General features: G+C 67.0%; 54 protein-coding genes, 1 tRNA gene and 2 pseudogenes (2 of these 57 only partly in view). 19 read left to right on the top strand and 38 right to left on the bottom strand.

Features of this window, described 5'->3' with window-relative positions; genetic code table 11:
• The 3 genes in view from gspD to gspF are tightly spaced (at most 16 nt apart) and all read left to right on the top strand, a layout consistent with a single transcriptional unit that may run on beyond the window.
• Nucleotides 1-590 carry the 3' end of a type II secretion system secretin GspD gene (gspD, locus tag AC1DN0_RS01725; RefSeq protein WP_477111208.1) on the top strand. The gene continues 1822 nt to the left of window position 1, outside the view, so the window shows 590 of its 2412 coding nt (coding positions 1823-2412); the start codon falls outside the window, past its left edge; its stop codon occupies nucleotides 588-590.
• A gap of 8 nt (nucleotides 591-598) precedes the next feature.
• Complete coding sequence (gene gspE, locus AC1DN0_RS01720; protein WP_441632986.1) at nucleotides 599-2137, top strand: type II secretion system ATPase GspE; 1539 nt, start codon at nucleotides 599-601, stop codon at nucleotides 2135-2137.
• A 16-nt stretch (nucleotides 2138-2153) separates the two neighbouring features.
• Nucleotides 2154-3371, top strand: a complete 1218-nt coding sequence (gspF, locus tag AC1DN0_RS01715; RefSeq protein ID WP_477145491.1) for a type II secretion system inner membrane protein GspF — start codon at nucleotides 2154-2156, stop codon at nucleotides 3369-3371.
• Between the two features lie 1175 nt (nucleotides 3372-4546).
• Here gspF and AC1DN0_RS01710 read toward each other — a convergent pair.
• Nucleotides 4547-5329: pseudogene (locus AC1DN0_RS01710) on the bottom strand (NYN domain-containing protein); the annotation flags it as partial.
• Nucleotides 5330-5656: 327 nt separating this feature from the next.
• On the opposite strand from AC1DN0_RS01710, the gene AC1DN0_RS01705 reads away from it, so the two are divergent.
• Entirely contained in the window at nucleotides 5657-9250 is a 3594-nt protein-coding gene (locus AC1DN0_RS01705) for an indolepyruvate ferredoxin oxidoreductase family protein (RefSeq protein ID WP_441632980.1), read from the top strand.
• A gap of 237 nt (nucleotides 9251-9487) precedes the next feature.
• Here the strand turns inward: AC1DN0_RS01705 and AC1DN0_RS01700 are convergent, their stop codons facing one another.
• The 4 genes from AC1DN0_RS01700 to AC1DN0_RS01685 form a co-directional block, all read right to left on the bottom strand.
• The gene (locus tag AC1DN0_RS01700; RefSeq protein ID WP_441632978.1) at nucleotides 9488-9946 is read right to left on the bottom strand and encodes an OmpA family protein; all 459 of its coding nucleotides are present in this window, start codon (nucleotides 9944-9946) and stop codon (nucleotides 9488-9490) included.
• A 43-nt stretch (nucleotides 9947-9989) separates the two neighbouring features.
• Nucleotides 9990-10541 carry a hypothetical protein gene (locus AC1DN0_RS01695; protein WP_441632976.1) on the bottom strand — a complete coding sequence of 184 codons (552 nt, stop codon included), beginning with the start codon at nucleotides 10539-10541 and terminating at the stop codon, nucleotides 9990-9992.
• Between the two features lie 684 nt (nucleotides 10542-11225).
• A complete protein-coding gene (locus AC1DN0_RS01690; protein ID WP_441632974.1) occupies nucleotides 11226-12011 on the bottom strand; it encodes a PAAR domain-containing protein in 786 nt (261 codons plus the stop codon).
• 63 nt (nucleotides 12012-12074) lie between these two features.
• Nucleotides 12075-12785, bottom strand: a complete 711-nt coding sequence (locus AC1DN0_RS01685; protein WP_477145490.1) for a hypothetical protein — start codon at nucleotides 12783-12785, stop codon at nucleotides 12075-12077.
• 290 nt (nucleotides 12786-13075) lie between these two features.
• On the opposite strand from AC1DN0_RS01685, the gene AC1DN0_RS01680 reads away from it, so the two are divergent.
• Nucleotides 13076-13468, top strand: coding sequence for a hypothetical protein (locus AC1DN0_RS01680; protein ID WP_441632970.1), 393 nt, complete (start codon nucleotides 13076-13078; stop codon nucleotides 13466-13468).
• 129 nt (nucleotides 13469-13597) lie between these two features.
• Here AC1DN0_RS01680 and AC1DN0_RS01675 read toward each other — a convergent pair whose 3' ends face one another.
• From AC1DN0_RS01675 to AC1DN0_RS01655, 5 genes are all read right to left on the bottom strand, one after another.
• On the bottom strand, nucleotides 13598-14032 hold the full coding sequence (locus AC1DN0_RS01675; RefSeq protein ID WP_441632968.1) for a hypothetical protein: 435 nt from the start codon (nucleotides 14030-14032) through the stop codon (nucleotides 13598-13600).
• A complete protein-coding gene (locus AC1DN0_RS01670; RefSeq protein WP_441632966.1) occupies nucleotides 14029-14622 on the bottom strand; it encodes a DUF4166 domain-containing protein in 594 nt (197 codons plus the stop codon). The genes AC1DN0_RS01675 and AC1DN0_RS01670 overlap by 4 nt, the downstream gene beginning before the upstream one ends.
• Nucleotides 14619-16127, bottom strand: coding sequence for a TIGR01777 family oxidoreductase (locus AC1DN0_RS01665; protein ID WP_477102473.1), 1509 nt, complete (start codon nucleotides 16125-16127; stop codon nucleotides 14619-14621). Before AC1DN0_RS01665 ends, AC1DN0_RS01670 begins: the two co-directional genes overlap by 4 nt.
• A 92-nt stretch (nucleotides 16128-16219) precedes the next feature.
• On the bottom strand, nucleotides 16220-16768 hold the full coding sequence (locus tag AC1DN0_RS01660) for a GbsR/MarR family transcriptional regulator (RefSeq protein ID WP_035862436.1): 549 nt from the start codon (nucleotides 16766-16768) through the stop codon (nucleotides 16220-16222).
• Nucleotides 16769-16832: 64 nt separating this feature from the next.
• Nucleotides 16833-17447 carry an HD domain-containing protein gene (locus tag AC1DN0_RS01655; RefSeq protein WP_441632961.1) on the bottom strand — a complete coding sequence of 205 codons (615 nt, stop codon included), beginning with the start codon at nucleotides 17445-17447 and terminating at the stop codon, nucleotides 16833-16835.
• A 128-nt stretch (nucleotides 17448-17575) separates the two neighbouring features.
• Between AC1DN0_RS01655 and AC1DN0_RS01650 the strand changes: the two genes are divergently transcribed.
• From AC1DN0_RS01650 to AC1DN0_RS01635, 4 genes are all read left to right on the top strand, one after another.
• The gene (locus AC1DN0_RS01650) at nucleotides 17576-17995 is read left to right on the top strand and encodes a GNAT family acetyltransferase (protein ID WP_477145489.1); all 420 of its coding nucleotides are present in this window, start codon (nucleotides 17576-17578) and stop codon (nucleotides 17993-17995) included.
• A 15-nt stretch (nucleotides 17996-18010) separates the two neighbouring features.
• Entirely contained in the window at nucleotides 18011-18421 is a 411-nt protein-coding gene (locus AC1DN0_RS01645) for a VOC family protein (protein ID WP_441632957.1), read from the top strand.
• A gap of 126 nt (nucleotides 18422-18547) precedes the next feature.
• Nucleotides 18548-19795 carry an MFS transporter gene (locus AC1DN0_RS01640; RefSeq protein WP_441632955.1) on the top strand — a complete coding sequence of 416 codons (1248 nt, stop codon included), beginning with the start codon at nucleotides 18548-18550 and terminating at the stop codon, nucleotides 19793-19795.
• A gap of 146 nt (nucleotides 19796-19941) precedes the next feature.
• Nucleotides 19942-21174, top strand: coding sequence for an MFS transporter (locus AC1DN0_RS01635; protein WP_441632953.1), 1233 nt, complete (start codon nucleotides 19942-19944; stop codon nucleotides 21172-21174).
• Between the two features lie 15 nt (nucleotides 21175-21189).
• Here AC1DN0_RS01635 and AC1DN0_RS01630 read toward each other — a convergent pair whose 3' ends face one another.
• The 3 genes from AC1DN0_RS01630 to AC1DN0_RS01620 form a co-directional block, all read right to left on the bottom strand.
• On the bottom strand, nucleotides 21190-22086 hold the full coding sequence (locus tag AC1DN0_RS01630; protein ID WP_441632951.1) for a DODA-type extradiol aromatic ring-opening family dioxygenase: 897 nt from the start codon (nucleotides 22084-22086) through the stop codon (nucleotides 21190-21192).
• Nucleotides 22087-22804: 718 nt separating this feature from the next.
• Nucleotides 22805-23131 carry a YciI family protein gene (locus tag AC1DN0_RS01625; protein WP_428179148.1) on the bottom strand — a complete coding sequence of 109 codons (327 nt, stop codon included), beginning with the start codon at nucleotides 23129-23131 and terminating at the stop codon, nucleotides 22805-22807.
• A 59-nt stretch (nucleotides 23132-23190) separates the two neighbouring features.
• Nucleotides 23191-24177 carry a quinone oxidoreductase family protein gene (locus tag AC1DN0_RS01620; RefSeq protein ID WP_441632947.1) on the bottom strand — a complete coding sequence of 329 codons (987 nt, stop codon included), beginning with the start codon at nucleotides 24175-24177 and terminating at the stop codon, nucleotides 23191-23193.
• Nucleotides 24178-24331: 154 nt separating this feature from the next.
• Between AC1DN0_RS01620 and AC1DN0_RS01615 the strand changes: the two genes are divergently transcribed.
• Together AC1DN0_RS01615 and AC1DN0_RS01610 are read left to right on the top strand one after the other, a co-directional pair.
• Nucleotides 24332-25189, top strand: coding sequence for a LysR family transcriptional regulator (locus AC1DN0_RS01615; RefSeq protein WP_441632990.1), 858 nt, complete (start codon nucleotides 24332-24334; stop codon nucleotides 25187-25189).
• A 178-nt stretch (nucleotides 25190-25367) separates the two neighbouring features.
• A complete protein-coding gene (locus AC1DN0_RS01610) occupies nucleotides 25368-26684 on the top strand; it encodes an MFS transporter (protein ID WP_441632945.1) in 1317 nt (438 codons plus the stop codon).
• A gap of 94 nt (nucleotides 26685-26778) precedes the next feature.
• On the opposite strand, the gene AC1DN0_RS01605 is transcribed toward AC1DN0_RS01610, so the two are convergent.
• From AC1DN0_RS01605 to AC1DN0_RS01595, 3 genes are all read right to left on the bottom strand, one after another.
• Nucleotides 26779-28152, bottom strand: coding sequence for a DUF3999 domain-containing protein (locus AC1DN0_RS01605; RefSeq protein ID WP_441632943.1), 1374 nt, complete (start codon nucleotides 28150-28152; stop codon nucleotides 26779-26781).
• Nucleotides 28152-31022 carry a DUF2339 domain-containing protein gene (locus AC1DN0_RS01600; RefSeq protein ID WP_477145488.1) on the bottom strand — a complete coding sequence of 957 codons (2871 nt, stop codon included), beginning with the start codon at nucleotides 31020-31022 and terminating at the stop codon, nucleotides 28152-28154. The genes AC1DN0_RS01605 and AC1DN0_RS01600 overlap by 1 nt, the downstream gene beginning before the upstream one ends.
• A 156-nt stretch (nucleotides 31023-31178) precedes the next feature.
• Nucleotides 31179-31526 (bottom strand): DUF2314 domain-containing protein, encoded by a 348-nt coding sequence (locus tag AC1DN0_RS01595; protein WP_441632939.1) that lies wholly within the window; start codon nucleotides 31524-31526, stop codon nucleotides 31179-31181.
• 121 nt (nucleotides 31527-31647) lie between these two features.
• On the opposite strand from AC1DN0_RS01595, the gene AC1DN0_RS01590 reads away from it, so the two are divergent.
• Together AC1DN0_RS01590 and AC1DN0_RS01585 are read left to right on the top strand one after the other, a co-directional pair.
• Nucleotides 31648-32313: a DNA-3-methyladenine glycosylase I gene (locus tag AC1DN0_RS01590; protein ID WP_441632937.1), complete on the top strand. Its 666-nt coding sequence runs from the start codon at nucleotides 31648-31650 to the stop codon at nucleotides 32311-32313.
• A 597-nt stretch (nucleotides 32314-32910) separates the two neighbouring features.
• On the top strand, nucleotides 32911-33297 hold the full coding sequence (locus AC1DN0_RS01585; RefSeq protein ID WP_441632935.1) for a hypothetical protein: 387 nt from the start codon (nucleotides 32911-32913) through the stop codon (nucleotides 33295-33297).
• Nucleotides 33298-33532: 235 nt separating this feature from the next.
• On the opposite strand, the pseudogene AC1DN0_RS01580 reads toward AC1DN0_RS01585, so the two are convergent.
• Nucleotides 33533-33751 (bottom strand): annotated as a pseudogene (locus tag AC1DN0_RS01580) (recombinase family protein); the annotation flags it as partial.
• A 270-nt stretch (nucleotides 33752-34021) separates the two neighbouring features.
• Here AC1DN0_RS01580 and AC1DN0_RS01575 point away from each other — a divergent pair.
• Complete coding sequence (locus AC1DN0_RS01575) at nucleotides 34022-35356, top strand: HdeD family acid-resistance protein (protein ID WP_441632933.1); 1335 nt, start codon at nucleotides 34022-34024, stop codon at nucleotides 35354-35356.
• A 97-nt stretch (nucleotides 35357-35453) separates the two neighbouring features.
• On the opposite strand, the gene AC1DN0_RS01570 is transcribed toward AC1DN0_RS01575, so the two are convergent.
• The 17 genes from AC1DN0_RS01570 to AC1DN0_RS01490 all read right to left on the bottom strand — a co-directional run bounded on the left by AC1DN0_RS01570 (nucleotide 35454) and on the right by AC1DN0_RS01490 (nucleotide 48487).
• Nucleotides 35454-35529 (bottom strand) — tRNA-Ala (locus AC1DN0_RS01570).
• A 40-nt stretch (nucleotides 35530-35569) separates the two neighbouring features.
• Nucleotides 35570-37291, bottom strand: a complete 1722-nt coding sequence (gene soxB, locus AC1DN0_RS01565; protein ID WP_441632931.1) for a thiosulfohydrolase SoxB — start codon at nucleotides 37289-37291, stop codon at nucleotides 35570-35572.
• A 70-nt stretch (nucleotides 37292-37361) separates the two neighbouring features.
• Nucleotides 37362-37862, bottom strand: coding sequence for a TlpA family protein disulfide reductase (locus tag AC1DN0_RS01560; protein WP_441632929.1), 501 nt, complete (start codon nucleotides 37860-37862; stop codon nucleotides 37362-37364).
• Nucleotides 37863-37886: 24 nt separating this feature from the next.
• Nucleotides 37887-38570 carry a sulfur oxidation c-type cytochrome SoxX gene (soxX, locus tag AC1DN0_RS01555; protein WP_441632927.1) on the bottom strand — a complete coding sequence of 228 codons (684 nt, stop codon included), beginning with the start codon at nucleotides 38568-38570 and terminating at the stop codon, nucleotides 37887-37889.
• Nucleotides 38571-38586: 16 nt separating this feature from the next.
• A complete protein-coding gene (soxA, locus tag AC1DN0_RS01550) occupies nucleotides 38587-39411 on the bottom strand; it encodes a sulfur oxidation c-type cytochrome SoxA (protein WP_441632925.1) in 825 nt (274 codons plus the stop codon).
• Nucleotides 39412-39535: 124 nt separating this feature from the next.
• Nucleotides 39536-39991, bottom strand: a complete 456-nt coding sequence (locus AC1DN0_RS01545) for a DsrE family protein (protein ID WP_441632923.1) — start codon at nucleotides 39989-39991, stop codon at nucleotides 39536-39538.
• 120 nt (nucleotides 39992-40111) lie between these two features.
• A complete protein-coding gene (soxZ, locus tag AC1DN0_RS01540) occupies nucleotides 40112-40423 on the bottom strand; it encodes a thiosulfate oxidation carrier complex protein SoxZ (protein ID WP_441632921.1) in 312 nt (103 codons plus the stop codon).
• Nucleotides 40424-40486: 63 nt separating this feature from the next.
• Nucleotides 40487-40942, bottom strand: a complete 456-nt coding sequence (soxY, locus tag AC1DN0_RS01535; RefSeq protein ID WP_035873240.1) for a thiosulfate oxidation carrier protein SoxY — start codon at nucleotides 40940-40942, stop codon at nucleotides 40487-40489.
• Nucleotides 40943-41109: 167 nt separating this feature from the next.
• Nucleotides 41110-41439, bottom strand: a complete 330-nt coding sequence (locus AC1DN0_RS01530) for a c-type cytochrome (protein ID WP_035873236.1) — start codon at nucleotides 41437-41439, stop codon at nucleotides 41110-41112.
• A 127-nt stretch (nucleotides 41440-41566) separates the two neighbouring features.
• Nucleotides 41567-42607, bottom strand: coding sequence for a c-type cytochrome (locus tag AC1DN0_RS01525; protein WP_477102472.1), 1041 nt, complete (start codon nucleotides 42605-42607; stop codon nucleotides 41567-41569).
• A complete protein-coding gene (gene soxC / locus AC1DN0_RS01520) occupies nucleotides 42591-43952 on the bottom strand; it encodes a sulfite dehydrogenase (protein WP_441637628.1) in 1362 nt (453 codons plus the stop codon). Before soxC ends, AC1DN0_RS01525 begins: the two co-directional genes overlap by 17 nt.
• Nucleotides 43953-44098: 146 nt before the next feature.
• On the bottom strand, nucleotides 44099-44506 hold the full coding sequence (locus AC1DN0_RS01515) for an ArsR/SmtB family transcription factor (RefSeq protein ID WP_035873232.1): 408 nt from the start codon (nucleotides 44504-44506) through the stop codon (nucleotides 44099-44101).
• 112 nt (nucleotides 44507-44618) lie between these two features.
• Nucleotides 44619-45887, bottom strand: coding sequence for an FCSD flavin-binding domain-containing protein (locus tag AC1DN0_RS01510; RefSeq protein ID WP_441637626.1), 1269 nt, complete (start codon nucleotides 45885-45887; stop codon nucleotides 44619-44621).
• 36 nt (nucleotides 45888-45923) lie between these two features.
• A complete protein-coding gene (locus AC1DN0_RS01505; protein WP_477102471.1) occupies nucleotides 45924-46250 on the bottom strand; it encodes a c-type cytochrome in 327 nt (108 codons plus the stop codon).
• Between the two features lie 261 nt (nucleotides 46251-46511).
• A complete protein-coding gene (locus AC1DN0_RS01500) occupies nucleotides 46512-47336 on the bottom strand; it encodes a BON domain-containing protein (RefSeq protein ID WP_441637343.1) in 825 nt (274 codons plus the stop codon).
• Nucleotides 47337-47432: 96 nt separating this feature from the next.
• Nucleotides 47433-48020: a phosphoheptose isomerase gene (locus AC1DN0_RS01495; RefSeq protein WP_035873219.1), complete on the bottom strand. Its 588-nt coding sequence runs from the start codon at nucleotides 48018-48020 to the stop codon at nucleotides 47433-47435.
• Nucleotides 48021-48118: 98 nt separating this feature from the next.
• Nucleotides 48119-48487 (bottom strand): YraN family protein, encoded by a 369-nt coding sequence (locus AC1DN0_RS01490; RefSeq protein WP_441637341.1) that lies wholly within the window; start codon nucleotides 48485-48487, stop codon nucleotides 48119-48121.
• A gap of 39 nt (nucleotides 48488-48526) precedes the next feature.
• On the opposite strand from AC1DN0_RS01490, the gene rsmI reads away from it, so the two are divergent.
• A complete protein-coding gene (gene rsmI, locus AC1DN0_RS01485; protein ID WP_441637339.1) occupies nucleotides 48527-49462 on the top strand; it encodes a 16S rRNA (cytidine(1402)-2'-O)-methyltransferase in 936 nt (311 codons plus the stop codon).
• 84 nt (nucleotides 49463-49546) lie between these two features.
• Here the strand turns inward: rsmI and AC1DN0_RS01480 are convergent, their stop codons facing one another.
• Nucleotides 49547-50317, bottom strand: coding sequence for a septal ring lytic transglycosylase RlpA family protein (locus AC1DN0_RS01480; protein ID WP_441637337.1), 771 nt, complete (start codon nucleotides 50315-50317; stop codon nucleotides 49547-49549).
• A gap of 314 nt (nucleotides 50318-50631) precedes the next feature.
• On the opposite strand from AC1DN0_RS01480, the gene AC1DN0_RS01475 reads away from it, so the two are divergent.
• The 3 genes from AC1DN0_RS01475 to AC1DN0_RS01465 all read left to right on the top strand — a co-directional run bounded on the left by AC1DN0_RS01475 (nucleotide 50632) and on the right by AC1DN0_RS01465 (nucleotide 52381).
• Entirely contained in the window at nucleotides 50632-51282 is a 651-nt protein-coding gene (locus tag AC1DN0_RS01475) for an MBL fold metallo-hydrolase (protein WP_441637335.1), read from the top strand.
• A 45-nt stretch (nucleotides 51283-51327) separates the two neighbouring features.
• Entirely contained in the window at nucleotides 51328-51975 is a 648-nt protein-coding gene (locus AC1DN0_RS01470; RefSeq protein WP_441637333.1) for a 3'-5' exonuclease family protein, read from the top strand.
• 178 nt (nucleotides 51976-52153) lie between these two features.
• A complete protein-coding gene (locus AC1DN0_RS01465; RefSeq protein ID WP_035873207.1) occupies nucleotides 52154-52381 on the top strand; it encodes a hypothetical protein in 228 nt (75 codons plus the stop codon).
• 115 nt (nucleotides 52382-52496) lie between these two features.
• Here the strand turns inward: AC1DN0_RS01465 and arsC are convergent, their stop codons facing one another.
• Together arsC and AC1DN0_RS01455 are read right to left on the bottom strand one after the other, a co-directional pair.
• Nucleotides 52497-52856, bottom strand: coding sequence for an arsenate reductase (glutaredoxin) (gene arsC / locus AC1DN0_RS01460; protein ID WP_035873204.1), 360 nt, complete (start codon nucleotides 52854-52856; stop codon nucleotides 52497-52499).
• 150 nt (nucleotides 52857-53006) lie between these two features.
• Entirely contained in the window at nucleotides 53007-53912 is a 906-nt protein-coding gene (locus AC1DN0_RS01455) for a LysR family transcriptional regulator (RefSeq protein WP_477102470.1), read from the bottom strand.
• Nucleotides 53913-54111: 199 nt separating this feature from the next.
• On the opposite strand from AC1DN0_RS01455, the gene AC1DN0_RS01450 reads away from it, so the two are divergent.
• Nucleotides 54112-54747: a GNAT family N-acetyltransferase gene (locus tag AC1DN0_RS01450; protein WP_441637250.1), complete on the top strand. Its 636-nt coding sequence runs from the start codon at nucleotides 54112-54114 to the stop codon at nucleotides 54745-54747.
• A gap of 48 nt (nucleotides 54748-54795) precedes the next feature.
• Here AC1DN0_RS01450 and AC1DN0_RS01445 read toward each other — a convergent pair whose 3' ends face one another.
• Nucleotides 54796-55401: the 3' portion of an FMN-dependent NADH-azoreductase gene (locus tag AC1DN0_RS01445; protein WP_441637252.1), read on the bottom strand. 75 nt of this gene lie beyond the right edge of the window; only the last 606 of its 681 coding nucleotides appear in the window; its start codon lies off the right edge, out of view; it ends in the stop codon at nucleotides 54796-54798.

The raw sequence follows: 55401 nt of genomic DNA, 5'->3' as shown, positions 1-55401 counted from the left end.
AGATCTACCAGGAGTCGTCGTCCGTGGTGCAAGGCACCGCCGCCCTCACCCAGGGCCCGACCACCAATGTGCGTTCGATCGAAACCAATGTGCTGGTCGACGACGGCCAGATCATCGTGCTGGGCGGCCTGATCGAAGACACTTACGGAGACGGCGTGCAGAAGGTGCCGGGCCTGGGCGACCTGCCGCTGATCGGCGGGCTGTTCCGCTACGAGAACAAGAACCGCGGCAAGACCAACCTGCTGGTGTTCCTGCGGCCGTACGTGATGCGCACCGCCGGCGCCACCGACCGCCTGACGCAGGACCGCTACGACTACATGCGCACCCTGCAGCAAGGCTTTGTGTCGCCCAACATCATGGTGCGCGACGGCAATACGCCGGTGCTGCCGCCGGCGGATGCGCCGATGTCGCCCTTCGTCGACCCGCGCTCGCGCGGGCCGGTGCCGGGTCCGCTGCCGCTGGAACAGACGCTGCCGCAATCGCAGCAGCAACCGCAACCCCGCACGCAGAACCCGTCGGGCAATGGCACGCCGCCGCCGGGCGTCAACCTTGGCAACGCGACGGTGGATTCCACCCGCGCGGTGAACTGAGACAAGCCATGGCAACAAGCATCGCCCCCGCCGCAGCGTCCGACGACGTGCTGGAGCCACCGTCGACCATCGCCGCGCGGCTGGTCTCGTACGGCTTCGCGCGCGAGGCGCGCCTGCTGATCGCGCGCCAGCGCGCCGATGGCCTGGAGGTGTGGGTGAGCCGCGCCACTTCGCCCGCGGCGCTGGCCGAAGTGGCGCGCGTGCACGGGCCGTTGCGCCTGCGCGTGCTGGAACCCGAGGCGCTCGAACTTGCCATGTCCGAGGCGTACAACCGCCAGGACAGCGGCAGCGCCGCCCAGGTGGTTGGCGAGGTGGAAGGCGAGGTCGACCTGTCGCGGCTGATGCAGGACATTCCCGCGGTGGAAGACCTGCTTGAATCCGAGGACGACGCGCCCATCATCCGCATGATCAACGCGCTGCTCACCCAGGCCGCGCGCGAAGGCGCCTCCGATATCCATATCGAGCCCTTCGAGTCTTCCTCGGTGGTGCGCTTTCGCGTGGACGGCACGCTGCGCGACGTGGTGCGCCCGAAAAAGGCGCTGCACGGCGCGCTGATCTCGCGCATCAAGATCATGGCGCAGCTCGACATCGCGGAAAAACGCCTGCCGCAGGACGGCCGCATCACGCTGCGCGTGGGCGGACGCCCCGTGGACGTGCGCGTCTCCACCCTGCCCACCGGCCACGGCGAACGCGCGGTGTTGCGTCTGCTGGACAAGGAAGCAGGCCGCCTCGACCTGGCCAAGCTCGGCATGGCGCCGGACACGCTGGCCGGCTTCGATCACCTGATCCGCCAGCCGCACGGCATCGTGCTGGTGACGGGGCCGACCGGCTCGGGCAAGACCACCACGCTGTACGCCGCGCTGTCGCGGCTCGATTCGCGCACCACCAATATCATGACGGTGGAGGACCCGATCGAGTACGACCTGGACGGCATCGGCCAGACCCAGGTCAACCCGCGCATCGACATGACCTTCGGCAAGGCGCTGCGGGCTATCCTGCGCCAGGACCCGGACGTGGTGATGATCGGTGAAATCCGCGACCTGGAAACCGCGCAGATCGCGGTGCAGGCATCGCTGACCGGCCACCTGGTGCTGGCCACGCTGCACACCAACGATTCCGCCTCGGCGGTGACGCGCCTGGTCGACATGGGCATCGAGCCGTTCCTGCTTTCGTCGTCGCTGCTCGGCGTGCTGGCGCAGCGGCTGGTACGCCGGCTCTGCCAGCACTGCAAGCGCGAGGAAGTGGTCGAGGTCACGCCCGAGGCAGCGGAAGTGCTGCTTGCGCAAGGCAAACCGCTGCAACGCATCTGGCACGCGGTGGGCTGCGACAAATGCGGCCACTCCGGCTATCAGGGCCGCATGGGCGTGTACGAGCTGCTGAGCGTCGACGACGAGATCCGCACCATGATTCACCGCCAGGCGGCCGAATCGGAAATCAAGAAAGTGGCTTTGGAGGGTGGCATGCACACCATGCGCCACGACGCGCAGCGCTGGATCGATTCCGGCGCCACCGCGCTGGAAGAAGTGCTGCGCGTGACGCGCGACTAAGGGACGGCCCGCATCCATGCCAGCCTATCGTTACGAGGCAGTCGACGCCGCCGGCAAGACCGACCGCGGGGTGATCGAAGCCGACAGCCCCAAGCAGGCCCGCGTCCACTTGCGCGCACGCGGCCTGACGCCGCTCAACGTCGATCCGCTGGCGGGCGTCGGCGGCGTGCAGAAGAGCAGCACCGCCGCCTTCGTGCGGCGGCTGTCCACGCAGGAACAGGCGCTGTTCACGCGCCAGCTCGCCAGCCTGATCGTGGCCGGGCTGCCGCTGGACGAAGCGCTGGCGGCGCTGGCCGACCAGGCCGAGCGCAGCTACGTGCACGAACTGCTGGCCGGCATCCGCGCCGACGTGGTCGGCGGCAGTTCGCTCTCGGCGGCGCTGCTGCATCATCCGCGCGATTTTCCGGACATCTACCGCGCGCTGGTCTCCGCCGGCGAGCACTCGGGCCACCTCGGGCTGGTGCTGGAAAAGCTGGCCGACTATATCGAGACGCGCAACACGCTGACCTCCAAGATCCGGCTGGCCTTCACCTATCCCGCCATCGTTACCGTGGTGGCCTTCGCCATCGTGATCTTCCTGCTGTCCTACGTGGTGCCGCAGGTGGTGAGCGTATTCGCCAACACCAAGCAGAAGTTGCCGACACTGACCATCATCATGCTGGCGCTGTCGGATTTCGTGCGCAACTGGTGGTGGGCCGCGCTGGCGTTCATGGTGGCCGTAAGCCTGGGGATACGCAGTCTGCTGCGGCAGCCCGGTGTGCGCCTGGAGTGGCACCGCTGGCTGCTGACCGCGCCGCTGGTCGGCAAGCTGATCCGGGGCTACAACACCGCGCGCTTCGCCAGCACGCTGGCGATTCTCGTGTCGGCCGGCGTGCCCATCCTGCGCAGCTTGCAGGCAGCCGGCGAAACCCTGACCAACGAGGCACTCAAGGCCAACGTGGATGATGCCACCATGCGCGTGCGCGAAGGCGCCTCGCTGGCGCGCGCGCTGGCGGCGCAGAACCAGTTTCCCTCGGTGCTGGTGCATCTGATCCGCTCCGGCGAAGCCACCGGCAACCTGCCGATCATGCTGGAGCGCGCGGCGCAGGGCGAAGGCGCGGAGCTGGAGCGCCGCACGCTGTTCCTCACCAGCCTGCTGGAGCCGCTGCTGATCCTCAGCATGGGCGTGGTGGTGCTGCTGATCGTGCTGGCSGTGCTGATGCCGATCATCGAGATCAAGCAGCTGGTGCGGTAGGGCCACGCTTTGCCGCGCAAGCGGGCGAAATGCAAAACGGCGCCTTCGGGCGCCGTTTTGCATTTCTTGTTTCTACTGAGGCTTGGGAGCCGAAGCCACCCGCAAAGGCGTACTTCGGCTTCACCGCCCATAGCCTATTCGGCAGCCTTGGCGGCCTTCTTCGGCACGCGCTTGGCAGGTGCCGCGGCGGCGGCCTTCTTGGCTGCCGGCGCCTTCTTGGCTGCCGGCGCTTTCTTCGCGGGCGCAGCTGCCTTCTTGGCGGGAGCCGCAGACTTCTTGGCTGCTACCTTTTTGGCAGGCGCGGCAGCCTTCTTGGCCCGGGCCGGCGCCTTGGCTTTTGCCTTGGTCTCTGGCACGCTCGCTTCGACGGCTTCAGCCGTTTCCACCTCTTCCACGGCTTCCACCGATTCGACGGCTTCGATCAGCTCGGCAGCTTCGATCGGTTCGAATGCCTCTGGCGCTTCGACAAACTCGACCACCTCGGCGACTTCGATTGCCTCCACGACCGGCGCTACCACCGTCGCGGACGGCGCCACGAAGATCGAGCGGTCGATTGGCCACGGGATCTCGCTCAGCGTGACCTCGGGCTTCGGCGGCCGGCGGCGGCGCGCACCGTTCGTATCGCCGGACTCGACTTCCGTCTGTTCATCTGCCTGCTGCTCATCGCCATCGAGGGCCAGCGCTTCACGCTCCAGGGCATCCATCGGATCGACCACGAAGGTGGCGACAGGCTGGCTCACGGGCGCGGGGGCAGCGAGTTCGGGCAGCGGTGCGGGCTGGACAGGCAGCGCCGGCTGCTGCGCGGGCGCCGGGCGCGATCCGTACTGTTGCTGGGAAGCCAGGCGATCATCGCCTTGACGACCATCGCCGCGACGGTTGTCGTTACGGCGACCGCGCTTTTCGCGCCGCTCGCGATTCTCACCCTGGCGGTTCTCCTCCTGACGGTTCTCGCCCTGGCGGTTCTCGCCCTGGCGGTTCTCGCCCTGACGGTTCTCGCCCTGGCGGTTCTCGCCCTGGCGGTTCTCGCCCTGGCGGTTCTCGCCCTGGCGGTTCTCGCCCTGGCGGTTCTCGCCCTGGCGGTTCTCGCCCTGACGATTCTCGCCTTGACGGTTCTCGCCTTGGCGGTTCTCGCCTTGGCGACCCTCGCCCTGACGGTCTTCACCTTGACGAGCCTCGCCCTCACCCGGCTTCGAACGGCGCTTCAGCCGCACCCACAGCGTCTTGTTGTTGCCGCCGTTGCGAGTCTCGACTTCGAACAGGCCGGTGGCAGCCACCAACTCGGAGAGCTTGCCATAGCCATAGTTGCGCGAATCGAACTCGGGTGCCTGCTTGGCGATATGGTTGCCCATGCCGCCGAGCGTGGCCCAGCCCTCTTCGTCCGACACCGCTTGCGAGGCGCTTTGCAGCAGGCGCACCAGGCGCGAATCCTGGCGCAGCTCACCGCTGTTGCGCTTGCGCGCGGGCGCGGCGGCACCGTCGGATTCCGTATCGGTGTCGGCATCGCTGTCGCTGCGCAGCACGTCGGCAAAAATAAACTTGTCGCAGGCCGTGACGAATGGCTTGGGCGTCTTGCGTTCGCCGAAGCCGTACACGGTGAGCCCCTGCTCGCGGATACGCGAGGCCAGGCGAGTGAAATCGCTGTCGCTGGAAACGATGCAGAAGCCGTCGAAGCGGCCTGTGTACAGCAGGTCCATCGCGTCGATGATCATCGCGCTATCGGTGGCGTTCTTGCCTACCGTGTAGCGGAACTGCTGGATCGGCTGGATGGAGTGCGAGAGCAGGCGCTCCTTCCAGCCGGCCAGGTTGGGCTTGGTCCAGTCGCCGTAGATCCGCTTGACGGCGGCCACGCCATACTTGGCGACTTCGGCCAGCAGGCCTTCGACGATGGCGGGCGCCGCATTGTCGGCGTCGATCAGCACAGCCAGGGTCGCAGTGCCCTGGCGGGAGGAAATAGTCATGTTGGGTCCTGGAGGCCGGTCGGCCTCGGATGGGGCGGGTTGCACCACGGCGTGATCCCTTGAGATATGACGCCCGGCTCGCATCTGCCCGTTTGTTGCGTAAACCTGTTTGCAACGCAGTGTACACGCGAAGCGTGTCCATACGGGAAACCACGCCCCGCGCAGCCGCACTTTTTGCTGCATCGCAAGGTGCCGCGCCCTCCGGCGCGGTGCTACCATGCGCCAAAGAGACACGGCCGTTTTCCGCCTTCACAAGAGGCGGCGCACGGTCGCCCACAACTGAAGTGAGTCGGCGATCCCGACTGCATGCCCCATAGAGGAGCACCTATGAATGCCCCACTGACCCCTCCGGTCAGCGACGCCCTCCGCCGCGCGCTCGAAAACGTTTCCCTCGAAGATAAATACACGCTAGAACGCGGCCGCGTCTATATCAGCGGCACGCAGGCCCTGGTACGCCTGCCGATGTTGCAACGCGAGCGCGACCGCGCCGCCGGCCTGAACACCGCGGGCTTTATCTCCGGCTATCGCGGCTCGCCGCTGGGCGCGCTGGACCAATCGCTGTGGAAGGCCAAGCAGCACCTGGCCGCGCACGACATCGTGTTCCAGGCGGGATTGAACGAGGATCTGGCCGCCACTTCCGTATGGGGCTCGCAGCAGGTCAATATGTACCCGGACGCCAGGTTCGAAGGCGTATTCGGCATGTGGTACGGCAAAGGTCCGGGCGTGGACCGCACCAGCGACGTCTTCAAGCACGCAAACTCCGCCGGCTCCTCGAAGCACGGCGGCGTGCTGGTGCTGGCGGGCGACGACCACGCGGCCAAATCGTCCACGCTGGCGCACCAGTCCGAGCACATCTTCAAGGCTTGCGGCCTGCCGGTGCTCTACCCCTCGAACGTGCAGGAATACCTCGACTACGGCCTGCACGCCTGGGCCATGAGCCGCTACTCCGGCCTGTGGGTGTCGATGAAGTGCGTGACCGACGTGGTGGAATCGTCGGCCTCGGTGGAACTGGATCCGCACCGCGTGGAAATCGTGCTGCCGGAGGATTTCATCCTGCCGCCGGGCGGCCTCAATATCCGCTGGCCCGATCCGCCGCTGGAACAGGAGGCGCGCCTGCTGGACTACAAGTGGTACGCCGGCCTGGCCTATGTACGCGCCAACAAGATCGACCGTATCGAGATCGATTCGCCGCATGCCCGCTTCGGCATCATGACGGGCGGCAAGGCTTATCTCGACACGCGCCAGGCGCTGGCCAACCTGGGCCTGGACGACGAGACCTGCGCGCGCATCGGCATCCGCCTGTATAAGGTGGGCTGCGTGTGGCCGCTGGAAGCGCACGGCGCGCGCGCCTTTGCCGAAGGCCTGCAGGAAATCCTGGTGGTCGAGGAAAAGCGCCAGATCATGGAGTACGCGCTCAAGGAAGAGCTGTACAACTGGCGCGACGATGTGCGGCCCAAGGTTTACGGCAAGTTTGACGAAAAGGACAACGCAGGCGGCGAATGGTCGATCCCGCAGAGCAACTGGCTGCTGCCGGCGCACTATGAACTGTCGCCCGCCATCATCGCGCGCGCCATCGCCACCCGGCTCGAAAAGTTCGAACTGCCGTCGGACGTGCGCGCCCGCATTGCCGCGCGCATCGCGGTGATCGAGGCCAAGGAAAAAGCCATGGCCGTGCCGCGCGTGGCGGCCGAGCGCAAGCCCTGGTTCTGCTCGGGCTGCCCGCACAATACGTCGACCAACGTGCCCGAAGGCTCGCGCGCGCTGGCCGGCATCGGCTGCCATTACATGACGGTGTGGATGGACCGCAGCACCAGCACCTTCAGCCAGATGGGCGGCGAAGGCGTGGCATGGATCGGGCAGGCGCCCTTCGCCGGCGACAAGCATGTGTTCGCCAACCTGGGCGACGGCACCTACTTCCACTCCGGGCTGCTGGCGATCCGCGCGTCGATCGCTGCCAACGTCAACATCACCTACAAGATCCTCTACAACGACGCGGTGGCCATGACCGGCGGCCAGCCCGTCGACGGCAAGCTGTCGGTGCAGGACGTTGCCTTCCAGGTCGCGGCCGAAGGCGCGAAAAAGATCGTCGTCGTCACCGACGAGCCAGAGAAATACAGCGCGGCCATCAAGCTGCCGCAAGGCGTGGAAGTGCATCACCGCGACCAGCTCGACAGGATCCAGCGCGAACTGCGCGAGGTGCCCGGCGCCACCATCCTGATCTACGACCAGACCTGCGCCACCGAGAAGCGGCGCCGCCGCAAGCGCGGCACTTACCCCGATCCGGCAAAGCGCGCCTTCATCAACGACGCGGTCTGCGAAGGCTGTGGCGATTGCTCGGTGAAGTCCAACTGCCTGTCGGTGGAACCGCTGGAAACGGAGCTTGGCACCAAGCGCCAGATCAACCAGTCATCGTGCAACAAGGACTTCTCGTGCGTCAACGGCTTCTGCCCGAGCTTCGTCACGGCGGAAGGCGCGCAGGTGAAGAAGCCCGAGCGCCACGGCGTGTCGATGGACAACCTGCCCGCATTGCCGGAACCCGTGCTGCCTGGGCTTGACCATCCCTTTGGCGTGCTGGTCACGGGCGTAGGCGGCACCGGCGTCGTCACCATCGGCGGCCTGCTGGGCATGGCGGCGCACCTGGAGAACAAGGGCGTGACCGTGCTCGACATGGCGGGCCTGGCGCAGAAAGGCGGTGCGGTGCTGTCGCACGTGCAGATCGCGGCGCATCCCGACCAGCTCCACGCCACCCGCATCGCCATGGGCGAGGCGGACCTGGTGATCGGCTGCGACGCCATCGTCAGCGCCATCGATGACGTCATCTCCAAGACCCAGGTCGGGCGCACGCGTGCCGTCATCAACACCGCGCAGACGCCCACCGCCGAGTTCATCAAGAACCCCAAGTGGCAGTTCCCCGGCCTGTCGGCAGAACAGGATGTGCGCAACGCGGTCGGCGAAGCTTGTGACTTCATCAACGCCAGCGGCCTGGCCGTGGCGCTGATCGGCGACGCCATCTTTACCAACCCGCTGGTGCTGGGCTACGCCTGGCAGAAGGGATGGCTGCCGCTATCGCTGGACGCGCTGGTGCGCGCCATCGAACTCAACGGCACGGCGGTGGAAAAGAACAAGGCGGCATTCGACTGGGGCCGCCACATGGCGCACGACCCTGAGCATGTGCTGTCGCTCACCGGCAAACTGCGCAGCACCGCCGAAGGCGCCGAGGTAGTCAAGCTGCCCACCTCCTCCGGCGCCATGCTGGAAAAGCTGATTGCGTACCGCGCCGAACACCTGACTGCCTATCAGGATGCGGCATACGCGCAGACCTTCCGCGACGCGGTGAACCGTGTGCGCGCAACGGAAAGCGCGCTGGTCGGCAGCGGCAAGCCGTTGCCGGTGACCGAAGCGGCGGCGCGCAATCTTGCCAAGCTGATGGCCTACAAGGACGAGTACGAAGTCGCGCGGCTCTATACCGACCCGGTCTTCCTCGACAAGCTGCGCAACCAGTTCGAAGGCGAGCCCGGCCGCGACTACCAGCTCAATTTCTGGCTGGCGCCACCGCTGATGGCCAAGCGCGATGAGAAGGGGCATCTGGTAAAGCGCCGCTTCGGCCCGTCCACGATGAAGCTCTTCGGCGTGCTCGCCAGGCTGAAAGGCCTGCGCGGCGGCGTGTTCGATGTGTTCGGCAAGACCGCCGAGCGCCGCACCGAACGCGCGCTGATCGGCGAGTATCGTGCCTTGCTGGACGAGCTGACGAGCGGCCTGAGCGCGGCCAACCACGCAACCGCGATCACGCTGGCGAGCCTGCCGGACGACATTCGCGGCTTCGGGCATGTCAAGGACGACAACCTGGCGAAGGTGCGTACGCGCTGGACGGCGCTGCTGGAGCAGTTCCGGCATCCGGAGTCGGCGCAGCAGGTGGCTTGAGTTTCAGGTTGAACGGAGCGCTGCCGCGAGGGGGCGCTTCGGTTGTTGTCGGACCCCACATTTTTTGGAAATGTGGGGTCTTTTTGTTTCCGGCGTGGCTGCTGTCGGAGCCAATACGCGCTTCACACTGCAAGATGGCACTGCACATCTCGTTATGCGAAACTCAGTGTCCTTCGTCCCGCAGCGCCTGAATCGCATTGATCGACTCTTTCGTCCGCTGACGGCCAAACTTGGCCCTTACTGGTGAGCGATGCCCGTATCTTCTGGCATCGGCAGCCCGGTGAACTTCACCCTATGAGTAGGCATGTCGCAACAGGCATGTGGGCATGCAGGAAGAAAATCGACCCCTACCGCGCGACCTGCCTCCCCCATTGCGGGATCATCCAGGAACGTTGCCCGTGCGCTGGTATGAATCCTTGTGGGATTGAATCCCCGGCTGACAAGAAAGTGACGAACTGTCTCGGCACGCGCGCTGACAAGTTGCCTCCCACCTGTATCGCCACCGACCAGATATGCCGCAATGAAGAAATAGTCGTAGTTCGGGTAGTGAACCCGCAGGTCCGCGAGCCAAGTCCCAAGCTTGAGTGCCGCACTGGCATTCAGCGTGTGTACATTCTTCGGGAACTGAAGGTCTACTCCCTTCACGCGTGGACTGCAAGCGAAGGCCACGCTATTCGACAGGCACATCGCCAGCATGGCGCATCCGACCCACCGCCGATACGAACTCGCCGATCCTGGTCTATTTCGGTTGGTCATGATTCCCCCGATCAGCTTGTTTCGCATCAATTGGTTGTGGCCCAGGACAGCACGGATGGGGGCAGCGCGGGTTGATGGATATATACGCCGTACTTGCCAGCCTCCGTGCTTCGGCGTTTGGCGGCGCACCGTATCCATAGTTCTTTATTTCTGTATCAAAGATATCCGAATCCTCAACACCAAAATTCAATAGCAGAGTCTTCAAGTTGCGCAACCGAATCTTCGCCAGATGCACCGATACCCCAACTCGTGGATTCTCCTGAACAGAAATGTAATATTGACCGCTATTTGGGAACGCCAGTCGAGTCTTGCTCCTCCAATCCGCCATCCGATGTATCTCGCCGGCGGAAAGATTAGTGCGACCAGACTCATAAATTGGCTCGTACTCAATATATGGAGGATGGCAGGCGAGGACTGGCGACACAAAGGCAATCAAGGCGAAGGCCACGCTACTCGACAGGTACATCGCCAGCATGGCGCGACCGATCCACCGCCGATACGAACTCGCCGATTCCGGCCAATTTGCTTTGGTCATGATACCCCCGATCACCTTGTTKCGCATCAATTGGTTGYGGTCCGGGACAGCACGGATGGGGGCAGCGCGGGATGATTGAAATCTCAGCAACATTGGTGAGATGGCGCAGTTCTTGACCTGGCCTCAGGCCGTCGCGAAATCTACGGACAGCTGATTCCTCAATGTCCACCTTGTCGATACCCATATTCGAAAGCGTAGACAACAGGTTCTTTCGCCTCTGCTCCGCCAGCTTGGCTGACACACCTACGCGCGCATTCTGGCGAACATAGACCAGATACTTCCCTCCACTCGGGAGCCACAGCCTAAGTTGTGCCCGCCAATTTGCCAGGCGCAGGACCTCACTTGCCGATAGATCAGATCGACCATTTGAAAACACGGGCTCATAGTCAACATACCCCAAGGTGCACCCTATTGTGGGAAATGAAAATAAAAATACAGTCGCGACGAATAGCTGTTTCACTATGGCCTCCATACCGGCGTCAATCCATCCCAATTTGGAATTTTTGCAACGTAGGCAGCGATGCTATCCGCGTTATTCAGGCAGAACTTATCACGAGCAGCCTGCTTTTGTGCCCACTTGATATTACTCCATGAATCCACCGCATCCATTGCAGATGGAAAATGCGACACCTCATGAATCAAAGTCGTTAGTTTGGAATCATTGGCCGATGGAGTAACATTATTTCAATTAGCCTCATCCGGCATCGTGCAGAAAAGGTGCCCAATAAAAATTGAATACGTCCCGTCCGGCTTGCAGATGGAGGCAGCTGCTGGAATCTCATCACCCTTCGCGCGCGGCACGCACCCAACCCGGGCGAGCGCTTCCTTTGTTTGGCGCTCATAGTTCCTGTCGGTCAGCCCACGCATGATCTCCCGCATCCGGGCCAACCCATCACGCAATGTCTCGCGCGTATCCTCCCTCGCATTGCCAAACCAAAGGCGGACCTTGTCCTGATCCGCCCGATTCCACCGGTCCAGCTCCACCAGTCGATCACCCATCAGGCGCACAGCCTTGTCGCGCAGCCGGTTCATCGTGGAATAGAACTCCGCGTTGCTCATGTTCTGGCAGATCAGCGTGGGATCGTCTTCCGGTGTTGACTGGCGCGCCCCCTCCACCAGCTTGTTCGATGCCTCCACCGGCTCGGCGACAGCGCTATGCGTCGGCATAGGCGTGCGGCCGCCATGGGTCACCTGAATCGTGAAGGTGTTCTGCGAGGCAATGACGAACGGCTTGACGGCACACTTGCAGTTGACGCGAGCGCCTTCCACCAGGACCTGCTTGTCCATCAGGCTAAAGGCCGGATAGCAATCGTTGGTGACAGTGCCACCACTCTTGCACACCGGGCAGGTGGCAAAGTCCCCCTCGACGCCGACCTGCACGCCGTCTTGCGTCATCTCCCCGGTGCCGATCAGCACGCCGTTGTTACTGGTGCGGTCCCCATTGCGAAGCGCACATCGAATATCCATCATTGGAAGTCTCCACGAATCGTGTGTTCTTGCGGTGGCTTCGGCCATCAGCCTGAAGCCGACCGTTCAGGCATTCACCTTGCGGACCGGTTCTCCGAAGAACACCTCGATGGGCACGAAGTGCCATTGCGCGGCTTCGGGGTCGTAAAGGGCTACCTGGTTGATCTGCGCCCCCACGGGGACCGTTCCCGGCATGCGCTGTATGGCCAGCGCCACGGCCTGATGCCGTTGCTGTTCCGTCCAGGTTTCCAGCAGGCAGTGCGAATCCGCGTGCGCGAACAGCCCGGCGTGTTCACGCAGCCGTTCGTACTTGGCAATGCCGTCCTGGTCGATCTCGAGGTCGATGGCATCGCGCCGCGCTTCCRGGATCTCTTCGGTCTGCACCATGCAGACACTGGCGAGCGCCCCTTTGCGCCGGACCACGATCCGGCCATCGCTCGCAGCCCAGCCACAGTGCAGGTTGACATGGAGCTTTCCGCCGCTATCCCGGATCAACGTCCGGGGATCGAAAGCCGCCGCATGCACGACGTGATACGGCTTGCCCGGGCCAGACACGAACGCGGCGTTCAGCAGTGCATCAAAGGGTGAGATATGGACGGCCAGTGCGGAGCCGGCATCGGCGTTGCCCTCCTCCACGAATTCGCAAGCGGCATTGCACCAGTCCGGCTGGCCGTCCCCCGGCGCGTAGTTGACCAGCACGAACAGGGCTGGCCGGGTATGCAGAACGTGCCCGCATGAGCGAAAGGGCGTATTAGGGGGCGTATTGGGTAGCGCCATTTGAGTGCACCTCCTATGAGTGAAATTTGGAGTGCCTCAATCTTTACTCGATACGGCGCGAGCGTTGGTTGGGAAATTTCTGATTTTGCTYGGGGATTGAGCAAAGGCGGGACGACGAAGCGTCCGGCGTGCTTGAATTCAACAAGGCGCGGCATCGCCCTTTAGTGTCGGTGAAGGGATCCTGGATGCCGTCCGAGATGAGCTTTGTAGCGATGGACTGCGTGATGCGGCCAGCTTGACTGAAAGCAAGCCAAGCGATGTCGTAGAGCAGATAGCACTACTGGAGGCGCATGAAACCAGAATTCAGCCTGTTGCAGATGAGAGATGTTTGGATTGATGCCTACAAATATGGCGACATCGATCAGCTGGATTTCGTGCAGAGCGCCCATTTCTTTGTGAAGCGAGGCGAGACGATCCTGACCAAGCAGCAACAACTTGGACACATACGTACACGCTTGGCTGCAAACGCATGGCGCGCTGACGAATTGAACGCTCATGATGAAACAAAAGACGTGATGGAGCACGCCGAGTGGGCAACGATCTCCGGCACCGGTTCAATGAGGCAGAACGGGAGGGTGCTCTCCCGATTCCGGTTTCTGGAACTCTGGCTGGTCAGTGACGGGCGATGGCAGGTCGCCGCATTGTGTTATGAGGATGCCGGCAACCGTGAGGCATCGAGCTAGCCTTGTTTCTCCACGCCGAACGCATGCCGCTATACGACTCGGCGCGGGAAACACCTGCGTCAGCGTCTGCTAGCCGCCAGGCACGCCATGCGCGATGGAAGGGGTAGAGACATTGCTGACGCTGCAATATCAGCGGTCCCGATACTTCAACGCGAACAGCGTCATCCCCCAGAACGGCACCCACCAGGCCAGATCGCTGCACAGCACGAACAAGCCGCTGCGCCATTCGAAGACGCCAGTCAGCGCTCCGTGCAGGAAGCCCAGCGGCCCCAGCGTCTTGCCCACCAGGCCCACCACCACCAGCGGCCAGTAGCGCAGCATGTCCTGCGCCGCGATCCAGTAGCCCAGCGCGTAGACGCCCACCATCATGCCGATGCAGCGGATCATGGCGTCAGGCGTGACGGGCATGCCCAGCCAGTCGAAGATCTGCGACGGCCACAGGCTCAGCGCAATCGCATAGAGCAGGTTATAGAACGCGGCCAGCCGCAATACCGCGGGCATCCACGCTGGTATGCGGGGCAGGCTGACGGACGCATTGCGCCCGATGGTCGGATCGGACTTCATTCCACATTCTCCGGGTGAGTATCAGGTTCAGGTTCGCGGATGGCGAGCACGCCGTCGTAGCGCAGCAGGTAGCCCAGGCGTGGCGCCCATATGCGCACGTCGCAGCGATAGCGGTCCGCATCCAGTGCGCGTTCGCTGGCCAGCACGTGCAGCCACGGCACGGTCAGGCCGAACAGGCTGACGCCGCGGCTGGCCTGCCGCAGGCGCCCGGCGCCATCGACACGCGTTGCCAGCACGATGGCCAGCGGCCCCAGGCGTTCGGTCACTTGCCCGGCCCGCGCGTGCCGCATGCGGCTCGCCACGATGTGCCCGCCGATGCGGCGGTGCCAGCGCTCGCCGGCGGGCTCTGGCGAGATGGTCACAAGGCAAGCCGCCGCCGCCGCGGGCCGGGGCAGCGCCGACAGCCGCATCAGCGCCCGCAGCCAGCCCCGCGCACTCCAGCGCACGCTCAGCGTGCCGCGCAAGTGCACGCCCTCGGCACGATGCACGCGCCGCAGCACCGGCGGCAGGCTGGCAAGGGCGGTCCCCAGCATGGTCCCGTACAGGCTTTGCGGGCCACCGTCCGTGGCATGCGCGGCGAGCGTGTTCATCCACGTGCCCGCCCGTTGCCGAGCAGGTCCTCCAGCGCCAGTTGCAGGGTCGGGAAGCGGAAGGCATAGCCTTCCTGCTGCAGTCGCGCCGGCGCCGCGCGCAGCCCGTCGAGCAGCAGCGTGGCCTGCTCCCCCAGCGCAAGACGCATGGGCCAGGCCGGCGTCGGCATCCAGGCCGGGCGGCGCAGCACAGCGGCGGCGCGGCGGACCAGGCCGGCCTGCGTGGGAGTCTCGGGCGCTACCAGGTTGTAGGTGGCGACGGCGCCTTCGCTTACCGGCGCCGCTCCACGGCACAGCCACGCGATCACGCCAAGCACGTCGTCGATGTGGACCCAGCTCTGCGCCTGGCGGCCGCTGCCCATCGGGCCGCCGAAGCCCAGCCGCACCGGCATCATCATGGCCGGCAGCGCGCCCTGGTGGCCGTAGACCACACCCAGGCGCAGGATGGCCAGCGGAATGCCGAGCCCGGCCACGGCGCGCGCCGCCAGCTCCCATTCCCGGCACAGTTGCGAGGCGAAGATATCCTGCGGCGCGCTGGCTTCGGTACGATCGCGCAAATCGTCGTCGGCCTGGATGCCGTAGTAGCCCACCGCCGAACCGTTGATCAGCAGACGCGGCCGGTGCGTGGCCGACGCTAGCCAGGCAGTCAGCGCGCGCGTGGTGCCCACGCGGCTCTCCACCAGGCTGCGCTTGCGCGCGGCACTCCAGCGCGAGCCCAGGATAGGTGCGCCGGCGAGGTTCACCACGACATCGAAGCGCGTGGCAGGATCGAGTTCCGCGAGGGCACCGACGCACGCCGCGCGGCCATCGAACAGCTGCGATGCCACGCGCGGGTTGCGCGCCCAGATCGTGACGCGGTGCCCGTCCGCCAGCAGTGCCCGCACCAGCGCCTGGCCAATGAAACCGGTGCCGCCGGTCAGCAGGAAGGATTGCGCGCGCCGCGCCGTATCGGCCCCGGCAAAATCGAACGCCGGCACCGTGCCGGCACGGTCGGCAAGTGCGCGGCTCGCCAGTGCATCGCGCACCCCGGACGCCGCCACGCCCAGCGCAAACACGCTCAGCCCCCAGCTTTGCCAGCCTTGCGGATTGAGATGCAGGCCGGTCGGTAAGTGCCACCACGCTTGCGAATGCCACGCCAGCAGGCCGAAGATCACGCCACCGTTGATGGCCAGCACGGTATGCGTCACCCGCTCGCTCGGCGGCAGGCTGCGGGTCTGGTCCTCCACCACGAAGTCGCGCAGCGTCAGCAGGATCTCGATGGCGATGATGGCCCACAGGGGAACCAGCCATGCGCCACCCCACGCAAACCACGCCAGGCCGGCGAACAGCACGCCGTACAGCACCGCCCGGATCGCATGCAGGCGCAGCTCCGGCGCGGCGTTGTGCTGCTGCGGCAGTGCGCAGCGCAGCTCGTGGTGCCAGACGGTGTCGAAGGCGCCCATCAATCCCTGCACGATCAGCAGGTTGAGGATGACGGTATGGAGCGTGTCGCTGGCCGGGTCCATCTCAAGCATCCTTAATTACAATAATTTCTGTTAAAAGAGAAATATCAAGTCAAAAAAACGGCCGCCATGGCGGCCGGCTCTTCATGCCTGTGCTATTTGCCAGCTTCGCGGGCGCGCTGGTCGCCACGCACCAGCTTCTGGATGCGCGCGCCCAGTTTCATTACCTTGACCAGTGTGTCGGGCGAGAGCCGCAGCATCTCGTCGCCCCAGCTGCCCAGCGTTTCCATCAGCTGCAGCGTGGCGATGATGCGCTTCTGCACTTCCTTGCTCTCCCTGGCGAAGGCGGGATTGTTCACGCATTCGTGCAAGGCATCGATGGTGGGATCGAACTCGCGCTGCTTGCGCTCGCGCACCACGGTGCGGAACAGGTCCCACACGTCGGTGACGGTCTCGAAGTGATCGCGCCGGTCGCCCATCATGTGCACGGTGCGGATCAGCTTCCAGTTCTGCAGCTCTTTCAGGCTGTTGCTGACGTTGGAGCGCGCGACGTTCAGCGTGTCGGCGATTTCCTCGGCCGGCAGCGGATGCTCGGCAAGGAATAGCAGGGCGTGAATCTGCGCGACGGTGCGATTGACGCCCCACTTCGAGCCCATTTCGCCCCAGTGCAGGACGAATCGTTGTGCGACCGGTTGAAGTTCCATGCCTGACAGTTTATCCGTTCGGAAATTTCCGTCAAGACAGAAATCCAATTTCAGGCAAGCAGGCTCAGGCCGGCCGCGCCAGCGTGCTTTCGTTTTCCTTCACGTACATCGAGTTGCGCGGACGCGCGAACACCCGCCGCACCATCGGCTCGAAGAAGGACAGCGGCAGCGTGTCGTAGTCCCGCATGAAAGCCGCGCCGTCGTACTTGGCGCAGAACTCGGCGGTGCGTTCGAACAGTTCGGGCTGGCTGCGGAATTGCTCGCGCAGGTTGCGGTCGAGACCGAGGTGGTGAAAGAAGTAGTAGCCCTGGAACACGCCGTGCTTCTCGACCATCCAGAGGTTTTCCGGGCTGACGAAAGGCTTGAGGATGGCGGCGGCGATGTCGGGATGGTTGAACGTGCCAAGCGTATCGCCGATATCGTGCAACAGCGCGCACACCACGTACTCTTCGTCGCGCCCGTCGCGGTGGGCCAGCGTGGCGGTCTGCAGGCAGTGGGTCAGGCGGTCGATGGGGAAGCCGCCGTAATCGCCGTCGAGCAGCTTGAGGTGATCGAGCACGCGGTCGGCCAGCGCCTGCGCGAACGGCATGAACTCCGCGGATATCGCGGCCCAGTCCTCGCGCGTGCCTTGCTCCATGTGGCTGAAGGTGGCACGGGCGTGCGCAGTCGTTTCGCTCATTGTGGGGTCTCCGTGCAGGGTGATCCTGCTTGTTTTGATGGTGATGAGCAACGATTCTGGCACAGGTTTCGCGGCTACACTGTCAAGGACTTAACAATGCAGCCGTGTGCCGCGGCGCATCAATCCGCATGCAGATCCGCCCTTACCTGGCTGCCGACGAAGCCGCCATCATCGACCTGTGGCAAACCTGCGGCCTGACCCGGCCGTGGAACGACCCGAAGAAAGACATCGCCCGCAAGCTGACTGAACAGCCGGAGCTGTTCCTGGTCGGGGAAGTGGATGGCCAGCCGGTGGCATCGGCCATGGTCGGCTTCGACGGCCATCGCGGCTGGGTCTACTACCTKGCSGTGCAYCCSGAYYACCAGCGCCGCGAYYAYGGCCGCCGCCTGATGGCGCATGCGGAGCAATTGCTGATCGAGCGCGGCTGCCCCAAGATCAACCTGCTGGTACGCACGGGCAACAGCAGGGTCATCGACTTCTACCGCAGCCTCGGGTACGCGCAGGATGACGCCGTCAGCCTGGGCAAGCGGCTGATTCCGGATATCTGAGCGAGGTCAAACGCCATGTTCCACATCCTCGGCATCGATCACCTGGTCCTGCGCACCGGCAATGTGACGGCGCTGATGCGCTTCTACGTGGACGTGCTTGGCTGCAGCCTGGAACGCGTGCAGCCGGACTTCGGCCTGATCCAGTTGCGCGCCGGCGGCGGCCTGATCGACCTGGTCGCGCTGGAGGGCCCGCTCGGCCGCGCGGGCGGCGCCGGCCCCGGCAAGGAAGGCCGGAACCTGGACCACTTCTGCCTGCGCCTCGATCCCTTCGACGCGGATGCGCTTGGCACCCACCTGCGCGCGCACGGGGTGGAGCCGGGGCCGGTGGAGATGCGTTTCGGCGCCGAGGGCAAAGGCCCGTCGATCTACGTGCAGGATCCCGATGGCAATGTCGTGGAGCTGAAAGGACCGCCCGCAAACATGTGACGCAACGTGGGCATTCCGCCCGGATGCCCGCTACAATTCCCGCTTGGCCCTCGCCGCCACTCGCGCCATCCGTCCCCCTCCACGGCGGTCCCCGGCGCGGCGGCAACGACCGCGTCCAGGCGCGCAATGACAAGACACGAAGCTTCTCCCGGCAGGCCCCCTATCTCGCCACGTCAGCTGGTCTGGACCCTCGGCATCACCGAGACCATTTCCTGGGGCACGCTTTTTTTCGCCTTCACCGTCTTTATCGCCCCGATGAGCGCGACACTGGGCTACTCCAAACCCTTCCTCGCCGGCGGCTATTCGCTGGGCCTGCTGGTCTGGGCCATGTGCTCGTTTGCCGTGGGCCGGCTGCTTGACCGCGTGCAGGCGCGCATCGTGATGTGCGCGGGATCGGTGCTGGCGGGCTGCGGTTTGCTGCTGTGGGCGTGGAGCCCGAACCAGGCGGCCTTCCTGCTGATGTGGATACCGCTCGGGCTGGCCATGGCGACCACCCTGTACGAGCCCGCCTTCGTGGTGCTGCGCCAGGCCTTTGGCGACGGCTACCAGAAGTCCATCGTCACCGTGACGCTGATGGCCGGCTTTGCCAGCACCATCTTCGTGCCGCTGGCGCAATGGCTGGTGCTGCACCTGGGCTGGCGCGAGACGCTGCTGTGCTTCGCCGGGCTCAACCTGCTGGTCTGCGCGCCCTTGCATGCGCGCCTGCGCTACGTGGCGCATGCCTCCTATGCCGCCGCCCCGGCGCCGGCTCCGCTGGAGAACTCGGCGCAGCCCGGTATTGCGCGCATGGCCTTGCGCCAGCCGGTGTTCTGGGCCGTGGTGCTGGCCTTCACCGCGCTGTCGGTGATCGCTTCGCTGCTTGGCGCCCACCTGATCCCGATGCTGACCGAAAAGGGCCTGCCGCTGGGCGAACAACTGGTGGTGGCGGCACTGATCGGACCAGCCCAGGTAGTCGGCCGCCTGGTGATGATGCGCTTCCCGGTGCGCCACCCGCTGCGGCTGTCGCTGCCGGTGTACGTGGTAATGAGCGTGGGGCTGCTGTGCTTTGCCCTCGGCTACGGCAAGTGGCTGATGCTGGCCGCCGTGCTCTACGGCTGCGCCAACGGCGTCAACACCATGCTGCGCGCCATGGCCATGCCGGAACTGATCTCGCGCCACCATTACGCCACGCTCAACGGGCTGATGATGACGCCGGTGCTGCTGATGCAGGCCGCCGCCCCCTGGCTGGGCGCATTGCTGTGGAGCGCCGCGGGCGGCTACTGGCTGATGCTGTGGGTGATGGTGGCGCTGGCGCTGATGGCGCTGGCTGCCTTCGGGTTCGCGCTACACCGGCGCGGCCTGCTGCGTACATCCAGCCACCCAGCGGCGGCCTAGGGACGCAGCGGCGGGCAAAGGGGCCTGGACGGTACGGTCGTGCGCCCGACGCACCGATATGCGACGATGCGGGGCTCGACTACCCTGCAGCGCCCGCCAGGGCACCTCGGCGCCACCGCGCGTGGCCGGAGATGCCCGCCGCATCCATGCCCGATTCCACTTCCAGCAATCTGACCCGGCCGCCTTCGCCCCCCTCCGCCGCTCCGGCCATTGCCCCGGTCGGCGCGCGCCGCGTGGAGCACGCCGCGCGCGCCACCATGGCGCTGTTTTTCGTCAACGGCGCCACCTTCGCCACCTGGGGCGTGCACATCCCCACCATCAAGGCCCGCTTCGGACTGTCGGATGCCGTGCTGTCCCTGGCCATGCTGGCGGTGGCCGCGGGCGCCATCGCTGCGATGGGGCCGGTGGGGCGGTGGGTGGCGCGCGTGGGCAGCGCCAGCGCCTGCCGGCGCAGCGGCCTGGTCTATGCGATCGCCACCGCCGCCATTCTCGCCATGCCGCAATTTGCCTTGCTGATCCCGGCGCTGATTGCCTTCGGCATGGCCAACGCGGCCTTCGACGTGGGCATGAACGCGCAGGCCGCCACGGTGGAGGCCAGCCGCGCGCGGCCCGTCATGTCGGCGCTGCACGGCATGTTCAGCCTGGGCGGTATGGCAGGCGCGGCCGTTGGCGGCGTACTGCTGAGCCTGGGCGTGCCGCCGCTGGCGCACGTCATCGGCATGGCGGCGCTGACGGCGGCGGTTACCGCCGGCGTGGCACCGTGGCTGCTGGACGACCATCCGGTACCGTCGCCCTCCGCGCACCACCGCGCGCATGCGGTGCGCGCGCTCTGGCTGCTGGGCCTGATGGCCTTCCTGGGGCTGGTTGGCGAAGGGGCGATGTACGACTGGTCCAGCGTCTTTATGCGTGAAGTGGCACAGGCGCCCGACGCCTGGACCAGCGCCGGCTATGCCGCCTTTTCCGGCGGCATGGCTTGCGGCCGCTTTGGCGGCGACCGCCTGCGCGCGCGCTGGTCGGACGCGCGCACGCTCGCAGGCAGTGCCTGGGTGGCGTTCGTGGGCATCATGCTGGCGCTGCTGTGGCCCGTGCCGGTGGCGACCCTGACCGGCTTTGCGCTGATGGGCCTGGGCGCGGCCAACATGGTGCCGATCTTCTTCGTGGCCGCGTCGCGGCTGCCGGGCGTGGCGCCGGCCGAGGCGATCGCGCGCGTGGCACGCTTTGCGTATATCGGCTTGCTGCTGGGGCCGGTGATGATCGGCGGCGTGGCCCACGCGAGCAGCCTGCAATATGGGCTGGGCGTGGTCGCCCTCACCATGGGCTGGATCGCCCTGGCGGGCGCCCGGCTGGCGCGCCCTTACCTGTCCGCCCGCAAAGGGTAGCAGCGCCCTGCGGGCTCAGGCCGTCGCGCTGGTCAAAGCGCTCTGTTCCGTGCCCACGCCCTCGAACATGAAGGTATCCATCGCCAGCACGCCGTAGGTCACATCGTCGGCCACCCGTGCTACACCCGCCGGCAGCGTCTTCTGCGCCGGCAAGCCGTCATGCGGCCCCAGCGCCGCGCCCAGCGCTACGAAGAACGGCAGCAAGTGCTCGTCGGTGGGATGCGCGCGGCGGGCGTACGGCGCCTGCGCGCGATAGTCGGCAATGCGCGTGGTGTCGCCGCTGGCGAGCGCCTCGTCCAGTGCCTCGATCATCCAGCCGCGGAAAGACTCCACATAGGGCTCGACGGGCGAGCCGTGCTGCTCGCGCCGGCCCCCGATGCCGAAGACTTCCTGCAGGTTGTGGGTAAAGCTGCCCGAGCCCAGCACCAGCACACCTTCGTCGCGCAGGGGCGCAAGCGCACGCCCGATCCCGATCTGGGCCGCCGGCGGGAGATACGGATTCAATGCCAGTTGCACCACGGGGACGTCGGCGTCCGGGAAGAAGTGCCGCATCGGCATCCACGCGCCATGGTCCAGCGGCCGCTCGTCGTCCTGCAGCACCACCGCCGCGCCGGGAACGTGCGCGGCCTCCACCAGCGCCTTGACGCGGTCGGCCAGCGCCGGGGAGCCAGGTGCGTCGTAGCGCAGTTCATAGAGCGCGCGCGGGAAGCCGCCGAAATCGTGCCAGGCCTCCTGCCGCTGCCGGGTGCCGACCACCAGCGTGCTGTAGATCCAGTGCGCCGAGACGATCAGCACCGCGCGCGGCTTGCGCTGGCGCAGCACTTCGCCGAGGGCGTCGAACGCGGCGCCGCTGCGGCCCGGCTCGAGCGCGAGCATGGGGGAACCGTGTGAGATGTAGATGGCGGGGAGCATGATGTCGGCTCTCAATTCCTTTGGATAACGGTATTGAGTGTGACAAAACTTGCCGCCGCTGGCGGTAGGCGTTTGCGGATACCTCCATCAAAAAACTTGAAGCGAATTCGCTGCACCGCACCCGCCCGCCGCATTGCACCGCAACCCTGCCGCCGCCGGGTGTGGGGTGGCCCACACAACGCTTTAAAGATTCAGACACACTGTTGGCAATCGGCTTATGATTCCAACACGAGGTGCTGTCCCGCTGCGCGATGCGAGTCGTTATCCGCGCGAGCCGGGGCCAAACCCCGCAACAAATGGATACGACGCGCCACGAAGCGCGTCAGGCTGGAGAACACCGTGGTCAAGCGCACAGCCCACAGGCCCTGGCTGCCCCATGCAAACTGGTGGCAGCCAGGCGTGTATGCAAGTGGACCGGCTGTGCTCCTCTGGATCGCAGCCCGCCTGCCCGCCCCCTGGCTGGCCGACCTGTTCAATGCACCAGGCGCGGCCGTGCTGCTCAACCATTGCGGCGATACGGTTTTCGTGGCTGGCTGGATAGCCAGTGCGCTGTGGCTCTGGCTCACGCGAAACCGTCCGGAACCAGACGCCGCGCAACARCAACCCAATGTGGACAGGCCAGCCAAAGCCGGCAGGCCACCGCGGCGGCACGTCGGCTAGCGCCCCCTTCCCGCCGCCACGCGACGCTGGCCTTTGACGCGGTCCGCGCTTCGGTACCTTAGTTCTCCACGGCCCGTTCCACCACTGCCGCGTCCGGCGCCCATGCCGCCGGCACGTCGCCCGCGCGCAGCCCGGGCGCCCAGGCAATCGTCTCGTAGTCGGCCAGGCCTTCCCGATGGAAGGGGTCTTCGGCCAGCCAGCCCGCCACCTCCTCGCGGCTTGTCCCGCGTGCCAGGATGGCGCCGCCCACGCGCGGCTCCTGCCGGCCCGAGAGCAGGAAATGGCCGGCAGCATAGTGGCGGTGAAGGAAGTCGCGGTGTGCCGCCAGGTGCCGGTCGAGTTCTTCCAGGGGCGCGCGGTAGCGCAACAAGATCAGGTACAGCATGGAACGCTCCAAAGGTTGTCCAATCCCGGCCGGGCTTGGCGATGGCAATGCGGCGCCGTTCATGGCAGCAGCAACAGGGAGCCGGAAGTCTCGCCGGCTTCGAGCCGGCGATGCGCCTCGGCGGCCTCGGCCAGTGGCAGGCGCGCGCCGATCTCCACTTTCAGGCCGGCCTCCAGCCTTGCGAGCGTGGCCTGGGCGCCTTCGCGGTAGCGCGCGAGATCGGCCATGAAGCGGAACACGCCCGGCCGGGACAGCGCAATCGACCTGGCCGGCCCCAGCGCTGCCAGGTCGAGCGGCCCGCTGTCGCCGCCCACCTGACCGATGCTGGCCACCATGCCATATGGCCTTACCGCTGCCAGGGTGCGCGCCAGTGTGTCGGCGCCGATGCCATCGATGGCGAAGTCCACCCCGTCGCCGCCACCGAATTCGCGCGCGGCAGCAACGAAATCCGCCTCACGATAACGCACCGCGCGCTCCAGGCCGTGCGCCAGCGCCAGCGCCGCCTTGGCCTCGCTGCCAACGGTGCCGATCACGCGCGCGCCCAGCGCACGCGCCCACTGCACCAGCACCAGGCCCAGACCACCCGCCGCCGCGTGCACCAGCACGCTGTCGCCAGCGCGCAGCGGGCGCACCCGGCCATAGAGCATGTGCGCCGTCATACCGCGCAGCAGGGCGCCCGCGGCGGCCTCGTCCGGCACGCTCTCGGGCAGCGCCACGGCGCGCTCGGCCGGCAAGTTGCGCACGCGGGCATAGGCGCCCGCCGGAGGGCCGGCATAGGCCACTCGCTGCCCTTCCGACAGGCCGCTGACGCCAGGCCCCACCGACTCCACGATGCCCGCGCCCTCCACGCCCAGCGTGGCAGGGAGAGCCGGCAAGGGATAGAGGCCGGTGCGATGGTAGACATCGACGAAGTTCACCCCGATGGCGGTGTGGATCAGCCGGATTTCGCCCGGGCCGGGCGCAGGGACGGGTACGGTTTCCAGGCGCAATGCTTCGCGCCCACCGGGGGCATGCAGGCGCACTTGAAGTGAAGGGATGGCAGTCATGGCGGACTCCGCGAGATGGCGTATCGAATCGTTGAACGTGCAGGTAGCGTCGAAAAGTCGACTCGCATCACGATAGCCCGGTGCAAAATAGATCGGAACTCCCAAATCGTTCGCGTTTATTGTGCAAATTTCGACAGAACAAGGTGGCCTTCCCCTGGACTGGGACGACGTGCGGTACTTCCTCGCACTGGCCCGCCAGCGCAGCCTGTCCGGCGCGGCCAGAGTGCTTCACGTGGAACACTCCACGGTAGCGCGACGCGTGCAGGGCCTTGAAACCAGGCTGGGCGTGCGGTTGTTCGACCGGCTGCCGCGCAGCTGGCCGCTGACCGCCGAAGGCGAGGCCTTGCTCGCCCACGCGAGCCGGATGGAGGAAGAGGCGCTTGCCTTTGGCCGGGCCGCGCTGGGCGCCAGCACGCTGGAGGGCACTGTCAGGCTATCGGTACCCCCCGTTTTCGGGAGCCATTTCCTGGTCCCCCGCCTGGCCGCGCTGCGCCCGCAGTGGCAAGGGATCGTGCTCGACCTGACGGGCGAAGCGCGCGCCGCCGATCTCCATCGCGGCGAGGCTGACCTGGCCGTGCGGCTGTCGCGGCCCCAGCAGCCGGGGCTGGCGGCGCGCAAGCTGGGCGAAATGGGCTACGGCCTTTATGGCGGCCACGGCTGGGTCGGGCTGCCCCAGGATGCCTGGGTCTTCCTCGGCTACGGCGAATCCTTGCGCGAGGTACCGCAGCAGCGCTGGCTGGAGCGCCTGGCCGGCGAGCGGCCCTTCGTGATGCACGCCAACGATCTCGCCACCCTGCACCAAGGCTGCCGCGCAGGGCTGGGCCTGGCCGTACTGCCGCATTTCCTGGCGCGCGACGACCCTGCCCTGTTCGGCATGATGCCGCCGGATGCGGCCCTGCGGCGTGATATCTGGCTGGCGGTACACCCTGACGTGCGACGCTCGCCGCGCGTGCGGGCCGTGGCCGAGGCGCTGGCCAAGGCGGTACAGGAAGCGTCCGGCAGCCTGATCTGACCGCTTCCCGGAACAAGGCGGTGCATCCGCCGCCACCCGCAGGGGCGCGGCACAGGCTGGACACAAAGAGCACCGGCGCGCTGGTTAATTAAAGAATCGCTTACTATTCTGCCTTTCAGGGCACACGCGCCGTCCCGGGCCAAGCCCTCCGCCGATTTCTCATTGCATCAAACGGATCATGCAAGCCACCGCCGCAACACCTCAAGTTCACGAAATATCCAGATCCCAGCGACGAAAGGCGATTCTTGCCGCCACCATCGGCAATGGCCTCGAATGGTTCGACTTCACCGTCTACAGCTTTTTCGCGCTGATCATTGCCAAGTTGTTCTTCCCCACCGGCAATGACCTCACTTCCTTCTTGCTGACCGTCGCCACCTTCGGCGTGGGCTTCTTCATGCGCCCGGTCGGCGCCATCGTGCTAGGCGTCTATGCCGACCGCGTGGGCCGCAAGGCGGCACTGACCCTGACCATCCTGATGATGGCGTTCGGTACGGCCATCATCGGCCTGGCGCCCACCTATTCGTCGATCGGCCTGTGGGCGCCCGCGCTGATCGTGCTGGCCCGCCTGATCCAGGGCTTCTCGGCCGGCGGCGAGGTTGGCGGCGCCACCGCCTTCCTGATCGAGCACGCGCCCGACGAGGAGCGCGGCGTCTACGCCAGCTGGCAGCAGGCCAGCCAGGGCATTTCCTTCATGCTGGGCGCGGCCATGGGCGCGCTGGTGATCAATGGCCTGGAGCCGGAGCAGATCGATGCCTGGGGCTGGCGCATCCCGTTCCTGTTCGGCCTGCTGATCGGCCCGGTCGGCATGTATATCCGCTCGCACCTGGAAGAGCCGCCCGCCTTCGAGGCGCGCCGCGCGGAGCGCAAGGCCAGCAACATCAAGTTCTCCCCGCTGACGCAGGTGCTGCGCGACCATCCGCGCGAAGTGCTGGCCGGCCTGGGCGTGACCATCCTGTGGACGGTGTGCACCTATGTGCTGGTGTTCTACATGCCGTCCTACGCCAAGCAGCAGCTCGGCCTTCCGCTGGGCGCGACCTTCCAGTCGACCGCCCTGTGCGGCGCCATCATCCTGGTGCTGTGCCCGCTGATGGGCATGCTGTCCGACCGCCTGGGCCGCAAGCGCATGCTGGGTACCGTGGCACTGGTCATCGGCGTGCTGGCCTATCCGCTGTTCCACTGGCTCAACGTCTCGCCGACCACCCAGACCCTGCTGATGGTCCAGGTGATCCTCGGCATCCTGCTGGCGGCCTTCACCGGCCCGGCGCCGGCGGTGCTGGCAGAGCAGTTCCCGACCGAGGTCCGCTCGACCGGCCTGTCGCTCGCCTACAACTTCGCCGTGACCATCTTCGGCGGCTTTGCCCCGCTGATCGTGACCTGGCTGATCGCATCGACCGGCAGCAAGCTGGCGCCCGCGTACTACGTGATCGCCGCTGCCGTGGTGAGCTTTGTCGCGCTGCTGTTCATGCACGACCGTACCGGCAAGCCCTTGCAGTAACCGGTCCCGCCGGCGGATTTGCTCCGGCCGGCGACGACGAAATGAAGAAGGCCAACCACCCGGTTGGCCTTTTTCTTTGTGCGTGCACGGGCGTTCAGGACGCCGGCGGATCTCGCTCCGGCGGCGGCGCGGCCGGCTCGCCCAGCGTTCGCAACAAGCGCCAGGCCATTGCGCCCAATACGCCCACGGCCAGCAGTAGCGCGCCCCACAAGACAAGGCGCCGGTTGCGCTGGGCGTCGGCGGGCGCCGCGGCGGACCGCGGCGACGCGTTCATGCCGGCAATCCGCGCCTTGGCGATGACCGGTGCCGGACCGGCCAGCAACTCGGCACGCGCGACCGGCCCGGGTTCCCGCGGCTGCGCCGCGGGTTCGCCCACCGCCAGCGAAAACGGCGCCGCGCCACGCGCGACAAACGTCACCACGGCGGGACGCCATCCCAGCGCCAGCAGCGGCATGCCGCTGCCAAGGCCGCCGGCGCGCGCATCCACGCTCAGGCGCCACAGACGATCGGCATTGCGCTCGATCGCCAGCGGCGCGCTCTCCTGCTCCCCACCGCCCGCACCGGCGAGCCGGTAGAGCTGCCCGCTGCTCACCATGCGCCAGGCCGACTCCGGGTCAGGGCGCGACCACAGCGTCGCCCGCACCACCGTATTGGGCTGCGGCAGGCGAATGCGCACCCGCTCGGCGGGGAAGCGCCCGCCGGTGTCGAACACGTAGTCGCCGCCAGCCTGGGCCTGCGTGGCGGCGATGTCCTCGCGCCATTGCAGCGCCAGCGGCGGCGGCGTGCCCGCCGCCACGATCTCCACCTGCACGCGCGCCGGCGCCGGCGGCACGCCCTGCCACTGCAAGCGCAGGTAGCGCGCCCGCAAGCGCCCCAGCGCGACCCGGTCCTGGCTGAGCACGCTGCCCGCGCGGCTGACCCGCAGCAATTGCGCGCTGCCCACGGCGTGCCAGTGCTGCAGGTCGTCGCTGCTGGCGACGTCCACCGCGCCCTGGTATTCGCCGTCCGGCAGCCCGATCACCACCGCGGCGGCATCCTCGCGCAGCTTGCTCAGGTCCAGCAGCCATGCCCCTGCGCTGGCGGCGGCCGGTTGCGGACTGGCCGCCCGCAGCGCGCCGTCGGTGCCGATCACCACGCCCATGGGCGCGGCCTGGCGCTGCGCCAGCGCCGGCAGCGCGAACCAGGGCACGTCACTCAGCGTACGCGCCTCGGCCGCCGGCTCGGGCGGCAAGTCCAGCGCATAAGGCAGCAATTCGCCGGCGCCGTTGCGCACCCGCAGGTCGGCCAGCCCCGGCCGCGCGCTATGGGCGTAGACATCGGCGTCCAGGGTCACGGCGTAGTAGGCCGCCACGCCCTCGGTGGCCAGCGTGAAGCGCTCGGCCCGGGCCAGTGGTGACAGCAGCAGCGCCCCCAGCAGAAGCGGTAGAGCCGCCAGGTCGCGCGCGCCAGCCTTTGGGAAAACCGGCATCAAATAACCTCCTTGGCCTTCGGCGGCAAGGGCGAGAAGTAACCGATCAGCAACAGCAGCACGCCCACGCCGATAAACGAGATGATCCGCTCGATACCCTTGACGAAGGACAGGTCGAACAGGAACAGCTTGACCACGGTCAGGCCCAGCAGCGCGCCGCCGATAAACCACAGCGCGCGCGTGCCGCGCCGGGTAGCCACCACCATGGCAATCAGCGCCAGCACGGTCCAGAACACCGACAGCGAAGCCTGCACCAGCGTCGAGCCGCCCAGGTCCTGCAGCGTGTACGGCACGCCGGTCCAGTGATGGAGCGTGCGCAGCAGCATCGCGTTGCACCACAGGAACACGGTGGCGGACGCGGCATACTCGAGCGCGCGCGGCCGCGTTGCCAGGCCCAGCGCGGCAAGCCGGTGTTGCCACAGCCCCACCGCCAGCATGGCCAGCAACTGGGCGACGTCGAGCGGGTTGAGCAGCGGCAGGTAGAACAACGGCGCGGCGTCGCCATCGCTGGCCACGCTGGCGAGGCTCCACAGCCACAGCAGCGCCGCCAGCGGCAGCGCGCCCCACAGCAGGTAGGCCCGCGCGAAGCGCGCCACCGGCCAGCGCAGGCGCCAGCCCCAGGCCGAGAGCAGCGCCAGCAGCCCGCCATAGCCATAGGCCCAGGCGCTCCAGCTCCACGCGCCCTCCGGCACGTAGGCGCGCAGCCGCCAGTAGGCTTCGGTGGAAAGCAGCACGCACAGCGTCCAGAACAGCAGCGCATGCATGGGCGCCAGCGCGGCATCGCGTTCATCGCCCTGCTGCCGCCACAGCAACAGCAAGGCCGCGCCAAAGACCAGCAGCCAGGCCAGCGCGCCGATGCCGTGCAGGGGCGACGCCGACCAGATCGCGCAACTGAGCGCGCCCAGGATAGCCAGCACCGGCGTCATGGCCAGCGCAGGCTTGCCGGCCAGCGGCCATGCCAGCACGCGCCGCGCCAGGTGCGCCAGCCACGCGCTCAACACCGCGAACAGCGCCAGCGTGGCGAGCAGCGCGCGCACGGCCCAGTCGAGCACGTCGTACCAGTGATGGATCTCGACCACGCCGCCACCCAGCCACCACAACAGGCCCCACGCCGCGGCGGCAAGGCCCAGCGGCACGGATGGCGCGAACCAGGCGCGCGCCTCTCGCCCGTGCAGGCGCCAGCCGCTGAAAACACCGGACACCGCCAGCACCAGCGTGCCCACGTAGCGGCCGTTCAGCACTGGCCACGCCAGTGGCGTGGACGCGAACAGGCTGCCCGCCGCGAAAGCCACGCCGGCCGCCAGTTGCAGCAGCAGCCCCGACGCCAGCGCCAGGCGGCGCTGCTGGCGCACGCCCACCCACACCACGGCGGCGCCCTCCACCGCCCACACGGCACTGGTGGTGCGCCCGTCGAAGGCCAGCGGCACGGCCAGCGTGGCAAAGATCGCGCCCAGTGCCAGCATGGCTTCGAACAACATGCCCAGGCGATCGCGGCGCGCCGACAACCACGCGGCCAGGCCGAGATAAAACGCTGCGAGCGCGACCGCGCTCCATGCCATGGCAAAAGGAATATGACGCACCAGCGCGGCTTGCAGGCCCATCGCCAGCAGCGGCGTGCCGAACACCAGCGTGCCGTCGACGTAGTCCTTGAGGCTGACCTGCCGGCGCAACGCGTAGAGCAGCGCGATGCCCGTGTACATCAGGAAAAACAGGAGCAGGAACGGCTCGGTGGTAGCCAGCAGTTCAGGCCGGTAGTTGAGCGCGCCCCACGCCGTGCCGATGCCGAAGGTAAACGCAAAGCCCAGCAGGTTGAGCGGGCGCCAGGCCCGGAACCAGGCAATGGCAAAGATGCCGGCATTGAGCAGCGCGTAGTAGCTGAACAGCATCACATGGCTGCCACCGCCAGTGGAAATCAGTACCGGAGCGAGGAAGCCACCCGCGCTGCCGGTGAATGCCAGCACCGGAGCGTTCTGCAGCACCGCCAGGCCGCCGGCGAGCGCGCAGATGGCCACCATCAGCGGGAAGGCCGCCGCGGCCGGCAACAGGCCGTAGAGCTTGGTGGCGGCGAACACGGTCAGATACAGCACGCCCACGCCGCCGCCCTGCAACACCAGGGCATAGGCAGCGCGCCGCTCGCGCAGCCGCCAGCCCGCCGCCAGCAGCGCGACCGCGCCGGCAGCCACGCCCGCCAGCCGGAATTCGACCGGCAGCATGGCATTGTCGGAGGCAAACTTGAGCAGGAAGGCCACGCCGAAGAAGAGGATCAGGATGCCGACCCGTACCACGCTGTTGCCGCCCAGCAGCCAGCCGCGCGCGGCGGACACCGCGCGTTCGATGAAATCGGGCTCCTGCGGGGCGAATGCGGACGAGAGCGAGGGTTCCACGTGTGGCGCGGGCAGGTCCGCGGCGGCGACGGAGATCGGTGCGGATGCCGTGGGAGCACGAACCGGGGCCGGCACAGAAGGGAAAGTTGGCGGAAGGCTGGCCGCCGGAGCGAACGACGGCTCGGGCATCGCCGTTGCGGCCGCCACCGGGCCTTCCGCCGATGCCGGTTCGAATGCCGGGAATCCGTGCGCCGCTGGCGTACCTTCCACTGCGTCAGCCTGCTGGGGCATCGCCGAGGTCTCGCCGCGCAACTGCGCCATCTCGCGCTTGAGCGTGGCCAGTTCCTGCTCGAGGCGCGCCACGCGAGCCGCGAGCGAAGGCGCCTCCGGCGCGCCCTGTGCCTCCCCATCGGGCCGTGGCCGCGCAGGCCGGTCGCTGACCATCCAGCCAAAGCCGAAGCCCAGTATCGCGCCCGTCAGGGCACCGCCAAACCCGGCCGCCGCGGCGCCGAGCAGCAAGCCAATCACCGCGAATATCCAACGCATCAGATGAGATTTCGCCTAGGAAGGTTGGGGAGATCGGCGGCCAGTGGCACCGATACAGCGTTTGCCGGCACGGGGAACCGCCTGAATCATGCGCGCCCAGTGTAGCGCGAGGGCGACATCGTCAGGCGATGCCAGCCATGCCGGCCGGCCCCGCGGTCATTCTTCGTCGCTATGGATGTTGATCACGTGCCGCGGCTCGAACCACAGCGGCATGCCGGGTTCCATCTCCTCCGTGCAGTAGGGCTGGTTGTCGAGTTCCCCGCTGTAGAGATCCCCCTCGCGCCCGGTGACAACCACCCACATGCGCTCCACGTGCTGCTCGTCGCGGTCCTGCTCGTCGGTGGTAACGATGCGAAAGATCAGCTTCACCAGCTGGCCGGGCTGCAGCGCCTGCCGGTCTTCCAGCGGCGGCACCCAGAATGTCTCCGGGTGCGCCTCGCCGATGACTTCACCGTCGTCGAGCTGCCAGCCGTCTTCTTCGATGGTCGCCAGTCGTTTGTCCATGTCAGTCCTCAAGAAAATCGTTCTTCACGGCCGGCATCGTAGCAAACGCATCGTGCGTCCGTGCGGGCAGGACATGCCGCGCGAGTCGCTTTAAGATGGCGGATCGAAGGAGAACGCACCCATGGCAGCAGACAACAGCGTGGCAAGAAAGGCAGCGAAAAAGGTGGCCGGGAAAGCCGTACAGGCGGAGCGCGTGCGCTGCGGCTGGTGCGGCACCCTTGAGGACTATTGCCACTACCACGACAGCGAGTGGGGCTTTCCGGTCGACGACGACCGCCGCCTGTTCGAGAAGCTATGCCTGGAAGGCTTCCAGGCGGGGCTGAGCTGGCTGACCATCCTGCGCAAGCGCGAGGCATTCCGCCGCGCCTTCGCCAACTTCGAGATCGACAAGGTGGCGCGTTTCGGCGAGCGCGATATCCAGCGGCTGTTGGGCGACGCCGGCATCGTGCGGCACCGGGGCAAGATCGAGGCGGCCATCAACAACGCGCAACGCGCCCGCGAACTGCTGGAGACGGAGCCGTCGCTGGCCGCCTACTTCTGGCGCTTCGAGCCGGATCCCGCCAGCCGGCCAGCGCTGCTGACGCCGGAAGTGCTGCGCACCATGGCTATCTCGCCCGAATCGACGGCACTGTCCAAGGACCTTAAGAAGCGCGGGTGGCGCTTTGTCGGTCCCACCACGATGTATGCGTTGATGCAGGCCATGGGCCTGGTTAACGACCATATGGAAGGCTGCTCGACTCGCGAGGAAGCTCTGCTGGCGAGAAAGACATTCAAGGTGCCGCGCTGAGGAGACGGGTTAACGTTGGCGGTGCGATATGCGGAAGGTATACGCTGCGACGCAGCGAATCAAAGGCGGACCGCGTATACGTATCCCGCAACGGTTGCCTTCTGTCTTTCTATATTGTTTACGTATACCAATATAGTAGTAGTAGGTAAACGACCCGATTTTCCGTGGATAAGCTTGTTTTCCCCTTTCTGTTCAAGGACTTGCGAACAAGATAAGTGCCAGGTATTAGCCTGAGTTCACGGGATATCTCGGTGACGTATACGTGGCGCGCAAAAACCGCCTCAAAGTTGTACGTATACGCCCCACAACCCGCCCCCAGCCGGGGCACAGCTTTCCTGCCTGCTTATCCCCAGGGTTTCGCGCAGTTATCCACAGGCCGGGGGATTCGCCCACGCCTTGCGCAGCACATGTTGCGCAAGGCCCCACGTTGGCAGGCGCACCTGTCTGCATTCACCCAACACCCTGAGCGAGAACGTGGCGGTGTATACGCTATTTCCGCCATTCAGGGGATGGCACGGTCCATGCGGTTAACAGCTTCGAGCGCGGCGCCGAAGCTCGTCTTCCCACCCGGAGCATCCGCTCCTTCGGAGAACCGTCATGAAGATCCATTGCTATGAACCACGAGAGAGCCGGACCAACTCGCCGGTGCGGGGCGCCGTGCGCAAGCTGCGGCAAGCCGTCTTGCTGATTCGCGTGCTCGCGCTATGTGTCAACTGCGTGGCATACGCGCAGCCCGCCGCGCCGGTCAAGTCAGTGGTCACGCCCGAGCAAACGTTTATGCCAGGCTACCTTGAAGCCGTCTCCACCGGCTATGACAACGGCCAGGCACTGCACGAATCCGAAGGTATCGCGACCTTGCGTGTACCGAGTACCGTTGCCAGCCAACTCCGGGCCTCTCCGGCGCCATCCGCGCCGGCACCTGTAGCTGCGGGACCATCGGTGATCCCGGTCTCGCAGAAGACCAGAAGGCCGCAGGGGCAGTGAGGGGAGTGCGTGGGCCCCCTCGGGGCCACCGGCAGCATCCTGGCTCCGAACCTGGCGCACTTGGTGCGGCCGCATTGCTCCGGGCCGTAGAGATCCGTTCGAGGATTTCAGGTTGCCGGCGCTTCAGAAGCGCCCGCTCGAACGGCACGCGATGCGCACGATATCTTCCAAACGCTGGGGCGTCTGCGTTGCCTGGTTTGTTGTCGGCAGAGCGCGCAGGGTAGTGTTAGCAACAGGCTGATGGTCTGCCGAACGTCTTGCCTTCTGCCCTTGCCCGACGCAAGCCCGCCTGTGTCCGCTCAATGACAAGGTCACGCTCGAATTCGGCCACGGCGTTGATCACGCCCATCGTCATCTTCCCTGCAGGACTGGTCAGGTCCACACCCCCGAGCGCCAAGCAATGGACGCGAACGCCAGCAGCATCCAACCGTTCCACTGTCGCCCGCACGGTCAGATTGCCTGAGATTCAAGTGTGACCGCAGCGATATCCGCATGTGGGTTCCATCAGGGCGCACTGATCACGATCCCGTCGTTGCATGATCGAACACTGGCACGCCTATGAGGCCGCGTGCGGTGCGATGGGGGAGCAGCTGTCGCGCAACACCCCAGCACCACGCTATAGGGCGATTGTCGACAATCGGAATGTGGCTGCCTGAGCCCAAGGACCGGCGATCCAACGGTAAAATCCGGCGAGCATTCCTTTGACACGATCCGGAGATTGCCGATGGTTCGCCTGCTGATGCTAATCCTTGGCGTGGATTACTTGCGTACGCGATGGCGCGCACTGGCCTGGGCCGGTGGCATCAGCCTGATCACCGGGGTGGTGCTGTTTATCGACGCACTCGATGACCGTCTCGATTTCCCGATCGAACCGTTTGCATGGCTGCTGCTGCTCGAAGGGCTAGCCACGATGGCGGTGGCGTGGACCGGAATGGGCGGTCAGCGCACGCTGCGCTATGTCAAGGGCATGGCGTTCAGCGTGGCGGCGATCCTGGTGCTGGCCGGCCATCACCATGGCCACATGATTCTGTCGCTGCTGTTCGGTCTGCTGTTTCTGGCCGACGGGCTGCTGCAGGTGGCATCGGCACGCGTGGTGCGCTTTCGTACGTGGCGGCTGGCGATGGCCGGCGGTATCGTCGAGATTGCGGTGGCAATCTTCTTTATCCAGCCCTACCCTACGCACTACGCGGGCACCGTGCCTTACTGCGTGGGCCTTGGGCTGATCTTCGGTGGCTGGAACATGCTGCTGCTCGCATCGCGCGTGCGCAGGCTGGCCGGAAATCCGGGACTGCGTGACACACCGGAAGCCGGCCCGGCCGATGATGCGGACCAGCGACTCACGACATGGAGCGGCCCGCCCGCCGCCGACGAACACGCGCTGACCGTGCACGTGTGGACGCCGGTCGGATCCGCAAAGACCGAAGCGCGCCGCCAGCCGATCATCGACCGCTATATCGCCGCGGTGGACCGCAATGGCGTGATTTCCACCGGCCACGCGGCGCTGGAATCGCCAGAAGGCATCTACATCAGCCTGTATCCGGCGGTCGAGATCGACCGCGCGCCCGACGATTTCACCCGACTGCTGCGCGCCACGCGCGAGAACGACGTACCCGGCACGTTCCAACCCGACTACCCCACCGAATCGAAAGCGTGGTGCCCGTCGACGGTGCAGGTGCGCATCCGCAACTACGACGCGCAGCGCCTGCGCGCATTCTGGGATGCCTATCAGCATGACACCACGTACAACCTGACCCACCGCAACTGTTCAAGTACTGTGGCACGGGCGCTCGATGCCGCGCTGGAAGGCGCCGGCGCGCGCGTATGGGCGCGGCTGGACGGGTGGTGGCCGTTGTTCCGCCTGGTACTGACTCCTGAACTGTGGGTGGCGGCGCACCTACGCAAGCGCGCCGCAACGATGGCGTGGACGCCGGGCCTGACCCTCGACTACGCACGCGCCATGAGCATGCTGGCCGATCCACGTCCCTTCGCCTGGGCCACGTTCATCGGGGCGCTGAAGCGGCGCGGTTCCGCCAGCCTGGCGGACGATCGGGACACCTAGCCGGTGCGTGGAGACTAGCCGAACAGAAATCTGAGGAAACCAGAAAGAAAAAAGGGCTTGGCGCATTGCCAAGCCCTTGATTTCATGAGTATTCGTATGGTGGACCGAAGGAGGATCGAACTCCCGACCTCTGCATTGCGAACGCAGCGCTCTCCCAGCTGAGCTATCGGCCCGTGACGGCTGATTGTAGCCCAGTTTTCGCCAGCATATCAATCACGCCGCCATGCCTGCGTTACCGGTCATTCCGCGCACGGTCGGCACGTTCAGCGGGCGTGCCGTGACCTCGCCGGAGGTGCGCAGCCACTGCGCCATCAGGTCCCAGATCGGGGGGCTGCCGCTCTGGCGGGCGTCTTCCGACACGGGCGCCCAACCGGCTACCTTGTAGGTCTTGCCGGCGTCGATGGGCCGGCCCTTGAGCCGCATGTCGGTGATGCGCCGGCCCATCGCGGCGGTGGGGTCAATCGCGTATTGCAGCCCGCCCACGCGCACCATGTCGCCACCCTGCTGGTAGTAGGGGTCCGGGTTGAACAGGTTGTCCGCCACGTCTTCGAGGATGGTCTTGATGGTCTCCCCGCTCATCGTCGTGACGGTGGTGTGCGGGTACGTGATGGCGGTCTGGTCCATCAGGTGTTCCATGGTGATGGCCTGGCCCGGCAACAGCGTGGTTCCCCAGCGGAACCCGGGTGAGAACGCGATCTCGGCGCCCTGCACGTCCATCAGGCCGTCGAGGATCAGCTGGTCGAAGGTGCCGTTGAAATTGCCGCGGCGGTACAGCAGGCCGCTGTTGCGGGCGAGCACTTCGCCGAGCTGCTTTTCGTACGGCGCGCGTACCTTGGCGATCAGCGCGTCCATGGCCGGATCGGCGGCGAGGTAGTTGGCGAAGACGGGTAACAGGCGGTAGCGGAAGCCGCCGATCTTGCCGCCCTTGACGTCGAAGTCGAGCACGCCCAGAAACTTGCCGTTGGAGCCGGCGTTGGTGACGAGCGTGGTGCCACCGGCGTTCTTGACCGCCACCGGCGCGGGCATGCCGTCGTGGGTGTGGCCGCCGAGGATGGCGTCGAGGCCGCGCACGCGCGAGGCAAGCTTGAGGTCCACGTCCATGCCGTTGTGCGACAGCAGCACGACGACCTGCGCGCCCTTGCCGCGCGCCTGGTCGATGACTTGCTGCAGGTTTTCTTCCTGGATGCCGAAGGTCCAGTCGGGCGTGAAGTAGCGCGGGTTGGCAATCGGCGTGTAGGGAAAGGCCTGGCCGATGATGGCGACCGGCACGCCGTTCATCTCGCGGATCACGTAGGGGTCGAAGACGGGATCGCCGAAGTCGTTGGTCTTGATGTTCTGCGCGAGGAAGGCGACCTTGCCCTTGAAGTCTCGCTCGACGATCTCGGTGACGCGTTCTGCGCCGAGCGTCATCTCCCAGTGCGGGGTCATCACGTCCACGCCGAGGGCGAGCGCGGCGTCGACCATGTCCTGCCCGCGCGTCCACAGCGCGGTGGCCGAGCCCTGCCAGGTATCGCCGCCGTCGAGCAGCAGCGCGCCGGGCCGGCCGGCCTTGAGTTGCTTGATGAGCGTGGCGAGGTGGGCGAAGCCGCCCACCTTGCCGTAGCGGCGCGCGGCTTCAGTGAAATCGAGATAGGTGAAGGCATGCGCCTGCGCGCTGCCGGGCGCGATGCCGTAGTGGCGCAGGAAGGCCTGGCCGACGAGGTGCGGCGGCTTGCCCGCGTAGTCRCCCACGCCGAGGTTGACGTTGGGCTCGCGGAAATACAGCGGCCGCAGCTGCGCATGGCAATCGGTGAAATGCAGCAGGTGCACATTGCCGAAGCGCGGCACGTCATAGAGCTTGCCGGCGGCCTGCGCGGCCTGTGCATCGGTGGCGGGAAAGGTCATGCCGCCGGCGCCGGCAATGGCCAGCACCTGCAGGAACTCGCGTCGGTTCATCGTCTCTTCCAGTGGATTGCATGCGCCGGTATCGGGCAGCGGTGACCCGGCGTCTCGTGGCCGAATGCGGCTACTTCGGCGTTGGCCTGGCGTACTTCGCCAGTGCCGCGACTTCTTCTTCCAGCATCTCGCCGACCTCCTTCTGCACGACCTTGCCATCGGCGTCGATCACGTACAGCTCGGGCAGGCCCTTGCGCTTGCCGAGCGCGGCGCGCAGCGCGGGCGTGTCCATGGTGGCGGGGAAGGTGTAGCCGCGCTTCGCCATGTAGGCGGCGGCTTCCGTCGGATCACGGTCGATGGTTACCGCCAGCACCCCCAGTCCGCCGCGCGCGCCGCCGGTACTGTCGTAGAGCTTCTGCAGGCGCGGGTTCTGCAGCGCGCAGAAGGGGCACCACGATGCCCAGATCTCCAGCACCAGTGGTTTGCCGGCCAGTTGGGCGGCAGTCATGGTGCGGCCGTCGAGCAGTTGCACCGCAGGCAGGCGCACGGTGTCGCCCACCTCCAGTGCCGCGGCCGCACCGCTCCAGGCGAGCACCGCGAGCAGCAGCGTCCGTCGGAAGTTGATGGCCATACCGCCGGTCGCCATCGCGGTGCCTTACTGGTTGACCGGCGAGGCCGGGTCCAGCAGCAACGCCATCACGTCGCGGATCTGCTGCTCGGTGAGGATGCCCTTGTGGCCGAAGCGCGGCATGTTGGAGCAGGCCGCAAAGGCGCTGGAATCCCAGATCTTGCCCCAGGTGTACTTGAGCACCGCTTCCGAATCGCCGCGCAGCTTGCCGTACTGGTACAGCGACGGACCGATATTGCCGAAGGAGATCTCGGCCTTGGTCATCTGGTGGCAGGCGTAGCAGTTCGCGCCGTTGACGCCGCCGACGGCGTCGGAGAACTGCATGCCGCGGCCGTTCTGGGCGGTCTTCTCGCCTTCCTTCCAGTCGCCCAGCCACTGCTTGTCGGCAGGGTACTTGATCTGCTTGAACTCGGCGGCTTCGATTTTCCTGGCCACCGCCGCCGGCACCTTGGAGCGGTCCGGGTAGTCGCTGCACGCCTTCTGCATGGCGTCGCGATCGAGCACGCCTTCGACCGTGGCGGGACCCTTGGACGTGAAGGAGCTTTCGATCAGCGTCTTCATGTCGGCGCCGCTGACGGCGGCGGCCTTGGCAGGCTTCGCGGCCCTGGCCGGCTTGGCGCTGTCCTCCGCGTGAGCCATGCCCACGCAGGCCAGCAGGGCAAACGTGACCGCGGCGAGCTTGCCTTGTGTGTATCTACGCGCTTGTTTCATCTGTGCTCTCCCTTGCTCAGCGCTTCATGGCCGGACCGTCATACGTGCCGCCGTTGGCATTCCTGGCGAGGAACAGGCTCAGCGCCGTGATCACGTCGGAACCATAGGCGGGCTCGGGAAAGCGCTGCTGGCGCAGGCAATCGTAGAGGCGGTGCTGCATCGAACGCACCTCGCCCTGCGAGACGCGGTAGGCCGGCCACGTGGTGTAGGCAGCCTGGGCGCCTTGCCGGGTCAGCAGGTTGGGCAGCTCTTGCAGGCGGATGCGCTGGCCATCGACGGCGTGGCAGGTGGCGCAGGCGAAGTCGTAGGCGCCGCCGCGGTAGAAGAACATCTTCTGGCCCAGGGCATATACGCGCTTCTCTTCGGGATGGGCCAGTTGCACGTTCATCTTCACGCCGCGCGACTCGCCGGTCAGGAAGGCCACCAGGCGCTCGATGTCGGACGGCTTGCCGGTGGAGGCGAAGGGGTTCTTCAGCGCTTCTTCCTGGGTCAGGCCCTGCAGCGTCACGCGGCAATAGGCCAGGCGTTGCTCCAGGTCCATCACGCGGTTGGTGTCCTTGAAGTAGCGCGGCAGTTCGGCGTAAGCGCCCTTGGTCACGCCGGGGCCCTTGCCCAGGTCGCATTGTTCGAGCGAGGCGTTCTTGGGGCCGCCGGGTTTTTTCCAGAGTTCTTCGCCGGCGGCTTCCCACAGCTCGGCGGGATTGCCCTCGGCGAGCATTTGCCGGTATTTGGCGATTTCCTCGGCGGTGCTGCCCTGGGCGTGCACGGCGGCGGCGGCCAGCGCCACAGTGCCGGCCAGCGCCAGCGCGGCGCCCGTGTGGCGGCGTCTGATCGATTTCATGGGGCTTCTCCTCGGGGCCTCGGAAGCCTGCCGCCATGTGGCGCCAGGCCGTGCGGGCCGGTCTTATTGCTTGTCTTCCCGTAGCGCGGCACCCGGTTTGCGCCGGCTCCCGCGCGGATGCTACTTACGGCTTGATATAGGCATAGCCTTCATCAAACTGCAGCCTGGCCACTTCGACCACGCCCGCCTGTACGACCTTGGCTTCCATCAGCAGGCTGGACTCGGGGATCTTGCGCGCCGTCAGCGTGTTGCGGCAGACGCGGAACTCGACGCCGGAACTGGCCAGCGCGCCGACCGCCGCCTCGAACGTATTGCCGCGTGCGTCACGCGCGCCTTCCACGATGAAATCCACGCCATAGCCGAAGGCCACCACCACAATCCTGGTGTCTGGCGCTGCGTTCAGGTGGTTGCGCAGGTTGGCCATGGCGCGCACCGCCTGGTCCGTGCCTTCGGACAACTGGTAGACCACTTTGACGCGCCCGCCCTTGCCGGCGGCCGCCGGTGCCGCTTGCGCCGCCGCCTTGGCCGACAAGCCGATCGCGGCCAGGGCCGCCGTTGCTCGAATGAATGCTCGCCGCATGATTCCTATCCTTCCGGTCGCTCCCCTGCGCGCAACATGCGCCAGCCCGGGTCCGACATTCGACCTGAACCATAGCAGAGGATGCGGCCGCCCGCTCGGCCAGGCCCGTACCTGCTCCGATCAGGAAATGGTGGCTTCGTCGGTCCGCTTGTCGCCGCGGTTGTCGATCCAGGTCACCGTGACCTTGTCGCCCTTGGCGCCGCCCTTGAACTTGAAGTTCAGGAAGGGATCCTTGGACACGGCCGGGCCGAACTGGGCCTGGAATACGTCCTTGCCCTTGCACTGCGCCGTCACGCTCTGGATATGCCAGGCCGGAATGGTCTTGCCGCCCGCATCCTTGCGCTGGCCGGTTTCCATGTCGTGTTTCATCAGGATCTTGACGTCGACCACGCCGCCATTCTCGGCGGCACGTACGCGCATCGGGTCTGCCATGTTCTTTCCTCTTTCAGGTAGTGGTGGGGCGGGAAATCCGCGTGGGGGGATGGGAGCGTGGCCTCAGCCGCCGCAACCGCCCAGCGTCACCTTGATTTCCTTGGACGCCACATACCATTTGCCGCCGGCCTTGACGGCGGCGTACACCATCGAGGTCTGGCCCATCTTGACTCGCGTGGAGACGAAGGGCTCGGTGCCGGCGGGGATGGTGAAATCCGCTGCCAGCGTATTGGGATTCTTTTCCACCAGGATCGCGATCTGCTCGGTGCCAGGAATATTGCTGGTCACCGCGACCGGCACCACGGCGCCGTTTTCGGCGATGTCGGGGGCGGTAAAGACAATGGCGGTGCTTTTCTCGGTGCCGCTGCCGCCGAGCGCCTTGATGACGTCCGCCACGCTCTTGCCATCGAAGGCGGTCTTGTTCCACTCCGCCGCCTGCGCTTTGCTGATCAGGCCGGTGGCGGCCATCAGCGCGAGCACGGAAGTGACCCGCAATACGTCTCGTCGTTTTGAATGCATTGTTTCCTCTTCTCCTGCGTTTTCCGTACCGGCCTGGTTTATTGGCCTGCCGCGCCTTCCGGCACGGCAGCGGGCGGTGCATTGCCGCCCTACAGCGAGGGGCGCCACCGGCGCCCCCTGGGTCCCGAAGCCGTAACCCGGTCCGGGCAGGGCATGCCCTGGGCGCCTTACTTGGCCGGGGCGCCTGCCAGCACCCACTCCACGACCGTCTTCAGGTCGGCATCGCTCAAGCCAGCATTGGCGGGCATCGGCACCGGGCCCCAGACGCCTGCGCCGCCGCTCTTGACCTTCTTGGTCAGCGTTGCCAGGGCGTTCTTGTCGCCCTTGTACTTGGCCGCCACATCCTTGTAGGCGGGGCCGACCAGCTTCTTGTCGACCTGGTGGCAGCCCATGCAGGCGTTCTTGTTGGCGATTTCCTGGGCCTTGGCGGCATCGACTGCAGCGTTGGCCGAGGCGGCGCAAGCCAGCATCAGCGTTGCGATGACAAACTGCTTCATGGATATTGCTCCGAACTTTGAAGAGCCGTGGGGACGGCGATAGGCCACTCGCTGCCCGCCATGCCGGATGGCTGGCCGGCGCGGCGGCGCGCTGGCCGCGCCACGGGGCATGGTGGCGGCCAGTCCGCTATTTTGCCTCAAGAATCCACCCCACCACGGTGCGCAGGTCGGAATCGGGAATCTGCGCCTGGGGCGGCATCGGCATGCTGCCCCAGGCGCCCTGTCCGCCCGCCCTGATCTTGTGAGCCAGCGTGTCCCGCACTTCCTGTCCGTTGTACTTGCGCGCGATCTCGGTAAAGCTCGGGCCAACCAGCTTGCGGTCCGTGGCGTGGCAGGCCATGCACTGGTACTGGCTGGCCAGTTTCGCGCCGGCCTTCTCGTCCGGCGCGGCCGCCGCGGGCGCGCTCGCGGCGGTTCCGATCGCCACGCCGCGCGTGGGTCCCACCGTGCGCTGCTGCGCGGCCAGATCGCCGTGGGCATCGCGCGCGTAGGCCGGCATCGCCGACGCCACCTCCACCGTTCCCGCGCAATCCTTCATGCACGCCGTATTACGCGTATCCGGCTGGCCGCGCCCGGGCCACAAGCCATGTTGCAGGGTCATGCCGTTGCGGTTCGGCATGGTCTGCTGCACCACGGCGATGTTGCGCTCCGACAGCGTGAAATCCGCCGGCACGATATCGCCCAGGTTGAGCAGGTAGGCGGTGACCGCGTAGACCTCGTCGGCGGACAGGCTGCGCGGTGCGTTCCAGGGCATCGCGCGGTGGATGTAGTCCCACAGCGTGCTGACGGTGCTGACTTTCATCAGCGTGGTGCGATACGGCTGGTTGCCGGTCAGCGAAGCCACCCGTCCGCGCTTGATGTCCTCGGTGGTGGTGCCGCCGACGATGGGCGAGAAGACCTCGTTGGATTCACCGAAATCGCCATGGCAGGAGGCGCATTTGCCATCCCAGATTTTCTGTCCCTGCGACACCGTGCCGCTGCCCTTGGGCAGGCCCTGGAAATCGGGACGCACATCGATGTCCCATGCCCCGACCTCGGCCGGCGTCGCGGCGCGGCCCAGCGCGGCGCGCGCGGCTTCCGCCGGCGTCGCGGCGATCGACGCCTGCCCGCCCAGCGCCACGGCGGCGGCAAACAGCGCGGCGCGGGCGGCCTTAATCAACGTGGACATTGGAGACCTCGCCGCTGCCGGCCACCTGCCAGCTCTGGATGGCGTTGTTGTGATAGATCGAGCGCGTGCCGCGCACCGCGCGCAGCTGCGCCATGCGGGGCTGCACATAGCCGGTCTCGTCGATGGCGCGGCTTTGCAGGATGGCGGGGGCGCCGTCCCACGCCCAGTCCAGGTTGAAGCGCGTCAGGCATTTGGACAGCACCGGCGTTTCCAGCCGCGCGGTGCGCCAGTTGCGGCCGCCGTCGACGGAAACATCCACTCGCTTCACCCGCCCGCGCCCGGACCACGCCAGGCCGCTGATGTTGTAGAAGCCGGGGCCCACCATCTGCTGACCGCCCGAAGGCGTGGTGATGACGGATTTGCATTCCTGGATCGAGGTGTACTGGCGCAGCATGCCGTCGGGCATCATGTCGACGTAGTGCACGGTCTCGTCCTTGGTGTTCCACGGCTGGTCGCCCAGCTCCAGCCGGCGCAGCCACTTGACCCACGACACGCCCTGCACGCCGGGTACCACCAGCCGCAGCGGATAGCCGTTCTCGGGACGCAGCATCTCGCCGTTCATGCCCCATGCGACGATGATCTCGTCGGCCAGCGCCATCGGGATGGTGCGCGTCATGCCCGATCCGTCGCCGCCTTCGGCAAGCAGGTAGCGCCCGCGCTTGAAGTCGGCACCGGCATCGTCGAGCAGGACCTTGAGCGGCACGCCGGTGAATTCGCAGCAGGACAGCATGCCGTGGGTGTATTGCACCGTGGGCACCGCCACGTTGCCCCACTCCATGCCGGTGTTGGCGCCGCACTCGATGAAGTGCATGCGCGACACCGCCGGCAGGCGCATCAGATCGTCCATGGTGTAGACGCGCGGCGCTTTCACCAGGCCATTGAACATCAGGCGGTGGCGGGCCGGATCGATGTCCTGCCAGCCCTGGTGATGACGCTCGAAATGCAGCCCGTTGGGCGTGATGATGCCGAAGAAGCCTTGCAGCGGCGCGAAGGAAACAGAAGCGGCGGACACACGGGTCAGCCCCGGCGACTCGCGCCGCACCAGGTTTTTCTCGTAGGCGGAGGGCTGGCCGTAGGGGTGCGCGGCAACCGGCTGGCCCAGCGTGGTGGCCCAGGGTTGCGGCGTGAGGATGGCGTCGTCGCCGGCGCTTTGCGCTGCGCGCGTCCTGCCGCCGGCACCGGCGGCCAGCGCGGCCGCGGCGCCCAGGAAGCTCTTGCGCAGGAAGTCGCGGCGCGGGCTGTCCGGCGTGCCCAGGCCATGTTGCGCGATGTCCTGCTGCAACGATGCGCTGATGAAATGCTCCGGCGCACGCACGATGCGCCCGGGGCGGATCTGTTCCGGCACTGCGGTCTCCTCCGGTCCGCTCGTCCGGCGCGCAAGCGCCGTCGGCCAACCTGTTATCGGCCGGCGCCCGCGGATGCGGGCTGCCGCCGTACAACCTGCGTGCGAACGTGAATGCGGTTGCCCTGCGCCCCGGTACGCGCCTGGCCTCAGCGGCTACGGCGGCGCGGCGCCGGTGCGGCCTGCGGCATGAAGCGGTCGACCATGCCCGCGGGCAAGGCGCTGTCTTCCAGCCGGCTGGCCACCTGCACGCAGACCGTGCGGCACAGCTCAATCACGCTCTCGTCCTCGATGGCGTAGAACACGAGGTTGGCTTCCTTGCGGCGCGACAGCACGCCCGCGCGGTACATCGCGGTGAGATGCCGCGAGACATTGGTCTGCGAAGAGCCCACCGTTTCCACCACGGTGCCAACCGGCTTCTCGCCATCGCACAGGGCGTGCAGGATCTTCAGCCTGGTGGGTTCCGCCAGCAGACTGAAATACCCCGACACTTTCTCGAACACGCGATCCATCTCGTCCATGCCGTCCAATATATTCGTATATGCGTGATTGCGCATATAGTGTTTACCCCTTTGCGCCGCGTTTCCGGATGCGGGGCTGACTGCGATCTCGGAGACATATGCAACGCGCACCGTCACCGGTGCGCGCCGTGGTTGTCCTGCCGGGCGTTCAACCGAGCATGTCGGTCCAGATGGCATCCGCCCATGCCTGCGCATAGGTGCCTTCCAGCGCGTTCGGCGCAGCCGACAAGCCGCCCGCGCCCGGCACCGTGACCATGGTCTTCTGCGCTGCATCATAGCGATGCACGCTGGCGATGTGGATCGCTTCGCGCGCGGACGTGAAGCTGTAGCAAGTGTTGTTGTAAAGCGGCTCGGAGTTCGGCGCCTGGCCGGCGAGCAGCGACACGATGGCCGCCGCCGCCACCTTGCCGTGCTGGTTGGCCATATGGCCCGACTTGGGCATCAGCGGCGCGATCTGGATGGCGTCGCCGAGCATGTGAATGTCGGGCACGGCGATCGATTCGAAGGTAAGGAAGTCGACCTCGCACCAGCGGCCGTTGGCGGTAGCCAGCCCGCTTGCCACGGCGATGGCGCCGGCGCGCTGCGGCGGCAGCACATTGAGCACATCGGCGCGCTCGTCGTCCTGCACCTCGAACTTGAGCGTGCGGGTGGCGGGGTCCACGTCGATGGTGTTGTACTGCGGCCGGTACTCGATCATGCCTTTGTAGCGCGTGGCCCAGACCTGCTTGAACAGCGCGCCCTTGGAGGTGACGTCGGGATTGGCGTCGAGGATCAGCACCTTGCTGCGCGGCTTGGCCTGGCTGAAATAGTCCGCGACCAGGCAGGCGCGTTCGTAGGGCCCGGGCGGGCAGCGGTAGGGCGCGAGCGGAATGGTGATGGCGAAGGTGCCGCCATCGGGCATCGCTTCCAGCTGGCGGCGCAAATCCACCGTTTGCGGGCCGGCCTTCCAGGCGTGGAGAATCTGCTCGCCGCCTGGCTGGGCGAGGCCCGGAATCTCGCCAGAGAGCACATCCACGCCGGGCGACAGCACCAGCCGGTCGTAGGGCAGCGTGCCGCCGCCGGCGAGGCGCACCACCCTGCGCGCCGGGTCGATCGCGTTGACATGGTCGCGCACCACGTTCACGCCGTGGCGCTTCGCCAGCGCTTCGTAGGAGAGGGTGATGTCACCGATGCGCTTGCTGCCGGCGAGCACGAGGTTGGACAGCGGGCAGGAGACCAGGCTGGCGTTGGGCTCGACCAGCGTGACCTCAATACCTTGGCCGCTCCATTCGCGCAGGTAACGCGCTGCGGTGGCGCCGCCATAGCCGCCGCCCACCACCACCACCTTTGCCTTGCCGGTAGCGCTGGCCGCTTGCGCGCCGAATGCGCCGAGCGCGGCAGTGCCGGCGAGCGCGCCGAGGAATTCACGTCTTTGCATCTGAGGGTCTCCTTGCCGGGTTGCAAGCCGGCGCGCTTAGCGCACGGCGGCGAACCAGCCCGCGATGGCTTCGATCTGCTGGTCGCTGTAGCCCTTGGCGATCTGCTGCATCACCGTGGCTTCGCGCTTGCCTTGCCTGAAGTCCTGCATCTGCCGGACCAGCTCGGACTTGTCGCGGCCGGCGAGGCCCGGCACCGGGCTCCCCGCGGGCGCGCGGCCCGCGGGGCCGTGGCAGCCGGCGCACGCGGCGGCCCAGTTGCGCGCTTGCAGCGCGGCGGCGTCGGGCGCCTGTGCTTGCGCGCCGCCGGGCAAGGCCAGTAACACCAGCGCCGCCAAGGCGGCAAGTAGGGGGGGCTGGATCATCGTGTTCGCTCCGGGATCGCGCCGCGAGGGCGTGCCTACCCTAACACACCGGGCGCGCGCATGTGATGCGAAAACCTCAGATCGAAGTGCGCCCGGTGATGCCCGGAGAAGGCGGCGAGCGGCGGGGAAGTGGCGCGTGAACCGGCCGCCTGAAACTGCGGCCGCAGCGCGAGGCGCTGTAATGGGTACGCCGCGCGGCAATGCACGCGGCGCACGGCCAGGCTGGCGCGGGAGCCAGGGCTGGCCCGAYGCGCCGGCCGTTCAGGGCAGGTTGCGGCCGGGCGGCAATGCCACCGGCGAGGCTACCGGCGACGCGACCGGGGTGGTCGTGGCGCCAGGGGCCGCCTCTGGCGCGGGCGGCGCGGATTGCACCGGTGCGGGCGTGCCGGAAGTGGTATCCGGCGGCGTGGTCCGCCCGGTGGCGGCAGCGTCGAGCCTGCCGCTCTCGGCTTCGGTCACATAGTCGAAGGCCTTTACCACCTTGGTGACGCCGCTGGCATTGCGGGCCACATCGGTGGCGCGTTCGCCTTCGGGCGGCGTGACGATGCCAAGCATGTAGACCACACCCTTCTCCGTGACGATCTTGATCGAGTTCGAGGGCACGCCTTCGGCGGTGATCAGCATGGTCTTGACCTTGCTGGTGATGTAGGTGTCCTCGCTCTGCGTGGCGAACGAGGGCGACGGCACGATTTCGAGCTCGTCGATCACCTCGCGCGCGTTGGGCAGGCCTCGCACATATTTGTCGATCTGCTGCTTGACAGCGGCGTCCTTGGCCTCGCCGGTCAGCAGCACCTTGCGGTTAAAGACCGACACGCTCACGCGCGCCTGGCCGTTGTAGCGCGAACTCAGCGTGCTATCGGCCTCCAGCTGCAGGCCGCGGTCGATGGTCTGGGTGGTGGTTGGCCGGCGGTCGGTGGCCACGGTCACGCCACTGGCCACGCCGGCGGCGATGACCGGGAAGCAACCGGTGAGCTGCGTGGCCGCAACGGTCAGTGCCGCCACCATCGTCGCGGTGCGGGCCAGGCGTGGCAGGGTCCCGGCCGGCCGGGAGGTGCGGGATTCACGCGAGTTGGGCAGAGTCGTCATGCGGTCCTTGCTTGTAGCGGTGAGGCAAAAATGGGCTGTGGTTGCTTCGGGAGCGAAATTCAGGGGCGAGAAAGCGAGGCGCTATCGGCGGCGGGCTCAGCCCTCGCCCAGCAGCGCCTCGTCGATGCCGTCGCACAGGCAATGCAGGGTCAGCAGGTGCACTTCCTGGATACGCGGGGCGCGCTCGCTGGGCACGCACAAGTTGACGTCGAATTCGTCCAGCAGGCCGGCGAGCTCGCCGCCGCCCATGCCGGTCAGGGCCACCACGCTCATGTCGCGCTGCTTGGCAGCCTGCACCGCGGCGAGCACGTTGGCGGCGTTGCCGGAGGTGGAAATCGCGAGCAGCACGTCGCCGGGCTGGCCGAGGGCTTCCACCTGCTTGGAGAACACCAGGCTGAAATCGTAGTCGTTGCCGATGGCGGTAAGGATCGAACTGTCGGTCGTCAGGGCGATCGCGGCCAGGCCGGGGCGCTCGCGCTCGAAGCGGCCGATCAGGTCGGCGGCGAAATGCTGGGCGTCGGAGGCCGAGCCGCCGTTGCCGCAGACCAGGATCTTGTTGCCGCTGGTGAGCGCGCCCACCAGCCGCTCGATCGCCGCGGCGATGTGGGGCGCCATCAGCGGCGCGGCCTGGCGCTTGGTCTCTGCGCTGTCGAAGAAATGCTGCTGGATGCTATCGATATGCATGGCTCGATCGGCCTTCTTGTTTTCAAACGCTTTTCAAATGCGGCACGCGCCGCAAGATATTGCGCATTATGACGCAGGCGCCCGGGCTCCCCCGCGCTTCATGGCGCCGCGCCGGCATCGAAGGCGTCGCGAATCCATTCGAGCCGCCCCGGCTCCAGCGCCACCACATCGAGCCGGCAGCGCGGCGCGGCGCCTGGTTCCGCCTGCGCGGCGAGGTAATGCTCCGCGGCCAGCAGGATGCGCCGCTGCTTGGCCGGTGTGACACTGGCAGCCGCGCCGCCGAAGGCGCGGCTGGCGCGCTGGCGCACTTCCACAAAAACCAGCGTACCGTCGGCCTCGCGCATGATCAGGTCGATCTCGCCGCCTTTGCAGCGATAATTGCGAACCACGAGCGCCAGGCCCTGCCTTTCCAGGTAAGCCAGCGCGCGTCCCTCGGCGCGAGCGCCCCGCGCCTGTGCCGGGGACATCGTGGATTTGAATGATGGATTCAACGGAAGTTCTCAAGCATGACTGACTGGATCTCCCTGGCGGCCGGCCAGTCCTACCCGTCCGGCACCCTGTACGTGGTGGCTACCCCGATCGGCAACCTGGCCGATCTCTCCCTGCGGGCACTGCACGTGCTCGGCCTGGCCGACGCCATCGCCTGCGAGGACACCCGCAATACCGGCCAGCTGCTCACGCGCGTTGGCCTGCACCGCCCGCTGCTGGCGGTGCACGAGCACAACGAACGCGAAGCGGCGGAGCGCATCAACGCGCGGCTGGCCGCTGGCGAGCGCATTGCCTACGTGTCCGACGCCGGCACGCCCGGTATCTCCGATCCGGGCGCGCGGCTGGTGGAAGCGGCGCGCGCGGCCGGCCACGCGGTGGTGCCGCTGCCCGGCCCGAGCGCGGCCGTGGCGGCCTTGTCGGTAGCGGGCGAGATGCTCGACAGCGGCGACGGACGTTTCACCTTTGCCGGCTTCCTGCCGTCCAAGGCGCGCGCGCGCAGCGAGGCCATCGCCGGACTGGCCGCGCTCGATCACGCCTGGGTGGTCTATGAGGCGCCGCACCGCATTGCCGACACGCTGGCGGCGCTGGCCGCCGCGCTGCCGCCGGACAGGCGGCTGCTGATTGGCCGCGAACTGACCAAGCTGTTCGAGGAAATCAAGGTGCTGCCGGTGAGCGAGGCGCCAGCCTGGCTGGCCGCGGATGCATCGCGCGCCAAGGGCGAGTTCGTGCTGGTGGTGGAAGGCGCGTCGGCTAAGGCAGCGGATGCCGGCCAGCCTGACGCCCGCGCACAGCAGGTGCTGGAGCTGCTGCTGGCCGAGTTGCCGGCCAAGCGGGCCGCCAAGCTCGCCGCCGCCATTACCGGCGCTTCCACCGATGCGCTGTACCGGCTGGCGCTGGCCCGGCGGGCGGGGCACGGCGAGGGCGACGGGGATGGCGAGGCGGCTACCGAGTGAATCGTCCGGGTGCCTGATGACCGCATCGGCGCATAAGCCGACGGCGTCGCGGACCTGGCATGCCTGCATGGTCCGCATCCCGGCTCAGCGGCTCTTGCGCCGGGCCGCCGGCTTGCGCGTCTTGCGGGCCGCGCGCACGGGACTGGCCGGGTTGTCGGCCAGTTCGGAGTCGGTCGTGGCATCGTCGCCACTATCGCCCGCATCGTCGCCGCTCGGCGCGATCTGCGGCCCCAGCGCCGCTACCTCGGAGCGCGACAGGCGCCGGATCTCCACCTGGGTGGAGCCGTGATCGGTAAAACCGAGGCGCTTGGCCGCGCCAAAAGAGACGTCGAGCACGCGGTTGCTGTGATACGGCCCGCGATCGTTGATGCGGACCACCGCCACCTTGCCATTGCGCAGGTTGCGCACCAGCACCCAGCTATCGAGCGGCAGCGAGGGATGCGCGGCAGTCATCGCCCGCATATCGAAGCGCTCGCCATTGGCCGTCTTGCGGCCATGGAAACCCTTGCCATACCAGGACGCCATGCCGCGCTGCTCATAGGAGCCCAGGTCGGGCCGCAGGCCCTCGAACGATCCCACGCCATCCCCCTGCGCGTCGCCGCCCCAGCGATACAGGCCCCAGCCATTGCTGCTGTCCTTCGGGGCTTTGTCCGAGGCGCCGTTTTTCTCGCCCTTGGCAACTTTGGCAGGCTTGGCCGGCTTGGCAGTCCCCGGCGTGGCGGCGGTGGGCACGCCCTCCTGCGTTTGATCGCCCGGTGGGATCGCACAAGCGGCAAGCGCCAGCGCGCACGTGGCATGCACGCACAGGCGGACGATCCGCGCGGGGCGGGAAAGGGGGAGTTGTAACCAACGCATCGCGGGAGTCTAGCATCACGCAGTTACACCTATGGCCTTGATTTTGTTACGAATTGTCTGTAACGCGCGGCACAAACCGTACCCGATTCGGCGCTTGCCAGGCGCCAGGCCAGTCCTGACAAGGCTTTCGCGGTGTGCTTCGCGCATTGCTTCATGCCCTTCCGACGCTGTCGGGCGCGGCACCTTTTTACAGGCCCGACGCTACAATGCGACCACTGTTCCGATCGCGAGCCATCCTTCGCCCTCGATTTTTGTGGTGCATGCGGCGCTCGTATCCGGCCCTGGCTCCCTGTCTCCCCTCCAACTTTCGCTCCATGCAAGTCCTACTGATTCCCGTGACGCCCTTCCAGCAGAACTGCACGCTGCTGATCGACGAGACCACTGGCCGCGCCGCGGTGACCGATCCCGGCGGCGACCTTGACCGCATCCATGCCGCGGTCAAGGAACACGGCGTGACGCTGGAGAAGATCTTCCTCACGCACGGGCACGTGGACCACTGCGCCGGGGCGGCATCGCTGGCGCGCGAGCTTGGGATCCCGATCGAAGGGCCGCACGAGGACGAGCGCTTCTGGATCGAGCAATTGCCGGAGCAGACGCGCCGTTTTGGCTTTAGCCACGCCGAGATCTTCGAGCCGCAGCGCTGGCTGGACACGGGCGACACCGTGCAGTTCGGCAGCGAGACGCTGGAGGTCTACCATTGCCCCGGCCACACGCCCGGCCACGTGGTGTTTTTCTCGCGCGCGCACCGGCTCGCCATCGTGGGCGACGTACTGTTCGCGGGCTCGATCGGCCGTACCGACTTCCCGCGCGGCAACCACGCCGACCTGATCCGCTCGATCCGCACCCATTTGTGGCCGCTGGGCGGCGACGTAACCTTCGTGCCCGGCCACGGGCCTGTCTCCACGTTTGCCGAGGAGCGCAAGAACAATCCCTATGTGGCGGACCACCTGATCGACGTCGGCTGAGCCCCCGCACGCCGCGCTTTCCGAATCCCTATTCCAAGGCATGCCATGGCCAAGCGACAGGCACCCGACACCCGCCCCGAAATCTATGTGAGCACCGACGTGGAAGCCGACGGCCCGATCCCCGGCCCGCACTCCATGTTGTCCTTCGCCTCCGCCGCGATGCTGGCGGACAAGACCGTGGTGAGCACCTTCTCGGCCAACCTGGAGACGCTGCCGGGCGCCGCCGGGCATCCGGCGCAGATGCAGTGGTGGCAAACCCAGCCGGAAGCCTGGGCAGCCTGCCGGCAGAACCCGGAGCCGCCCGAGCGGGCCATGGTGCGCTACGTGGAATGGGTGGAGAGCCTGCCCGGCAAGCCAGTCTTCGTGGCCTTCCCGGCCGGCTTCGATTTCACCTGGATGTTCTGGTACATGATGCGTTTCGCCGGCCGCTCGCCGTTTGGCTGGGCGGCGCTTGACATCAAGACGATGGCATTCGCCATGACCGGGCTGCCCTACCGCAAGACCGTCAAGCCGGCGCTGCCGGCCGAATGGAAAGATCCGCTGCCGCACACCCATGTGGCGCTGGACGATGCGCTGGAGCAGGGTGCGCTGTTTTGCAACATGCTTACCGAATTGAAGGCCCGGGAGGCCAGGCTCGCCGCTGCACAGGCCGTGCCCGCAAGCGACGGCCCGCCCGCTCCCCCCGCGGCCTGAACCGGCTCACGCGCGGATTCCCGGCGCCGGCATGCGCCGGCCTCGCATCCTGTGGCGCGCCAGCTATAGTTAAGACGTATATGGCATCCGAACTGGCATTCGAACCCACCCGATCTCAGGGCGGCCGCGTCGCCAAGCCATATACGGCCTCGCGTGCCACGCCCAGGAGGTGTCGCCCATGCGTTTCCACCCCGACCTGCACCTCAGGCAGTTGGCCGGCCGGTTGCACTGGCCGCACGGGACGCCCTCGACGCGCGAATCCACGCGCCCGCACTCCCTCGAAGACGACGCCGAAGTCGCCAAGGCCATTGTTTACGTCAGCGCGCTGACCCTGGTGATCCTGCTGGTGGTCCTCGCGGCAATCGCTTTCGGTCAGGAGGCCATGCACTGGCTGGGTGTTCCTTAGACGACCCGCCTGAAGCAGTACAGCCTCCCTGACCGGGCCGGCCCCCACCTTGCGTGGGGGCCGGTTTTATTCAGGGGCCGCGGTTTGCCGGGCCCGCGGCCGGGACAAGCCTGGCTCAGGCCAGCAAGGGCGCCACATTCTCGGGCGGACGGCCAATCGCGGCGCGGCGGTTGCGCACCACCACCGGGCGCTGCAGCAGGATGGGATGGTCGGCCACCGCGCCCAGCACCTCGGCATCGGTCAGGCCCGGATCGGCCAGCCCCAGCTCTTTGTAGGGCGCCTCGTTGTCGCGCACCATCTCCCTCACCGGCACGCCCAGCATGGTGTGAAGCTGCTTGAGGGTGGACAGCGTGGGTGGCGTCTTCAGGTACTCCACGATCTCCACGGGCTCGCCCAGCCGGGTTGCGGCGGCCTCGACCAGCGCCAGGGTTTCGCGCGATTTCGAGCAACGGGGGTTGTGATAGATGGTGATCATGACGGTACTCCTGGTTCGGTGTCGGGGCGGCCCGGCGCGCGCTGGCATTGCGATGGCCGGCCGAGCGAGCCCGCGCGCCTGGGGCTGAAACCCGCACTATACAAGCGGCGCCGCGCGCCCGCATGCCCCGCTGCGGCGGGGCATGTCCGTTCAGTCCGCGCCGTGCTTTTCCGGCGCCAGCCGCAGCAAGGCCGCCACCGTGGCGCGCAGTCCGGCACGCAGCGGCTTGTCGTGGCGCAGCACCAGCGCCAGCGTGCGCGCCAGCGGCGGCGCAAGCGGGCGCACGGCGATGCGGGCGCGCGGCTGGCCGGGCGGCAAGGCCATGCCGGGCAGCACCGAGTAACCCAGCCCGGCGCCGACCAGTTCCTTGATCGCTTCGACGCTGTCCAGCTCCATGACAGGGCGCGCGCTGATGCCGGCGCGCAGGAACCACTCATCCACCAGCCGGCGCGTATTGCCACCCGGCGAGAACAGCACCAGCGGCCGGCCGGCAAGATCGGCGGGCGCCACGGTGGCGGGCAACGGATCGCCGTCGGCCGGCCCGATGGCAACGAACGGGTCTTCCAGCACGGGCGTGATGTCGAACATCCGGCCCGAGGCCGGCAGCGTAACGAAGGCCAGGTCAAGCGCGTTGTCTTCCACCGCCTTGAGCGCCTCGCCGGTGTTTTCCGTGCTGACCACGATCTCCAGCGCCGGCATGGCGCGGCGCAGGTCGCGCAAGACTGCCGGCAGCAGGTAGATGCAGGCGGTGGCGCCAGTGCCCAGCCGCACCCGCCCTACCGCTCCGCCGGCATGGCGCGCCATGCTGTCGTCGGCGGCGGCCAGCGCGCCCGCCACGCCGCGCGCGTGCGCCAGCAGGTCCTCGCCGGCGGCGGTGGGCAGCACATGGCGTCCCACCCTTTCCAGCAGGCGCAGGCCGTAACGCTGTTCGAGCTGGCGGACCTGCAGGCTGACCGCCGGCTGGCTCAGGCCCAGGCGCTCGGCGGCTGCCGAAAAGCTGCCCAGTTCGCAAACCAGGGCAAAGGCCTGCAGAAAGTCTGGATTGAGATGCCGCATGGCAAAGAAATTCTTATGCGCCGCATAAGTCAGCGAAGCTTCCTTTATAGCATCGGCGCACGGTAAGGTAGCGGCGTCGGGCCGCTCTGGTTGGCTCCGATAAACACCGATAACGCGGCTTCCCTCCACGTTCGGCCATCAACCCGGATCCGATCTGCCTTCCGGCTCACCTGCCCAGACCGCGCGCCGCGCCAGCACCATGAAAGCCCCTCTCGCCACACTCAGCGCTGCTTCCGCCACGCCGTTGGCCGTGGCCAACGCCACCGCTGCCGTCCAGGCCTGCGCCAGCCCTTCGATCCGCGACGCCACCGCCGCGGACATCCCCGCCATCCAGGCGATCTATGCCCACCATGTGCGCCACGGACGCGCTTCGTTCGAGGAAGTCGAGCCGGGCGTGGACGATATGCGGCTGCGCCACGCGGAGGTGAAACGCCAGGGGCTGCCCTACCTGGTGGCCGAGCGCGGCGGCGAAGTGCTGGGCTATGCCTATGCTTCCGCCTACCGGACACGCAGCGCCTACCGTTTCGCCATCGAGGATTCGGTCTACATCGACGAGCGCTTCCGTGGCCAGGGCCTGGGGCTGGCGTTGCTTGCCGCGCTGGTATCGCGCTGCGAAAGCGGCCCGTGGCGGCAGATGGTGGCAGTGGTGGCCTGCACCGCCAGCGGCGAGGGCGCGGGCTCGCTGGCATTGCACGAGCGGGTGGGTTTCCGCACCATCGGCCGGCTGCAGTCGGTTGGCTTCAAGCATGGCCAGTGGATCGATACGGTGCTGATGCAGCGCTCGCTGGGCGATGGCGATGAGACGCTGCCGGTGGAGCGCGCGGCCAGACGGTAGGCACGGCACCGGCTATGCGCCGGAGGATACTCGGGCCGCAGACGCGGCTCAGCCGGTTCGGGGCGCTCGCCGATCGCTGCCGTCCGGACGGGCCGCTCCGCCACCGGCGCCATTCAGCTGCTGCGCGAGGTGTCCGGCCCACGCATCGACGCGCGCCATGCCGCGTGCGACGTGTTCGCCGCCGCGTCGCATCTGGTCCAGCCGCAGCGCTTCGAAACGGGTCAGGCCGATGCAGGCCAGCACGTACTGCAGGTAAGGCGTGAGGAAATCGCGCTGGGCCGCGGGGCCTTCATCGAGCGGCCCGCCACAGGTAATGAGCAGCCATACCGGCCGGTCGGCGAGCAGCCCGGCCTTGCCAGCCGGCGTGCTACGAAACGTGCGGTTGATCCGCACCACATGATCGATCCACGCCTTGAGCGCGGATGGCACGGTGAAGTTGTGCATCGGCGTGGAGATCAACACGAACTCGGCGGCCTCCAGTTCCGCGATCAGCGTCTCCGAGTGCGCGAGCGCCGCAAGCTCGGCGGCGCCGCGGTCCTCCGCCGGCATCAGGCTGGCCTCGACGAGCGCCGCCGGCGGATGCGGCGGCGGTTCGCTGCCAAGGTCGCGCTCGCTTACCGTCAGCGCGGGATGGCACTGCCTGATTTGCGCCAG

The sequence above is a fragment of the Cupriavidus sp. 05N39 genome (genome assembly GCF_056397325.1).
Note: the sequence above shows the minus strand (reverse complement) of the source record. Positions and strands in the feature narration are given on the sequence as shown.

Bases quoted from the DNA above. Each gene is read 5' to 3' on its own strand.
- gspE (WP_441632986.1), top strand. From the start codon at position 599: ATGGCAACAAGCATCGCCCCCGCCGCAGCGTCCGACGACGTGCTGGAG.
- AC1DN0_RS01705 (WP_441632980.1), top strand. From the start codon at position 5,657: ATGAATGCCCCACTGACCCCTCCGGTCAGCGACGCCCTCCGCCGCGCG.
- AC1DN0_RS01700 (WP_441632978.1), bottom strand. From the start codon at position 9,946: ATGCTGGCGATGTGCCTGTCGAATAGCGTGGCCTTCGCTTGCAGTCCA.
- AC1DN0_RS01695 (WP_441632976.1), bottom strand. From the start codon at position 10,541: ATGACCAAAGCAAATTGGCCGGAATCGGCGAGTTCGTATCGGCGGTGG.
- AC1DN0_RS01690 (WP_441632974.1), bottom strand. From the start codon at position 12,011: ATGATGGATATTCGATGTGCGCTTCGCAATGGGGACCGCACCAGTAAC.
- AC1DN0_RS01680 (WP_441632970.1), top strand. From the start codon at position 13,076: ATGAAACCAGAATTCAGCCTGTTGCAGATGAGAGATGTTTGGATTGAT.
- AC1DN0_RS01675 (WP_441632968.1), bottom strand. From the start codon at position 14,032: ATGAAGTCCGATCCGACCATCGGGCGCAATGCGTCCGTCAGCCTGCCC.
- AC1DN0_RS01670 (WP_441632966.1), bottom strand. From the start codon at position 14,622: ATGAACACGCTCGCCGCGCATGCCACGGACGGTGGCCCGCAAAGCCTG.
- AC1DN0_RS01665 (WP_477102473.1), bottom strand. From the start codon at position 16,127: ATGGACCCGGCCAGCGACACGCTCCATACCGTCATCCTCAACCTGCTG.
- AC1DN0_RS01660 (WP_035862436.1), bottom strand. From the start codon at position 16,768: ATGGAACTTCAACCGGTCGCACAACGATTCGTCCTGCACTGGGGCGAA.
- AC1DN0_RS01655 (WP_441632961.1), bottom strand. From the start codon at position 17,447: ATGAGCGAAACGACTGCGCACGCCCGTGCCACCTTCAGCCACATGGAG.
- AC1DN0_RS01645 (WP_441632957.1), top strand. From the start codon at position 18,011: ATGTTCCACATCCTCGGCATCGATCACCTGGTCCTGCGCACCGGCAAT.
- AC1DN0_RS01640 (WP_441632955.1), top strand. From the start codon at position 18,548: ATGACAAGACACGAAGCTTCTCCCGGCAGGCCCCCTATCTCGCCACGT.
- AC1DN0_RS01635 (WP_441632953.1), top strand. From the start codon at position 19,942: ATGCCCGATTCCACTTCCAGCAATCTGACCCGGCCGCCTTCGCCCCCC.
- AC1DN0_RS01630 (WP_441632951.1), bottom strand. From the start codon at position 22,086: ATGCTCCCCGCCATCTACATCTCACACGGTTCCCCCATGCTCGCGCTC.
- AC1DN0_RS01625 (WP_428179148.1), bottom strand. From the start codon at position 23,131: ATGCTGTACCTGATCTTGTTGCGCTACCGCGCGCCCCTGGAAGAACTC.
- AC1DN0_RS01620 (WP_441632947.1), bottom strand. From the start codon at position 24,177: ATGACTGCCATCCCTTCACTTCAAGTGCGCCTGCATGCCCCCGGTGGG.
- AC1DN0_RS01610 (WP_441632945.1), top strand. From the start codon at position 25,368: ATGCAAGCCACCGCCGCAACACCTCAAGTTCACGAAATATCCAGATCC.
- AC1DN0_RS01605 (WP_441632943.1), bottom strand. From the start codon at position 28,152: ATGCCGGTTTTCCCAAAGGCTGGCGCGCGCGACCTGGCGGCTCTACCG.
- AC1DN0_RS01600 (WP_477145488.1), bottom strand. From the start codon at position 31,022: ATGCGTTGGATATTCGCGGTGATTGGCTTGCTGCTCGGCGCCGCGGCG.
- AC1DN0_RS01595 (WP_441632939.1), bottom strand. From the start codon at position 31,526: ATGGACAAACGACTGGCGACCATCGAAGAAGACGGCTGGCAGCTCGAC.
- AC1DN0_RS01590 (WP_441632937.1), top strand. From the start codon at position 31,648: ATGGCAGCAGACAACAGCGTGGCAAGAAAGGCAGCGAAAAAGGTGGCC.
- AC1DN0_RS01585 (WP_441632935.1), top strand. From the start codon at position 32,911: ATGAAGATCCATTGCTATGAACCACGAGAGAGCCGGACCAACTCGCCG.
- AC1DN0_RS01575 (WP_441632933.1), top strand. From the start codon at position 34,022: ATGGTTCGCCTGCTGATGCTAATCCTTGGCGTGGATTACTTGCGTACG.
- AC1DN0_RS01560 (WP_441632929.1), bottom strand. From the start codon at position 37,862: ATGGCCATCAACTTCCGACGGACGCTGCTGCTCGCGGTGCTCGCCTGG.
- soxX (WP_441632927.1), bottom strand. From the start codon at position 38,570: ATGAAACAAGCGCGTAGATACACACAAGGCAAGCTCGCCGCGGTCACG.
- soxA (WP_441632925.1), bottom strand. From the start codon at position 39,411: ATGAAATCGATCAGACGCCGCCACACGGGCGCCGCGCTGGCGCTGGCC.
- AC1DN0_RS01545 (WP_441632923.1), bottom strand. From the start codon at position 39,991: ATGCGGCGAGCATTCATTCGAGCAACGGCGGCCCTGGCCGCGATCGGC.
- soxZ (WP_441632921.1), bottom strand. From the start codon at position 40,423: ATGGCAGACCCGATGCGCGTACGTGCCGCCGAGAATGGCGGCGTGGTC.
- soxY (WP_035873240.1), bottom strand. From the start codon at position 40,942: ATGCATTCAAAACGACGAGACGTATTGCGGGTCACTTCCGTGCTCGCG.
- AC1DN0_RS01530 (WP_035873236.1), bottom strand. From the start codon at position 41,439: ATGAAGCAGTTTGTCATCGCAACGCTGATGCTGGCTTGCGCCGCCTCG.
- AC1DN0_RS01525 (WP_477102472.1), bottom strand. From the start codon at position 42,607: ATGTCCACGTTGATTAAGGCCGCCCGCGCCGCGCTGTTTGCCGCCGCC.
- AC1DN0_RS01515 (WP_035873232.1), bottom strand. From the start codon at position 44,506: ATGCGCAATCACGCATATACGAATATATTGGACGGCATGGACGAGATG.
- AC1DN0_RS01510 (WP_441637626.1), bottom strand. From the start codon at position 45,887: ATGCAAAGACGTGAATTCCTCGGCGCGCTCGCCGGCACTGCCGCGCTC.
- AC1DN0_RS01505 (WP_477102471.1), bottom strand. From the start codon at position 46,250: ATGATCCAGCCCCCCCTACTTGCCGCCTTGGCGGCGCTGGTGTTACTG.
- AC1DN0_RS01500 (WP_441637343.1), bottom strand. From the start codon at position 47,336: ATGACGACTCTGCCCAACTCGCGTGAATCCCGCACCTCCCGGCCGGCC.
- AC1DN0_RS01495 (WP_035873219.1), bottom strand. From the start codon at position 48,020: ATGCATATCGATAGCATCCAGCAGCATTTCTTCGACAGCGCAGAGACC.
- AC1DN0_RS01490 (WP_441637341.1), bottom strand. From the start codon at position 48,487: ATGTCCCCGGCACAGGCGCGGGGCGCTCGCGCCGAGGGACGCGCGCTG.
- rsmI (WP_441637339.1), top strand. From the start codon at position 48,527: ATGACTGACTGGATCTCCCTGGCGGCCGGCCAGTCCTACCCGTCCGGC.
- AC1DN0_RS01480 (WP_441637337.1), bottom strand. From the start codon at position 50,317: ATGCGTTGGTTACAACTCCCCCTTTCCCGCCCCGCGCGGATCGTCCGC.
- AC1DN0_RS01475 (WP_441637335.1), top strand. From the start codon at position 50,632: ATGCAAGTCCTACTGATTCCCGTGACGCCCTTCCAGCAGAACTGCACG.
- AC1DN0_RS01470 (WP_441637333.1), top strand. From the start codon at position 51,328: ATGGCCAAGCGACAGGCACCCGACACCCGCCCCGAAATCTATGTGAGC.
- AC1DN0_RS01465 (WP_035873207.1), top strand. From the start codon at position 52,154: ATGCGTTTCCACCCCGACCTGCACCTCAGGCAGTTGGCCGGCCGGTTG.
- arsC (WP_035873204.1), bottom strand. From the start codon at position 52,856: ATGATCACCATCTATCACAACCCCCGTTGCTCGAAATCGCGCGAAACC.
- AC1DN0_RS01455 (WP_477102470.1), bottom strand. From the start codon at position 53,912: ATGCGGCATCTCAATCCAGACTTTCTGCAGGCCTTTGCCCTGGTTTGC.
- AC1DN0_RS01450 (WP_441637250.1), top strand. From the start codon at position 54,112: ATGAAAGCCCCTCTCGCCACACTCAGCGCTGCTTCCGCCACGCCGTTG.